We start from the raw sequence: 57,671 nt of genomic DNA, 5'->3' as shown, positions 1-57,671 counted from the left end.
CATCTGTTTTTCAGACGAACAGGAGAAGCATTTTTTGGAAGTTGATCCAGTGCAGCGTAGTCACCGGCAGCTTTCAGGGCAGCACGCTTTTCTGCGAATTTTGCTACCATAGCTTCTCTTTTCCTTTGTCTGGCTTTTACGGATTCTTTTGCCATAATTATATTATCGTTTCGATTTACTGATTATCTTTTTTCATACCCTTGAACGGCATACCCATTTCCTTCAGGAGCTCGTAAGCTTCTTCGTTGGTGTTTGCAGTAGTAACGAAAGTGATATCCATACCGGACATTTTAGTTACTTTATCGATATCGATCTCAGGGAAGATGATTTGTTCTGTGATACCCATAGTATAGTTACCACGACCGTCAAAAGCTTTTTCGTTAACGCCTTTGAAGTCACGTACACGAGGGAGAGATACAGCGATCAAACGGTCCAGGAAGTCATACATATTAGTGCTGCGTAAAGTTACACGTGCACCGATAGGCATGTTCTTTCTGAGTTTGAAGTTGGAGATATCCTTTTTAGACAGGGTAGCGATAGCTTTCTGACCAGAGATACGGGTCATTTCATCTACTGCGATGTCTACCAGTTTCTTATCACCTACTGCACCGTTAATACCCTGGTTCAGGCAAATTTTTACCAGGCGAGGAACCTGCATGACACTTTTGTAGTTGAATTTCTTCATCAGTGCAGATTTTACTTCCTCTTGGTATTTCTTCTGCAGTCTCGGAGTATATTTTGTGTTTGACATTATTTAATTTCCTCCCCTGATTTTTTAGCGATACGAATTAATTTACCGTTTTCTCTCTTTCTGCTTACTTTAGTAGGTTTACCAGCTTTGGCATCCCACAGCATTACGTTAGAGATCGCAATTGGAGCTTCCTGCTTAACAATACCACCTTTGGTATTCTGAGCGGTAGGCTTAGTGTGCTTGGTAATAATGTTAACGCCTTCTACAAGAATGCGGGCTTTGTCAGGCTGAACTTCCAGCACTTTGCGAGCTTTGGTTCTGTCCTTGTCATCACCGGCAATTACCGCAACCAGGTCGCCCTTCTTAATGTTGAATTTAGGCTTAAATCTAGTTTTCATTACTTTGATTTATTTATAAACGCCAAGCGAAACAGTTGTTTCGCTTGATTAATGTTTTTTCTCGTTCTGCAAACGGGCTGCAAAGATAAGAAATATTTATGAATTTTGGGATTCTGGAAATTTTAAGAAAATTTCCAGAATCCCTCCATCGACAATAATATTATAATACCTCAGGAGCGAGGGAGATAATTTTCATATAACCCTTGTCTCTCAGCTCACGGGCAACCGGACCGAAAATACGGGTACCGCGAGGTTCGTCTGAGTTATTGAGCAGTACAACTGCGTTATCGTCGAAGCGGATATAAGAACCGTCTTTACGACGTAATTTGTTTTTAGTTCTTACGATTACAGCTTTAGTAACCATACCTTTCTTCACACCACCACCAGGCATTGCGTCCTTAACGGTTACTACAATCTTATCGCCTACGCCAGCGTAGTCCTGACCGGAGTTACCCAATACGCGGATGCAAAGTACTTCTTTAGCACCGCTGTTATCAGCTACACTCAGTCTTGATTCTTGTTGTATCATCGAAATGAGATTTGATATTGTTTAGTCAGCGGCTGTAACCGGGGTAGCCGGATGCAGCTTGAAACAAATAAATAATTATTTTACTTTAGCGATTACTTCTACCAGTCTCCAGCATTTGTTTTTGCTCAGAGGGCGGGTTTCCGCGATTTTCACGGTATCGCCGATGCTGCACTCGTTTTTATCGTCGTGCGCCATGAACTTGGTAGTTTTTTTCACGAACTTACCATAGATCGGGTGCTTTACCTTACGCTCCACCTTAACGGTAATGGTTTTATCCATTTTGTTGCTGGCAACCACACCAATCCTGGTTTTTCTTAATTTTCTTTCGGTCGTCATTGTTGAAAGTATTTAACCCTCCGTAAAGAGGTCCTATTTTGTTATACTAATGCTATTCAGCAGCCCCGGGTGTTACCGGGACTGAAGATTTAGAAGCCCAGTTGTCTTTTACGCAGTTCGGTACTCATCCGAGCGATATCACGTCTTACAGCGCGGATGCTCATTGGATTTTCGATTGGCGTAATTGCGTGACCAAAGGTCATTTTTTTCAAGCGGAGTTTTTCTGCAGAGATTTTCTCTTTCAGATCTTGCTCGCTCAGGCCTTTCAGTTCCAGCTTTTCTTTTGCCATTGTATTGAATTTGATTCGGTTAGCTGCCGGAGCAGGTTACCGGATTTTTAGATATTGATACCTGTAATTAAGCTACGTAGTCGCGGCTGGTTACAAATTTTACTTTAATGGGCAGTTTTTGTGCTGCGAGTTCCATTGCTTCTTTAGCTACCTGTAAAGGAACGCCATCCGCTTCAAATAAAATTCTACCTGGTTTTACTACTGCTGCCCAATGGTCAGGAGCACCTTTACCTTTACCCATCCTCACTTCCAAAGGCTTAGCTGTGATAGGTTTGTCAGGGAATATGCGGATCCATACGTTACCTTCACGTTTCATGTGCCTTGTCAGCGCAACGCGGGCAGCTTCGATCTGCCTGTCGGTGATCCATTTAGGTTCTAATGCTTTAAGACCGAAAGTACCAAAGGAGAGGGTAGCGCCTCTTTTAGCGTTCCCTTTGATGCGGCCTTTGTGCATCTTCCTGTGTTTCGTTCTTTTTGGCTGTAACATCGTCTATGTTGTTAATGTTAATAGTAATTGTTAATGTCTGTTCTACCGCCAGATACTATCTGCGGCCACCGCCACGGTTATCTCCACCGCCTCTTCTGTCACCACCACGGTTGTCTCTGCGTTCGCCGTGATGTTCTCTTCTTTCACCACCATGACCAGTACCACGGTTATCACCTTCTTTACCGGTTAAAACGTTCGGGTTGAGGTCGCGTTTGCCCAGTACTTCACCTTTACAGATCCATACTTTGATACCGATTTTACCGTATACGGTTAAAGCGAACAGGGAAGCGTAATCGATGTCCATACGGAAAGTATGTAATGGAGTACGACCTTGTTTCATTTCTTCGGAGCGGGCAATTTCAGCACCACCTAAACGGCCGCTGATTTTTACCTTGATACCTTCTGCGCCCATTCTCAGTGCGGTAGCAATCGCCATTTTGATAGCACGTTTGTAGTTGATACGGCTTTCAATTTGTTTTGCGATTGTTTCAGCAACGATGTTAGCATCCATTTCAGGACGACGGATCTCCAGGATGTTGATCTGTACATCTTCCTTACCTGTCAGCTTTTTCAGTTCTTCCTTGATGCGATCAACTTCGTTACCGCCTTTACCAATGATGATACCAGGCTTAGATGTATGAACAGTGATGATTAACTTACCTAAAGTTCTTTCGATCACAACTCTTGAAATGCCGCCTTTGTTGATACGTGCATTCAGATAAGTTCTGATCTTATTATCTTCGATCAGTTTGGTCGCAAAATCTTTTTTGCTGCCATACCAATTAGAGTCCCATCCTCTGATGATACCTAACCTGTTACCAATAGGATTTGTTTTCTGACCCATGTTCTGGTTATTTGTCTATTAGTTTAATAGTTTTGTTTCTATCTCGTTTCCGCACTAATTATTGTGCTTTGCTGTCCACTACAATTGTTACGTGGTTACTTCTCTTGCGGATTCTGTAACCTCTTCCCTGTGGAGCTGGGCGCATTCTTTTCAGTGTGCGGCCGCCGTCAACAAAAATAGTTTTAACGATCAGGTTAGCATCTTCTACCCTTGCACCTTCATTCTTCACTTTCCAGTTAGCGATCGCAGATACCAGCAGTTTTTCTAAAGGTACGCTTGGGTGCTTCGGATGGAATTTCAAAATATTCAAAGCCTTTTCTACATCCAGACCACGAATTAAGTCTGCCAGCAAACGCATTTTGCGGGGAGATGTAGGATTATTATTCAGCTTAGCTACTGCTTCCATTGTTATTAATTTCTTTTATTATTAGGTGTCTGATGTCTGCTGTTTGATCTATTGGTTTGAAACCGATACTTCAAACCTCAAACCTCAGACTATAATTTACATTTTCTTGTTAACGTGTCCTCTGAAGTTACGTGTAGGTGCAAATTCGCCCAGTTTATGACCAACCATAAATTCTGTTACATAAACAGGAATGAATTTGTTGCCATTGTGAACTGCGAAAGTGTGACCAACGAAATCAGGCGTGATAGTAGAACGACGGCTCCATGTCTTGATAACAGTACGTTTGGTGCCGGCATTCATTTTTTCAACCTTAGTTTCTAATTTCTGGTCTACGTAAGGACCTTTTTTTATGGAACGAGCCATGTCTTACTGATTTATGATTTTTCAAACCCGGGATCTGGTATTACTACCGGAGCCCGGATTCAGAAATTATAATTTTTTACCGTTTTTTCTGCTAATGATCAGCTTATCAGAACTCTTATGCGGTTTTCTGGTTTTCAGGCCTTTCGCATATTTACCAGTTCTGGATCTTGGATGGCCTCCGGAAGATTTACCTTCACCACCACCCATTGGGTGATCTACAGGGTTCATCGCCACACCACGGTTGCGAGGGCGGATACCTCTCCAGCGATTCGCACCAGCTTTACCGATGGATTGCAGGGCGTGATCGGAGTTAGAAACAGTACCTACAGTAGCTTTACAAGTATTCAATACTTTACGCAGCTCACCGGAAGGCATTTTCAGTACAGCATATTTTTCTTCCTTGTTGGACAGTTGAGCATAAGCGCCGGCGCTTCTTGCGATAGCACCACCTTTACCAGGTTGCAGCTCAATGTTGTGTACAACAGTACCCAGCGGCATGTTCTTCAGTGGTAAGGCGTTACCTACTTCAGGAGCTACATCGGTGCCACTGATAACGATACCACCTACCTGTAAGCCCTGAGGAGCGATGATGTAACGTTTTTCACCATCTGCATAATTCACCAGTGCGATGAATGCGCTACGGTTTGGATCGTATTCGATAGTTTTTACGGTAGCAGGAATATTTTCCTTATCACGTTTGAAATCAATTACACGGTATTGTTTCTTGTGACCACCACCGATGTAACGCATGGACATTCTACCCTGTGCGTTTCTACCGCCGGTTCTCTTAATGGGTTCCAGCAGGCTTTTTTCCGGGGTATCCGTAGTCAGCTCAGCATAAGCGTTGCCTATTTTCCAGCGGGTACCGGCCGTCATTGGTTTGAACTTCTTCAGTGCCATTACTTCCTAAAAAGTTAAATGTTATTAAAATATAAATCGTGATCTGTATATACATCCACATCCCGGCTGTTCAGGCCGGAAAGGCACTACATGTTAGCATACAGATCTATAGTTTCACCAGCTGCAATGGTAATAATCGCCTTTTTGTAAGACGGTTTTTTACCTGCGATGAAACCGGCTTTAGTAAAGCGGAATTTAGCTTTACCTGGCATTACAGCAGTATTTACATCTGCTACGGTTACGCCGTAAAATTCTTCCACTGCTTTTTTGATCTCCAGTTTGTTGGCTTTTTTGTCAACGATGAAGTAGTAGCGGTTGAATTTATCGGTTGCTTTGTTAACCTTTTCGGATACCACCGGTTTGATTAAAACGTCAGAAAGTTTCATTTCTTTATTAGCTTTTAGCTATTAGCGTTCAGCTCTTAGCTTGTTTTGTTAATTGTTTTTGACATCTTATGCTTCTGCCGGCTCTTCCGTGAAGATTTTAGCAGCGCTCTCTGTAAACACGATGTAATTGCTGTTCATGATGTCATAAGTGTTGATATCACTCAGAACGGTACCGTCTACAGTTGGGATGTTTCTTAAAGACAGGTAAACATTGTCGTTGTATTCAGGCGTGATGAACATAGTCTTTCTGCCTTCAACGTTGATGTTCAGGTTCTTCAGGAAACCAACGAACTGTTTGGTTTTTGGCGCTTCCAGTTGCAGATCTTCAACGATGATGATGCTGTTTTCCTTAGCTTTTACTGACAGGGCGGAGATCTTAGCGAGATCTTTCACTTTTCTGTTCAGTTTGAAGCCCCAACCATGAGGTTTTGGTCCGAAGATGGTACCACCACCTTTATACAGTGGGTTACGGATGTTACCTTTACGGGCGCCACCGGTACCTTTTTGTTTGTGTAATTTGCGGGAAGCACCTTTTACTTCAGCTCTGGTTTTTACCTTGTGGGTACCCTGACGCTGAGCAGCGAGGTATTGTTTAACAGCCAGGTAGATAACGTGGTTGTTAGGTTCAACACCAAAGATCTCCTCAGGAAGCTCAATGGATCTTCCGGTTTTCTTTCCTTGTATATTTAAAATATCTACTTGCATGTTACTTCTGGATTAAAACGATTGAACCATTGTGGCCGGGAACGGAACCACTTACCAGGATATAATTCTTTTCAGGGAATATTTTCACGATCTTCAGACCTTTCACTTTCACTCTTTCATTACCTGTCTGGCCGGCCATACGCATACCTTTAAATACGCGGGAAGGATAGGAGGATCCACCAACAGAACCGGGAGCTCTGCTTCTGTCGTGCTGGCCGTGGGTAGCTTCACCCACACCGCTGAATCCGTGGCGTTTTACAACACCCTGGAAACCTTTACCTTTGGAAGTGCCTACTACGTCGATTGTTTCGCCTTCTGCGAAGATTTCGCAGGTGATAGATTCACCGAGGGCTTTCTGTACGTCCGGATTACGGAGTTCTTTAACGTAACGTTTGGGAGAAGTGCTTGCTTTCGCGAAGTGATTGCTTTCTGCTTTAGTGGTGTGCTTTTCTTTCTTTTCACCGAAAGAAACCTGAATTGCATTGTAACCATCTGATTCCAGGGTTTTTACCTGGGTTACAACGTTGGGACCTGCTTCGATAATGGTAACAGCAGTTTGTTTACCATTAGCTTCGAAGATACTGGTCATACCAATCTTTTTGCCAATAATACCTTTCATTTTTATATGATTTTACCCAGCGCCTGGGGGATTTCTAGCTATCCCCAGGATAGGCGGTTTAAATACATTTATTGGGTGGTCGCCCAGAAGGCGCGACCTATGTTTGTTTGTTAAAATTGTTATACTGTTGAAAATCAACAGTATAACCATAAATCAATTAAAGGCCGGCCTTTTGCCTGCCTTGCTGTTGTCCTATGCTTTAATTTCAACTTCTACTCCGGAAGGTAAATCGAGCTTGCTCAGCGCGTCTACAGTTCTGGAAGAAGACGTGTAAATATCCAGTAAACGTTTGTGAGTACACAGTTGGAACTGCTCGCGCGCTTTCTTGTTAACGTGCGGAGAACGCAATACTGTAAATATTTTCTTCTCGGTAGGTAAAGGAATTGGACCTGTTACCACGGCACCCGTGTTACGCACGGTTTTAACGATCTTCTCAGCAGACTTGTCTACCAGGTTATGATCGTAGGACTTCAGCTTGATTCTTATTCTCTGAGACATATGCAATGAACTTCTTCTTAGTTTTTTCCCAATACAATTTGGGAGGGCAAAGGTAACCCGTTTTTTCTATTTGGCAAATAATTCTCAGAAAAAAATGAAAGATACCGGGCGAGAGGCTAGCTCCGGCGGCAGTTGGAAGGTAGATGGAGTGCGGTCATTTGGGCAATAAGGCTTCAGAAAACATTCATTGTGTGTGTGTTAAGCCTTAAGGTAACTTCACATGCTCGTTTTGACAAATATAGGAAAACAAATTTCAAAACCAAAAAAGAGAAAAATTTCTTTCCCTTTTTTTTCGGCAGATTAATAAAAAGATGTTTGCAACAGCTCTTGGAAGCGCTGTCCCGGGATTTTCTGAATGGCCTGGCCCGCTTTTCAAAAAAGCTCATACCACTTACCAAAAGTAAGCATCCAGGTGCACCTGGATGCTTAACATACGACTTAACAGGCCAATACTAAAAGAGGGTACCCCGCTCTCCGGAATACCCTCTTTTAATAATTAAAGTGGCTCAATGAGCACAGTGGTCAAGCCCCACTGATTACAGCGGTAAACCGCCGCCGATACCACCTAACAATGATTTTACTAATCCTAAGATTAATGCCAGCAGTTGATTCAGTAAATCCATGGAAAAAGGTTTTTATAAGATATTGCCTACTCTATTACCTGGTTTTCGGCTATTCCCAGTTGTTATTCAGTTAACAGGAACTAAATTAAAGTCAATCATGCAATAAACATACGTTCATTTTATTCATTCCAACCGCTTTTATCAATGCTGTTCATTGGGCTACCACAGCCAACTCGAAGGGATATGCCAGATATAAAAAAGCTGTTCTTTTCAGAACAGCTTTCAGGATGATGTTTGTAAGGGAAATAGCATCACATTCATGTGGAATCATCCCTTACCGGGGAAAATCTTACAGACCTCCCAGCAGAGATTGGAGCAGTGCAACGATAGTTGCCAGCAGTTGATTCAGTAAAGCCATAAGATAGTTTTTACTTCGGGTTACACCTACTCTCTTGCTTTGGTTTTCGGCAATCCCAATGCGCACCTGCTTTTGGTGCAGACCGAAATTAAAACGTATTGTGTGAATTCCGTTCGTTCATTTTGTTCAGTTCGGCTTCCTCATCTTTCATTGTTCATTTCTTTATGCTGTTACATGATCTGCATGGTTCAGTATTAACATGCTTTAACTAAAAAAGCTCCGGTGACTACCGGAGCTTTTTAGTTAAAAAGATAGGCGGGATATTTTACGAATGCTACCAGACACCCAACCGTGAAACTGAAAGACAAGAGCGTGTCTGTCCGTATTGCCACACCGTTGTATCAGCATCCTGGCGTGAACTGAGCAGCATATCATCATCCCGGTGCATAGCACCAATAAATTCAGAGGCCTCCCAACGAAGATGTAAGCAGGGCAATTAAGCCTTTCAGGAAGGTGTTCAAGGCATCGAGAATCATAACTTCATGTTTTCATTTATGCCTACTCTGTTATTGGTTTTCGGCAATCCCATCTGGAAAAATCATTGCGTAACAATGAGAATTACAGCGCTGCACCTGCAACGATAGCAACGAATTTGAGTACTGCGGCGAGTATTGAGCTCAGCATACCGGATAGTTTATTCGTTTAATGCCTACTCTTTCCAGGGTTTTCGGCAATCCCCTTGCCCACAACTTTGTAGACAGATTACTAAAATAATGGGTTCTTGCTTAAAACCATTCGTTCAGTTAGTTCATTTTCAACCCGGCTTATTCATTTTATTCAGTAATCCAACTGATGAGGATGCCTAATAGAAAAATGGTTACAGACAGCCTGATAATGACTACTGTAACCATTTTCTGTGTTTATCTTAATATTATTTACTTCTCTCCTCTCTGTAGATCGCCTTTGCTTTCGCAGACGGTAGGTAAATCTGGAAGCCTATGCCAAGGCTGAGGCGGTTGGCGGTAGTAGAATTTCCACCTCCTACTGTCAGATCATACTTAAATAAGCCTTCCAGGCCAACATTGGGCGTAATAAAATAAGAAATACCAGGTCCGATACCGACATTAAAACCATTTGTAGAAGCTCCACTGGCAGGGTTCTGCCCGGCAAACCCGGCGTTCGCTTCCGCGAAGAACCTTACTCTCTTTGAAAATTCCAGTTTCCGGACGTTCTTATCTTCAACAAAATAACGGGCAAAAGCTCCTATACCATAATTCGTATTTGAAGCCCTGGTATCTGTTGTCTTATTCTTGGTGGTATTTGCACCAAAGTCAACATAACCTCCAATAGCCAAACCATCTTTGATAAACCAACCCACCTTAGGGGAAAGATTAAAACTGAAGGCAGTACTCTCTTTTTGGAAAACCACGTTCATGTTGGTGAGATCAGCACCCACCATAATATTTCCTTTCTGAATCTGGGCGTGAGCGGCGGAGCCAAACAATACAGCTGCAAGCGCAAGGGTTAAAAGACGAATTCTTTTCATAGTCTAATTTTTAGTTTTAACAATTTTACACGTTGAATGAATAAAACATACCGGCAAACGTTTTGCGTCTGCAACCACAGCTATCTACAGACAGCCATTAATACAATAAGAGGCAGGGGATAATGGGGAATGATCTTCCGGATAGCATTCTTGCTACGACAAAAGTACTGAAAATGAATATAGTAAACATTCAATTTTCAAAAAAAATCTCAAAAAAATGATATGATACTTGTTGAAATTTCCTGCAACATGAGCACTTTACCTTATTCATTATTACTATAACATTTCGTTTCTATATCTTGTTGCAGGAAAATAGCAAGGATTTCCCGCACCAATGCAGCGTCATGCCTATAATGCTGTTGCCATGCGGGATTGCAGCAAATCGGTGTGGGTACAAAAAGTTCCCTGTTTTTGCAAGAAACGTAGGAATCCATCCAATTTTTTTTCCATTTTTTTTCCGGATACTCTTTTTACATAAGCGGGCAGGGCATATGCATCCATGTTGGCCATTTCCCAGGGATGAAAATAAAAAGAGAGATAGCTATCTTTTTGGAGCACTCTCCTGCTGAAATGTTTGGTAATCCATAAGGGAATATTTTTAACGCTGAGCCAGAACAGGGGAAATCTGATATGTGGGGATACAGATGATGGAATGACCCAGGTATCGTTTTCCCGAAAAACGGTCCGGGGTTGGCGCCAGTTATTAAATCGTCCGGGGAGCCAGGTCGGATTAAGAGAGGCATCGTAGAGATAGCCTGCATTTTTCAGGGCTGAAATATTTACTTTACGCCGCAGGGGCATGCGGAAACCTCGTACAGGTTGTCCGCAGATTTCCTGCAGGGCCAGCCGGGAGCCTTCCAGGTCGGCATCGGTAAAAGTGTTATGATAATAAGCATGCGATGCTATTTCATGCCTGGCAGCTATTTTACGGACCAATTCCGGGTAGTGCTGTGCCCAATATGCAGTTATAAAAAAAGTAGCGCTCACCTCATATTTATCAAATAGCGTTAAGGTTGCCTGCAAGCCACTCCTGGAAATTTCAAGTTTCTCCTGCAGGTTTACCTGCTGGCCAAATTCCTCCGGAATATCAAATTCTTCCACCTCCACACTGATCAATATCTTTCTCTGTTGATCTGTCATCCATCCAAATATTAGGCGGTGCTAGTAAAAGTTCTTTCTTTTCAGGTAGTTGTGCATTGTAATAAACGATCCTTCCGCGGAGAGATCTTTCAACAGCTTACTTAATCTGTCCTGCAATACGGGCCCGGCGTGTCTTTTGGTATAGGCAGGAATGTTATAATCCTTCAGATCAACAAATTCCCAGGGATGGAAATAGAGACATAAATAGCCATCCTTCTTCAGGGTTTGGATAGCAAGGCGTTTGAATAGTGCATAGGGGTAATTCTTAAATGCCAGCCAGAATAAGGGAATTCTCAGGTTAGGACTCACAGCAGCAGGAACCCGTAACATATCATTTTCTGTGTAGACGGTACGGGGTTTTGAGCGATAATTATATCGTCCGGGAATCCAGGTGGGATTGATAGACGAATCATACAGATAACCAGCCGCTTTCACGTCGCTCATTTCTACGTGGCGCATGCGGGGCATACGCAGGCCATATACCGGTTGTTGGGTGATCTGCTCCAGGCATCGTTTACTTTTGAGCAGATCAGGTACAGAAAAGGAAGAATGATAAAAAGTATGCGAGGCAATTTCGTGTTTGGCAGCCATTTCCTTAATATCTGTGGGAAATGCTTGCGCGAAATTGCCAGTGGTAAAAAAAGTACTGGTCGCCCTGGCATTATTCACAATGTCCATGGTGACTACCAGTCCTTCATGCCCGACACGCATTTGATCGGCCATCTCAATAGGCTGCTGATACTCCAGGGGCATATCAAATTCTTCTACATCAAAGCTCAATAATACAAAACGTTCCGTACGCATAACCTTTACAATACTTTCTCCCTAACCAGTTTATTGTCTTTTATAATATATCTTTCCTTTACAATGCTATTTTGCTCGATCAGGTAGTTTTCTCTTAAGAGGCTGCCATCTTTCATCACGTTACTTTCTCTTACGAGGTAAACCGGACGCTGCTTACTTTGAGAAAACAGTTTACCGAGATATAGTCCTATAATACCCAATATCATTAACTGCACCCCTCCAAAGAAAGCGATGGTGACGATAATTGATGCCCAGCCGGAAATAGGATGTTCGAATACCAAGCTAAAAATGACGTAAGGTACGTATAAGGAAGAAAGCAATGCAAACGCAAATCCAAGGTAGGTAGCTGCATACAGGGGGCGGGTGCTAAAGGAAGTAAAACCGCGCACCGCCAGTGCAATCATTTTTTTATAGGTATATTTAGATTCCCCGGAAGAGCGTTGCTCGGGTACGTATTCTATGCCTAATTGTTTATAGCCGGTCCATTTCACCAATCCCCGGAAGAAGAGGTCATTTTCCTGCATGCTGCGCAGTACGTTTACCACTACCCTATCGAGTAAACGAAAATCGGCAGCTCCTTTTTCTATTTTAATATCAGACAGCCGGTTCATCAGGGAATAGAACAGGTTGGACGTTTTCCTCTTCATGTAAGGCTGTGTCGGATCTTCTTTCCTGATGGTATAAACGACCTCATAACCGGCTTCCCATTTTTCGATTAAAAGCGGGATAAGTGCCGGTGGATGTTGCATATCTCCATCCATGCTGATCACACAGTCGCCATCTGCCATATCCAGTCCTGCCTTGAGGGCGGCCTGGTGACCGAAATTCCTGGAGAAAGAAATGAAACGGATGTTGTCGTATACGAGGGCAAGCCTTTTCAGGTTATCCAATGTGGCATCGCTGCTGCCATCATCTATGAATATAACATTAAAGTTATACGGCAAGGGTTCAAATACGCGCTGTAGTGCGTCATTGAGGCGTATTACATTTTCTTGTTCGTTATAAACCGGTACAACGATGGAAACTAGCTTTTTCATCTTATACACAAATTTTATGATCGTCGAATTTGCCGGCTGCTGCCTCTTTAATCAGCAACAGCCATACTATCAGACAGGGTAATGCTTTCAAGGCATAAGCCCGTATTAAATGTACTTTCACATACTGGGGAAAAAGATCTGTTGTTGACAGGCTGGTAAGAATGATGGCTAATACCAGCACGGCATTTACCCATGCTGTCTTTTTCTCTTGTAAAACATACCAGATGCCTACTCCCACCATAGCAATTACGTAGGTCGCGGATTCAGCGGAGTCGCTGAATATTACAACAGCAATCAGCGCCAGCGCCAGGTAGTGCATGCGATAGCCCAAACTTTTATACTGCGATGTGCGTAATAGCGGCAGCCCAAAAATGGCTACTGCAGGTATCAGCACATATATATCTTTAAAACTGGTTGTTTGAAAAGTGCGCCTAACCATTCCCATCACGGAGATATCCTGCATATTACTAGCGCTGAGCCCACTTGTATTCTGTATCACTTTGTCGCTGAGCGCATGATACCAGTCGGCGTATGACTGGATAACAAATGCGGGAGTGGAGATTATCATTGGCAGACAGAACAATAGAACCATCCACATGATAAGATATCCAATGAATTTTACCTGGTGTTTTGAAAACAGGAAAAAAACGATGGCGGCGATGCCATATAATTTTGTCAGGAACCCCAGGGCAATGAAAAACGTAGCCCAGATATCTCTTTCCTCTTCTACCAATACGAAGGCAAAAATTATAAAGGCAGCCGTCATGGTATTAAACTGAACATTATGACTGGCTGTCATCATATCTACCAAACCGATGAGTAATACGATCAGGAAATTTTGCTGGGTGAGTGGCAGCTTTTTTATAGCCAGCCATAACACCGCGGCGTTGGCCAGGGTCCAGCATATTACCCCCAGGGCATCCGGTAAAACGGCAAAGGGAGCGATGATGAGACTAAATACCGGCCCGTAATGGTTGACATCAAAATATTCGGATGGATATTCGAGGTACAAGTTTCTCTGTTCGAGGGTGTGCAAGAAAACCTGTTTAAAAATGAGATAATTGTTGAATGATTGGTGCAGGTATTCAGCCAAGCCCGCTATCAAAGCCAGTGCAAACCACAGCAGTACAGGTAGTGAAATGCTCCATTTTTTAGAACCCTTGAACTCCGCAAACAAAAAATTCATAAATCTCGGCTTATTAAATCTCCATCCTATTATATCATATTTAATGACAACATATTACACATATCAATAAATACACTACAGGTGTTTCATAATTATCATTTGATAGCCAGCTTGCCAATACCTTAGTTTGTTGTTAGTTACTACAGCGTGAACTGACCATTGATACTGCCCCAGACTATCCTGGTAGGACTTCAGCGGGGCAGTATCTCATCCAGGCCCCGAACCAGTCATCCCGGTTCTTTGTTTTTAACAGTTGCAGGAGGTATTCTAATAATTCAGGCCATTAAGCCTTTCATTAGTTGGCTATCAGTAAAATAAAGGCTTAGCTAGTTTATGTCTACAAATATTGACGTGAAAAAATGAGTTCCCCTCTATTAGGTTAATGGCTTTGCATAAAAAAGGTCCCGTAGAACAGGACCCATGGCAGATGGCAAAAAGTAAATTTCAGTTGTAGGTTATTATTGCCACCGAAAATATCGAATATTCTTTTCCTGACAATAGCATGTTCATGTCAGTTCGGGGCAAAAAAAAGGTTGTTCCGTTGGTACGGAACAACCTTTTAGATATAAAAAGCTAAGATTAAGCGTTTACTTTACCTTTTACTTTGGCGATCACTTCTTCAGCGACGTTGTTTGGAGCTGGAGCATAGTGAGAGAACTCCATGATGGAGCTTGCACGACCGGAAGACAGGGAACGCAGCTGAGTTACGTAGCCGAACATTTCGCTCAGTGGCACTTTAGCTTTGATTACCTGAACACCGTTTTTGGAGTCCATACCTTCCAGCATACCACGACGACGGTTCAGGTCACCTGTAACATCACCCATGTATTGGTCTGGAGTTTGAACTTCTACTTTCATGATTGGCTCCAGCAATACTGGTTTAGCTTTGCGGGCAGCTTCACGGAAGGCTTGTTTAGCACACAATTCGAAAGACATGGCATCGGAATCCACCTGGTGGAAAGAACCATCAAACAGACGAACTCTTAAGCTTGTCAGCGGGAAGTTAGCGAGAACACCCTGGTTGAGAGATTGTTCGAAGCCTTTCTGTACAGCAGGGATGAACTCTTTAGGGATGGCACCACCAAAGATATCATTGATGAACTGCAAGGATTTGCCTTCGTTTTCTTTCAGCCATTCTGCATCAGCAGGTCCGATTTCAACCTGGATATCAGCAAATTTACCACGACCACCGGTTTGTTTCTTGAATACCTCGCGGTGTTCAACTTTAGTAGTGAGGGCTTCTTTGTAAGCTACTTGAGGAGCACCCTGGTTAACTTCTACCTTGAACTCGCGACGCATACGGTCAACAATGATTTCCAGGTGAAGCTCACCCATACCGCTCAGTACGGTTTGGCCGGTTTCTTCATCAGTTTTAGCTTTCAGGGTAGGATCCTCTTCTACCAGTTTAGCCAGTGCCATACCCATTTTATCAACGTCTGCCTGAGTTTTAGGCTCGATAGCGATGCTGATAACTGGTTCTGGGAAGGTCATAGATTCCAGGATAATGGGTGATTTTTCATCACACAGGGTATCTCCGGTTTTGATATCTTTAAAACCAACAGCAGCACCGATATCACCAGCTTCGATGAAATCGATCGGATTCTGCTTGTTAGCGTGCATCTGCATGATACGGCTGATACGTTCGTTTTTACCGGTACGGGTGTTCAGTACATAAGAACCTGCATCCAGGTGACCGGAATAAACCCGGAAGAACGCCAGACGACCTACGAAAGGATCGGTTGCAATTTTGAACGCCAGTGCAGCCAGTGGTTCTTTCGCATCTGGTTTACGCTCAATTTCTTCACCGCTGTCAGGATCAGTACCTTTTACTGCTTCCACATCCATTGGAGAAGGCAGGTAGCGGCAAACCGCATCCAGCATCTTCTGTACACCTTTGTTTTTGAAAGAGGAACCGCACATCATAGGGATGATAGCGATATCGATGGTAGCTTTACGGATCGCTTCATGGATTTCAGCTTCGGAGATAGAGTTAGGATCTTCGAAGAATTTCTCCATCAGAGTATCATCGTATTCAGCAACTGCTTCTACGAGTTTAGCTCTCCATTCTTCAGCTTCTGCCACCATATCCTCAGGAATAGGAATTTCCTGGTAAGTAGCACCTTTACCTTCTTCGTCCCAGATGATACCTTTCATGGTAATCAGGTCAACTACGCCTTTGAAGGAATCTTCTGCACCGATTGGCAGGGTCAAAGGAACAGGGTTAGCACCCAGCATCTCTTTTACCTGTTTAACCACGTTCAGGAAGTCGGCACCCGAACGGTCCATTTTATTAACGAAACCGATACGGGGTACACGGTAGCGGTTAGCCTGGCGCCAAACGGTTTCAGACTGAGGTTCAACACCGGATACAGCGCAGAATAATGCCACCAGACCGTCCAGTACACGGAGGGAACGCTCTACCTCTACGGTAAAGTCCACGTGACCTGGAGTATCGATGATATTGAATTTATATTGTTTGGTATCAGGTAAGGCTTTACCTTGTAAGGTTGGAAAATTCCAAAAACAAGTGGTTGCCGCAGATGTGATGGTAATACCTCTTTCCTGCTCCTGTGCCATCCAGTCCATTGTAGCAGCACCCTCGTGCACCTCTCCAATTTTGTGGGATTTACCTGTATAATACAGGATACGTTCTGTGGTAGTGGTTTTACCCGCATCAATGTGCGCCGCAATACCAAAGTTCCTTTGAAATTTTAAGTCTGCCATAATATTAAAATGACTAAATAATGCAATTTGGGGGGCAAAGGTAATTTATTTTTAACAATAAATAAAACGCTGAGTTTTTCCAAATTGTTATTTCTTTTTGACGACCACAGGCGTCAAAACACATTAAGATTATTAAAAATGAATAGTTTCCCAAAAACCAGTTTTAAGTCTTTATCTACCATTTTTTTTTCAAATACAACCAAAATTTAAATCATCATTTTCCAATTGTTTTAATTCGTTCAATTTAGTACTATTATAGTTAGTTTGTTCCTGAGTTGAGAAGAACCATAAAACATTAAATTGGGTCAATACACTCATCATTTTGTTTTAAAATCACATTTATCATGAGAAAAACTTTACTACTGTGCATGAAGATATCCATGTAAAAGATATCCGTATAAGATGATTACCCTGCATTGTAGCCAGATATCCACCCTTGTTTATTGATTAACAACCTTATATGAGAACACTTGCACTCCGATGCATTATTGCATTGTTTTTACTGACATGTCTTTACTGGTCAACCCAAGCCCAGGTTATTCTGCACCGGCAGGTAGTGGCCACGGGCGGTATGTCTGGCACTACGCCGAAAATGATGATTTCCTATACTGTTGGAGAAGTTGCCGTGCAACCGATTACCAATGGGAAGTTATTATTGACACAGGGTTTCCAGCAACCTGAAGACTTTCCCAAACTGCCACAGGGTACTAATCCCCTGAAGAGTTATATGCTGTTTCCCAATCCCGCGGTCACCAATACCAAGATCCAATTTGACCTGCTTTCGAATGCGAACATTACGCTTGAGCTGATTAATCCGGCGGGGCAAACCATTTATCATCAATACCTGGAACTGGGGGGAGGCCGGAATACAGTGGTATTGCCAGTAAACCACTTTGCTGCAGGTATCTATACTGTGGTAATAAACGTGAGCGGACAGGTTTCATTTGAAAAACTCATTGTGCAATAAGTTACCGTATTGCACTCCATCATTATTTAACCAATGTTGTTATGAAATACAGTTATACAATTATGCTTTTCGCAAGTATACTGGCAACTGGTATCCGTTTATCAGCACAAAAAGCTACCCAAAGGCCGCCCAATGTAGGCGCCAGTTTCCTGTTAGTAAACCCTGATGCGAGAAGTGGCGGTGTGGGCGATGCCTGTACCGGATTAAGCCCTGACGCCAACTCGCTGTTTTCCAATGCTGCTAAAATCATGTTTGCGGGAGACTGGGGAGTCAGCGCCTGTTATTCGCCCTGGATGTGGGAACTGAACAATAACAGGTCTAATATGGCCTATGTATCCGGGTATAAAACATTTAATGGCACTGAGGGTTTAGGTGTATCCATGAAATACTTCAACTATGGATCGGTGACCTTTCGGGACGATAATGGTACTGTATTGCAGGACTATAACCCCAAAGAATTTGCCATTGATGCTACCTATGCGCGGAAACTGGGGCAACATATGTCGCTGGCACTGGGTATACGGTATATCAGGAGTCAGCTTGGCCAGGGCACCTACAACAGCATACAGCAGAAGCCAGCATCCGGCGTAGCTGGCGATATCAGCTATTATTACCAGAACAGTGTGGATAAACTGGATTTTGGCAACCGGTACTCCTTCGGTGTGAGTATTACCAATATCGGCACCAAGCTACAGTACTCTGATGATAACAATCGTAAGAGCTTTCTCCCGATGAATCTGCGTATCGGTGGCGGCTATACGTTTGTGCATACCCAGGATCATGAATTTACCGTGTCGGTAGATATCAACAAGCTGCTGGTTCCTACTCCTCCACTCTATGCGCTGGATTCCAATGGTATAGAAACCAGCCAGATTTTAAAAGGTAAAGATCCTAACCGGGGAGTAGTAGATGCCATGTTTTCCTCGTTTGGCGACGCGCCAGGCGGGTTTCATGAAGAACTCCGGGAATTCACGATTGGATCCGGTATCGAATATGCTTACCGGGAGGCATTTTTTGTACGTGCCGGTTATTTCTACGAACATCCTAATAAAGGTTACCGGCAGCATTTTTCTTCGGGCCTGGGTTTGCGGGTTTCCAATCTCGAACTTGATATCGCTTACCTGATGCCTGTGGGAGAAAGCCTGGTACAAAAAAGAACCCTCAAGTTTTCGCTGGTATACAATATCGGCAGATCCCGGCATGAGACTTCTGAGCTATAAACTGTAGCTGTCAATACTTTTTCAACGTTTACAACACATCCATATATGAAATCACTTATCATACTTTCTATTCTACTTACTGCGGGCCTATTACCATATGTACATGCACAGGAAAAACCAGAGAATACCGGTGGTCATACCGGGAAAACTATTGACGTACTGTTTCCTACGTTGCAAAAAGATATCAGTGACATGAATGCCAGATCTGGTATTACTACGCCAGACCGTACGGTAATATCCACTCCCACTAAGAAAAGGTTATTTACCAATTATCAACCTGCTGCGGCCAGGCCTAATGCTGCTCCCACTGTTCAAAAAAAAGCGGCTGCATTGCCTTCAGCTGCGTCTTCAAGGGAATCGGCGGACCGGGAAAAACAAACAAATCCGGTTCAACCAGCTAAAGTAATTATACCCAGCCAGGGCGACGCCAGGGAGACCACCACCCCCACAAGAGTTACTCCCGTAAAAAAACACTAAACGTACTGTCACTACTACAAAATCATTATTATGAAAAAGATATGTTACCTGACTCTTGTACTGTTAATAGCATCCTTTCAGCTTGTTTCGGCTCAGAGTGGACTTACAGGTACCAACTACCAGGCTGTAGCCCGCAATGTGAATGGCACTGTACTTAGCAATCAATCATTGACAGTACGTTTCTCTATCCTTGGTGGCTCCGCAGCCGGACCGGTACAATACCAGGAAACCCATGCCACTACCACCAACAATGTGGGCCTATTCACTTTACAAATCGGTAAGGGCACGCCGCTAACAGGTACCTACAGTACCGTACCCTGGGCTGATGCCAATCAATATTTAAAAGTGGAAGTATCTATGAACGGCGCCAATTTTAGCGAGTTAGGTACTTCCCAGTTAATGAGCGTACCCTATGCCCTTTTTGCTGCTAACAGCACTCCTGGCCCAGCGGGGCCACAAGGCGCCAAAGGCGATCCTGGGCCAACAGGACCCACAGGACCAGTAGGCCCAGCGGGAGCTACAGGACCACAAGGTGCAAAGGGGGACCCGGGCGTAGCGGGGCCGGTGGGACCGGTAGGGCCCATTGGACCGGCTGGAGCTGCGGGACCACAGGGGGCTAAAGGAGATCCGGGTGTAGCAGGACCGGTTGGACCGGTTGGACCTGCCGGTGCTGTAGGACCGCAGGGCGCTAAAGGAGATCCGGGTGTGACCGGAGCTGTGGGACCGATAGGGCCGGTAGGCGCCATAGGACCCGCAGGCCCTGTGGGACCAATGGGACCTGTGGGACCGATAGGACCTGCCGGGCCACAAGGTATCCAGGGAGATCCGGGTGTAGCAGGACCTGCTGGTCCGGTTGGGCCTATAGGGCCGGTGGGACCGCAAGGACCAGCTGGTGATATCAATGGCGTTGCGGCGGGTGGAGATCTTAGCGGCACCTATCCGAATCCGACCGTCAAAGCATTACAGGGGAAACCTGTTAGTACTACTGCCCCATTAGCGGGACAAATTCTAAAATATGACGGCGCCCAATGGGCAGCAAGTGCTGCCGGGGGCGGCTTTTCCCTGCCATTCATAACCGTTGAAAACAATGCCTCTACGCTCTTCAGTATTACCAATGATGGTGATGGTACCTCTATTGAGGGAGCGAATAACACCACCGCTTCCAGTATTGCTGCCGTAAGGGGAATTATTAATTCTACTTCTCCCGGAGGCTTTTCTGCCGCAGTACGAGGTATTAATAATGGTACCGGAGGTTTAGGCATAGGCACCTGGGGCTCACAGAACGGAAGTGGATGGGGCGTATACGGTGTTACGCCGAATGGTCTTGGGGTTTACGGGAATTCGAGCGCGAATGGTACGGGCGTATATGCCAATAGTAATACCGGTACAGGTTTGACTGCCACCAGCAACAATGGGATTCCGGCCACAATGTCAATCTTCAACAATGCCAATAACAACAATGTACTCAACGCCACCTCTGTTGGTAATGGTAGCGTTATTAATGTTAGCACTACCGGTAATGGTGCGGGAGTTATGAGCTCTACGGGCGCCGGCTTTGGCGTACATGGTATTACGACCTCCCTGACATCGGCAGGTGTTGTGGGCGATAACAATGGAGGAGGAGAAGCTGTAGTAGGCCGCACCACATCTGATATTGCCGGAGCGGTAGTTGGGCGCAATGACGGCGGCGGCTATGGCTTGAGAGGTTTTATTGCCACCAATACCAGTGGTACCGGTATTGGCGTATATGGACAGGTAGGCGTTAACAATAGTACCGGAAGGGCCGGTCGTTTTGAGAATTTCAATGCCGACAATATAGCTGCCAACACATTGGAAGTAGCCTCCAATGGTAAGGGTAATATTCCGGATAATACACTGGGGAACGTTGCCTCTTTTAAATTGGATAATACCAGCAGTGTAGGTGCCGCCGTTAGAGCGGAGGTAAATACCCAGTTTGCCAATTTTGGCGCTGCCGGTGTATTCGGTATTTCTTCTGGTACCGGTGGTTTTGCCGGTTTATTCCATTCATCTAATACAACAGGGAACGGCCCTGCATTGGTAGCCATTCAAGATGGGAATGGCAATGCCATCACTGCTAATGCCAGTAAAGGCGGGAATGGTGTGGAAACAAATATAGATGGAGCAGGTAATGCCCTCTATGCCTGGGTACCTTCTTTTGCCACAGGCAGAGCTGGCAGGTTTGAAATTTTCAATGAGAGCAACACCAGCGATGTTATTACCGCCAAAACAACGGGTAACGGCATTGCTGGTAATTTCTTCGTAGACAAGACTATCGGAACTTCTCCGGCTGTTAAGGGAGAAGTAAATTCGATGTTTGCCAATTTCGGCACCGCCGGTGTATATGGTTTATCCTCTGGTACCGGTGGTTATGCGGGATTATTCTACTCTTCTAATCCGGCAGGTAATGGACCCGCACTACTTGCATTATCTGAAGGAAATGGAAATGGCATTAAAGCGAATGCCGGTGGAAGCGGCCATGGTGTAGAAGCTACCTGTGATGGAGCTGGTAATGCAATCTTTGGCTGGATTCCCAACTTCGGTACTGGTAAAGCAGCAAGATTTGCAAATTTTAACACAGCCAACGGTCAGCCTACCGTACAGGTAAATAACTCGGGAACTGGAACTGGTCTGCTTATTAATCATACAGGTGCGTCTGGCAACCTGGCTGTTTTACAAAACGATGGAGCTAACGTTGCACGTATCAACAAGGCAGGTCGGGGGTTCTTTAACGGAGGCACTCAAAACAGTGGTGCCGACGTGGCAGAATCCTTTGCTGTAACCGGTCAACGGGAGGCCTATGAGCCCGGAGACGTACTCATTATTGCTACCAATGCAGACCGTATGGTAGAAAAATCATCTGAACCCTATTCCAGCCTGGTAGCAGGTGTATACGCCACCAAACCCGGAGTGCTATTAACCGAAAAAGATATAGACGAGGATAACAGCACTGAAGTTCCCATGGGTGTCATTGGTGTGATCCCCACTAAAGTATGTAACGAAAATGGGAACATCCGCCGGGGCGATTTATTGGTTACCTCCAGTAAAGCTGGGTATGCCATGAAAGCTGATGTGGATAAGCTGAAGCCCGGACAAGTGATTGGTAAAGCTTTGCAGGAATTCAGTGGTGAAACAGGAAAGATTAAGGTACTGGTAAACATAAAATAAATTGAAATTTCTTCTGTACTGGCAGGCTTCCTGAAAGAGGGGCCTGCCTTCTATTTTATATACAGCATTGTGTTATAAACAGGCAGCAGGATCAGTAGCCGGGTCATAGTCAGTTGTTGGAGTCGTTCATTTCATCATATCAGAAAAGCTATTATTTACTCTTCTTTCTATTAAATAAAACAGCACCCCATGAAACTATTCTACACAGTGCTTTGCCTGTTTACGACAGTCATAGCGCAAGCACAAGCCGGGAAAGTTCCCATTAAACAAGGCAGTTCTACCGGGCAACTAAACCGGGCCACCCTGGAAAATAACAAAGTACCTATTAAAGGAGGTAGCGCAGGTACATCAATTACAGGGAATCACTTATCGGCGACATCCTCATCAGATAACAAAGTGCCTGTAAAAGAGGGCGGTAGCGTGGGTACTACTCACATCAACCGGCCGGCCGGCCGAATATCTGAAAGCACAAAAGGCCCTTCTGGCCAGGAGCTTCCTATTAAATCCGACATAAAAGTGATTGTTCCGGCGGTACCGTTCCCTCCTCAGCAGGGTACTCCACCCAACACGATTGTAGAGCCCCCCAAAACCTCTGTTATTAAAAGAGAGGCAAAAAATTAAAACAGACCCCTTATGAAACGAATTATATATCTAACCATCATCGCCTTTTTTCCTACATTGTTGCAGCTGCATGCCCAGAGCGGATTACAGGGTATCAATTACCAGGCGGTAGCCAGGAATATGAATGGGACTACGCTCCCCGCCCAGGCATTAAAAATCAGGTTTACCATTTTGGGAGGATCTGCCTCCGGAAACGTACAATACCAGGAAACGCAGGATGTTACAACCAATCAGGTAGGGCTCTTTACCGCTCAAATTGGTAAAGGCGATGTAGTATCCGGCACCTTTGCCGGCGTTCCCTGGGCCCAGGCCAATCAGTATTTACGGGTAGAAATATCTTCTGGTGGAAGTAATTTTACAGAGCTGGGTACCTCTCAGTTAATGAGTGTGCCCTTTGCCATTTATGCGGCAAACAGTGCGCCGGGGCCGGCAGGGCCGCAAGGACCTAAAGGAGACCCTGGTATAGCCGGAATACAGGGCCCGAAGGGTGATCCGGGTCCTGTGGGTCCAATAGGCGCAACAGGTCCTGTAGGACCACAGGGGCTTAAAGGAGATCCCGGCAATGTGGGACCGCAGGGGGCTACAGGTCCTATGGGACCGGTAGGACCAACGGGATTACAAGGGCCGGCGGGGCCGATCGGTCCAGCAGGGCCGATCGGCGCAACCGGCGCCATGGGCCTCCAGGGACTTAAAGGGGATCCGGGCAATGTGGGGCCGCAGGGCTTGCAGGGACCTGCCGGACCGGTGGGTGCTACGGGGGCCGCAGGGCCAATTGGGCCAATTGGTCCAATTGGTCCGGCGGGAGCTACCGGGCCGGTGGGACCGATAGGACCGATAGGACCGGCAGGACCACAAGGTCCTCAAGGTCCTGCGGGAAGTATTACTGCTTCACCTGCGGGCGGGGATCTAACAGGCAATTACCCTGATCCTCTTATCGGCAATGGCAAGGTAACTGCGGCAAAAATCGCCGCCGGCGTTATTCCAACTACCTTACCTCCCAACGGTCCTGCCGGCGGCGACTTACAGGGTACTTACCCTAATCCCGGCGTAGCCAGACTGCAGGGAATAGCTGTTAATACGGTGGCTCCGTTAGCCGGGCAAATATTGCGATATGACGGGGCCAAATGGACACCGGCAACGGCCGGAGCGCCCTTTGCACTACCTTATGCCAATACGGTGAATTTGCCGGGTACGGTGTTTTCCATTACCAATCAAGGTGACGGCACTATATTGGAAGGCGTTAGCAATAGTACCAGCGCCAGTATTACCGCACTGAGGGGAATTGTTTCCGCTACTGCTCCAGGTGGTTTTTCCTCCGCTGTAAGGGGTATTAATAATGGCACCGGTGGTTTGGGTATAGGTGTATGGGGATCACAGAGTGGAAGCGGATGGGGCGTATATGGCAACACGCCTACGGGAATTGGAGTTTATGGCAACGCCACTGGTGCAGGTATTGGCGTATATGCGAATAGCAGCTCCGGTACCGGGCTGACTGCCACGAGCAACAACGGTATAGCAGGATCCTTTCTGATTAGCAACAATGCCAATAATTCCACTGTATTGCAAGCCAGTACCACCGGAAACGGCGTGGCTGTCAATGGGAACACAACAGGCACCAACAACGCCGTAGCGGGAAATAGCTCGGGAGGCAACGGCGTATATGGCGTAACTGCTACCTTGAGTGGCGCCGGCGTATTAGGAGATAATACTGCCGGAGGTGAAGCTGTAACAGGTCGCACTAAAAGTATTGGAACGGGGACTGGCGCTGTGGTGGGAAGAAATGACGGAATCGGCTATGGTGTTTATGGATTTACCGCCACCGATGCCAGTGGCAGTGCCATTGGCGTTTTAGGGCGGGCGGGGATTGGTGGTGGCACTGGCCGGGCAGGGCTCTTTGAAAATGTTAACACTGCAGATACCCACAATGTGCTGGAGGCGGTGAGTACAGGCCAGGGGGTTATAGCAGACCATTCGCAGGGAAATGCAGCGAACTTCTTTGCCAATAATACCAATGGTGTTGGCGCCGGTGTACGTGGTGAAGTGAACAGTATTTTCGGGAATAATGGTACAGCGGGCGTTTATGGTGTGGCTTCCGGCAGCGGTGGTTACGGCGGTTATTTTGAACATTCCAGTACTTCCGGTTTTGGGAATGCACTGGCTGTAATTAACCAGGGGCAAGGGAATGCCATGACAGTCACCCAGAATGGTCCTAGTGGCAGCGCTGTATTTGTTCAAAATACGAACAATACTAATAGTGCCAATAACACTATCCAGGTGACCTCCACCGGCCCGGGAAATATTCCCGATAATAGCTTGGGTAATGTTGCCAACTTCTTCGCAAACAACACCACTGCTGTTGCTGCCGCAGTGCGGGGAGAGGTAAACAGTTTATTTGGTAATGCCGGCACTGCCGGCATATATGGTGTAGCCTCCGGAACCGGTGGATACGGCGGATATTTTGAACATAGCAACACTACTGGATTTGGACATGCATTGTACGTTACAAGCCAGGGACAGGGTACTGCCACGGTGCTGGACCATAGTGGCCCCAGTGGCAACGCTGTACAGATTCAAACCTCAAACAGTACTAACACCGATAATACCTTACAGGTAACCAGTATCGGGCCAGGAGTGATAGCGGATCATTCATTGGGCAATGCCGGCAATTTCTTTATGAATAACACCACTGGCGTTGGAGCGGGAGTACGTGGAGAGGTGAACAGTATATTTGGTAATAATGGTACCGCTGGTGTATACGGGATAGCTTCCGGTACGGGTGGATATGGTGGCTATTTTGAACACAGCAATTCGACCGGCTTTGGCATTGCGCTCCAGGTGGTTACCAATGGTCAGGGATCTGCCTTTGTTGTGAACCATAACGGGGCAACCGGGGATTTGGCCATTTATCAAGCAGGAGGCTTTAACAAGGCGCGCATTGACCATACGGGCAAGGGCTTTTTCAATGGAGGCTCCCAGGTGGGAGGAGCGGATGTGGCCGAAGCATTTGATGTAACGGGGGAAAGAGCGGCTTATGAACCCGGAGATGTGATGGTAATTGCGACCAGTGCTGACCGTACAGTAGAGAAATCAACCGAGGCCTATTCTTCGCTCGTAATAGGCGTGTATGCTACGAAACCAGGTGTATTGATGACAGAAACCGAGATAGATACTACTGAAACGGCAAAGATCCCATTGGGTGTGGTAGGGGTGATTCCTACGAAAGTGTGTAATGAAAATGGACCGATTCATCGCGGCGATATGCTTGTTACCTCCCATAAACGGGGCTATGCGATGAAAGCGGATATGGATAAAGTGAAAACAGGCCAGGTGATAGGGAAGGCATTACAGGAGTTTAATGGAGAGGAAGGCAAAATCAAAGTATACGTAAACGTCAAATAGCACACGCAAATAGAATAATCGTGACAGGCATTGGATTTCTGATGCCTGTTTTTTATTGATAAAAACTGGCCGTTTTTTATTTTGAAGGGTACCAAACATAAAAAGGCAAACAGCTCCGGAGGAACTGTTTGCCAAATATATTGAGTTGCCTTTGCAGGCTATAACTAGATTCTGAAGTGAGAGAAAGCTTTATTCGCTTCTGCCATACGGTGAGTATCTTCCTTCTTCTTGAATGCTGCGCCTTCACCTTTGCTTGCGGCTACGATTTCGTTAGCCAGCTTGTCAGCCATGCTCTTACCGTTTCTTTCGCCGGCGTAGCGTACTAACCATTTGATGCTCAGGGATATTTTTCTATCAGGGCGAACTTCAGCGGGGATCTGGAAAGTAGCACCACCAATACGACGGCTTCTAACTTCAACACCGGGAGTAACGTTTGCCAATGCTTTTCTCCAAACCTCGTAACCGTTTTCACCGGTCATTTGGCTTACCTTGTCCACAGCATCGTAGAAAATTTTATAGGCAATGCTCTTTTTTCCTTGTTCCATTACGTTATTAACAAAGCGGGTTACCAGCTTGTCATTGAACCTTGGATCCGGAGCCAGAGGCAATTTTTTTGCAGCTTGCTTTCTCATTTATTGAAAATTACGACTATTTATAATTGTTATTTTTTAGCCTTTTCCTTCTTAGTACCATATTTGGAACGGCTCTGCTTTCTGTCTTTCACACCGGCAGTATCCAGGGAACCGCGAACGATGTGGTAACGAACACCTGGTAAATCTTTTACCCTTCCACCACGGATCAGTACGATAGAGTGCTCCTGCAAGTTGTGACCTTCACCAGGGATATAGGCAATCACCTCAACTTTGTTGGTTAAACGCACTTTCGCTACTTTACGCAGAGCGGAGTTCGGTTTCTTAGGCGTGGTAGTGTATACACGAGTACAAACGCCACGGCGCTGAGGGCAGCTATCTAATGCCCTGGACTTAGACTTAGCCCGGATAATTTCTCTTCCTTTTCTTACTAATTGTTGTATAGTAGGCATTCTTTACCTAGTTTTTTATGTCGGTTTACAATGACATCCAAATTCCCCATAAAGGGATTTTGGGACGGCAAAGGTAAAACTATATGTGTGAATAACAAAATTGTTTCGAAAATATTTTTGCCGGGATGATCACCTGTATTACAGGGAGTGGTCTTAATTATTTTGGTAGGAGCTCAGGATTACCAAAAACCGGACTGCAAAGGTATGGTTTCTCGAAGAAACTACCATAAAAAAATAGGGCCTTTTTATCAGCCCTATTTTTATCTATGTATTAATATATAAAGCTCTTATTTCTTATCTATTATGTAATTCCAGTGACGTGTATCTGGAGTGCGACCCGTACGGATATTATCCAGACGTTGGATTACTTCCGCTCCTATATCGTATTTGGAGGTATCCAGTTTGATATGGGTATCAAGGTAATCCAGCTGTTCTACATAGGCCACGCTGGAAGCGGTACCGGTACCGAACACTTCTTTTAGGGTTCCGTTTTTATAAGCGTCCACTACCTCATCGATAGAAATGGGTCTTTCTTCGACCTGGAGGCCCATATCCCGGAGTATATCCATAACACTGGCCCGGGTTACCCCTTCCAGGATGGTACCCTGGGTAAGGTCGGGTGTAATGGCCGTATTGCCGATAATGGCGAACACGTTCATGGTACCGCATTCCTGGAGATATTTATGTTCATATCCGTCTACCCATAAAATCTGGTCGTACCCTTGTTTCCTGGCCTGCATGGTAGGATACATGGTACCGCCATAATTACCTGCTGCTTTGGCGTAGCCAACGCCACCAGGGAATGCGCGTACGTATTTATCCTGCACGAGCAGCTTGATAGGTTTATTAAAATAGGCCCCTGAGGGAGAGTTAATTACCACAAATTTGTAGGTATCGGAAGGACGTACGCCGATAAATTCATCCGCTGCAATCATGAACGGGCGAAGGTAAAGCGAACAACCTTTACCGGTAGGCACCCAGTCGCGGTCCATATCGATCAGGAGGTCGAGGCCTCCAATGAAGAGCCATTCCGGAACTTGCGGCATACCCATTCTTTCTGCGGAGGTGTTAAAGCGTTTGTAGTTATCATAAGGCCGAAAGATCATTGGGTGCCCCTGGGGATCTTTATAGGCTTTAATTCCTTCAAAGATTGCTTGTCCGTAGTGCCAGGCGGCATTAGAAGGACTTACAGACAGGTTCTGAAAAGGCAGGATCGCTGCATTTTTCCATTCTTTACCATCAAAATCGGCCACCAGCATATGGTCGGCATACATTTTACCAAATGCCAGGTTATTAAAATCTACTTCACTTAACCTGCTTTTCGTAGTTTTGGTGACTTTGATCTTCTGTAGCGCCTCTTCCTTAACTGTTGATTTATCTACCATCATGGTTAATCAATTTTATCTCAATATTTTTACACTTTAATCGTTGTGTCGCTGGTAGCCTGAGGGGGCCCGGCAGTGCAAATAAACTGATTTTTCCCCAGAGGGGTTTTTAATATTAAATTAAATAATAATAAATATGCCACTTGAGCAGCTTGATCTTGATCCGTACTTTTTGGCTAAGATCTTTACCCAGCCGATCATTCCCGGGAAAAGCGTGCCGGTTGCCGCCGAAGAAAAAGTGGCACCCAAAGTCAAATATTTAGGAGAAAATCAAAAAAACATTGCGCTCTTCATACAAAACGAAAACGAAGCGTACTTAAACGAAGAATTATTCAACCTCCTCACCAATATATTAAATGCCTGTAAACTGAGCATGCAGGATGTATCCCTTTTGAATGTATCCCACCACCCTTCCCTGGCCTTTCCTGACTGGAAAGCTGCCGTGAAGATAACCCGGGGCGTTGTATTTGGGATTGCACCGGAGCAGCTAGGATTTAGCGACATTCCTTTATATCAACTCGTGACTGTAAATGATACTACGTTATTATTTTCCGATGAATTATCGCTGATTGGAAGCGACAAGTTATTAAAGGCCCGGCTTTGGGCGGGATTGAAACAATTGTTAAATATTTAATTTATTTCTCATACAACAAGATGAAATTGATATTTGCTACCAACAATCAAAATAAGGTAAAGGAATTCCGGTCGCTGTTAGGAAACCAGTTTGAGATTATCACCCTGCTGGAAGCTGGTATAGAAATAGACATCCCGGAACCGCATGACACCCTGGAAGCGAACGCCACCGAAAAATCGGCCACCATTCACCAAATGACAGGAGAAAATTGTTTTGCAGAAGATACCGGACTGGAAATTAACGCTTTGGACGGCGCACCGGGGGTTTTATCTGCCCGGTATGCCGGCGAGCAAAAAGAAGCAGCGGACAATATTGTGAAAGTAATGAAGGAAATGGAAGGTAAAACCGACCGCAGCGCTCAGTTCCGTACCGTTATTTCCCTGATATTGGATGGGAAAGAATACCAGTTTGAAGGTGTCAGCAAAGGGTATATTACCAATGCCCCCCGGGGCGGTGAGGGCTTTGGGTATGATCCTATTTTTGTGCCTGAAGGAGAAACCCGCGCTTTTGCAGAAATGGAGCTGGGCGAAAAGAACCAGTACAGTCACCGGGCCAGGGCTTTCCAAAAATTTGTCGCCTTCCTGAAACAGACAGCAAACGTTTAGCATCTACCTTAAAAAAATATAATGGCAAGGATAAAAATAGATTTACCGGCAGGATTTCCCTTTAGTATAGCGATACCCGTACGGATACAGGATGTTAACTATGGCGGTCATGTAGGCAATGATGCAATACTTTCGATTATGCACGAGGCCAGGATCAGGTTCCTGGAAAGTTTGGGTTACAAAGAGCTTGACAAAGAAGCGGGTGCCGGTCTTATTATGGCCGATGTGGCTGTAGCCTATAAGGGAGAAGCATTTCATGGAGATGTGTTTGATGTGGCTGTAGCCGCCGGAGAATTCAGTGCCTTTGGCTTTGAGTTGTTTTACCGTATCACGACTCAACGTAATGCACAAACAATTACCATTGCCGAGGCCAAGACCGGCATGATCTGCTTTGACTATCATCAACGTAAAATAGTGAAGCTGGCGCCAGACATGCAAACACGCCTGGAAGCCGGTAAATAAACATATTATATGAATACTACTACCTCAGTTAACACCGTAGAGCAGGTTATTACGGCCCGTCGTACAGTGAAGCCTACGAGCATGAACGGCCGGAAAATAGCCGATGAAACCGTGCAGCAATTATTACAACTGGCCGACTGGGCGCCTACCCATGGTCATACAGAGCCCTGGTATTTTTTGGTGTACAGCGGGGACAAAGTACAGCAATTTTGTGCTGACCATGCCGACCTGTACAAGCAATTTACACCGGCCGACAAATACATTACCGGCAATTATGAGAAGTTAAAGAACCAGGGAAACCTCGCCTCTCATATCCTGGCTATTTGTATGAAAAGAGGTAATAATCCTAAGATTCCGGCGATAGAAGAAATTGCTGCCGTGTCTTGTGCTGTGGAAAACATCTGGCTGGGGGCAACTGCCTTAAATATAGCCGCTTACTGGGGATCTGGCGGGATGACATACCACCCTGCCATGCAGGATTACCTGGGGTTGGGAGACGATGACCAGGTACTGGGATTCTTTTATATGGGCTATACAGATGAACCTGTGATGCCAGGTAGAAGGATAAAACCTTTTGAACAGAAATTCAAATGGATGTGACTGGAAGCGGAAAGCTTTATGCTTTCCGCTTTATGCTTTTTGCTCTAATTGATATCCTTTGGCTTCTGCTTCGAAGCTGGCGATTTGGGTAGCTACCCAGTGTTCGTCTTTATGCAGTTCTTCTGCCATGATCCGGGCTACGGCAGGGGCTATACGCATTGCTTCCTTTGCATCCAGCAAGAGGAGGCGGGTACGGCGGGCCAGAAAATCTTCGATATTGCGTGCCATTTCTTCTCTCACGGCCCATACCACCTGGGCTTTTATAATATGATATTCGCGGCTTAGCTCTTCCTGCAAATCAGGTTCACGGGCTACCATCTGGTGGATATGTAACACATCGCTGCCATAGAAATACCAGGGATCGTTCCAGTCGACATTATCAGTAGCGCCATGGATACGCAGTTCGTGAGTAGCAGAAGATGTTTGTTTCCAGCGAAGGGTTTCTTCCAGTTGTTGTATCACGTCTTCCGCCATGCGGCGGTAGGTAGTCCACTTTCCGCCGATAATAGTAACCAGTCCGGATTTGGCGACCATGACCTTATGGCTGCGGGAAATTTCTTTGGTTTTATGCCCTTCAGTTTTGGCTGCGGCGAGGGGACGAAGTCCGGCCCACACGCTGCGCACATCTGAGCGTTGAGGCGGTTTGGCAAGGTATTGTCCGGCGGTGTTGAGGATAAAGGCAATTTCATTTTCCAGTGCCCTGGGTTCAAGGCTAATGTGATTGATAGGCGTATCGGTGGTACCCACTACCACTTTATTATGCCAGGGCACTACAAATAATACTCGTCCATCGCTGGTTTCAGGGATCATGAGCGCGTCGTGCCCGGGCAGGAAATCACTGTCGAGCACCAGGTGCACGCCCTGGCTGGCTGCAATAGATTTTGGGGCCTGTGGATTGTCCATCTCCAGAATATCATCAGCAAACACACCGGTAGCGTTAATAACCGCCCGGGTATTCAGATGGATCTCGTCTCCTCCTTCCAGTGTATCCTTCACCGTTACACCGTTAATATTACCGCTTCCATCTTTGGTGAGGCTGGTCACCCGCATGTAATTGAGCACCGTACCTCCTTTATCAGAAATAGTTTGGGCGAGATTGATCGCCAGGCGGCTATCATCGAACTGGCCATCGTGATAGAGCACTCCTCCTGCCAGGTTATCTTTTTTCAAAGTAGACAAGCGTTCGAGCGTAGCCGATTTGGATATATGTACCGACTTACCGAGACTGAGACGTCCGGCGAGCCAATCGTACATTTTGAGACCAACCGTGTATTTAATATTCTCCCAAAGGTTAAAGGTAGGAATTACAAAAGTCAGGTTACGTACCAGGTGGGGCGCATTCGCTACCAGGCGGCCCCGTTCTACACTGGCTTCCCTTACCAGTGATACATTGCCTTGCGCGAGGTAACGCACTCCTCCATGCACCAGCTTCGTGCTTTTGCTGGAAGTGGATTTGGCAAAATCCACTTGTTCGAGCAGCAAGGTGCGATAACCTCTTGTTACGGCTTCCAGGGCAGCCCCCAGGCCAGTAGCGCCACCGCCTATAACAATTATATCCCAGGGCTCAAGGTCTTTCCGTAGGGTATTTACGAGCATTTCTCTGTTCATAAACTAGTTTTCATGGTCTGGCAATGACTTACAAATTACAGCGGAAATAGCGAATGAGCAACCGGATTCCGGAAAACTTAACTGCCAGGCAAGTTAAAAGTTTTAAATTCAGCAACAATTGGGCATAAAAAATGTTCCAACATAAGCATCTACTTTTTACAGACACCTGTTCATATGTTTACCAAATCTACATGGCTGCTGCCCATTATCATATTATGTATTATTACCGGCGGTAGTTTTCACGCCCAGGCGCAGCGCAAAAAACAAAAGGCAAAGGTGGATACCATTCATATGGTGACCATCGACAGCGCCACGATCCGGAAAAATATTGCCGCCCTTGCAAAAGATAGTAACCGTATCAGAAAATCCGATACCTCTGTTGCCATATTGATTAACCGCATTGAAGATTACACGCTGATGCTGAACGAGGTAATGAGTTCTCTCCGGCGTGGATTTGACACCGTAAACATCAGCAACGGATTACCCATGACGGACACCTCACTGGCATTGATAAAATATAACATCGCCAGCCTGGGGCGCACTCCCAACATCAACGATATCTATACCAATAAAGTAATGCTGGAACAGCTGCAACGCAAGCTGGATTCCTGGCAGTCGACCCTTTTTTCCTATTATGACAAACTGGTAGGCATTAATGACACCATTTATTCACTCCGCCGGGATTCTGCTATGCGTAACATCCCTGCAGAAAATGAATTATATGGTTTTTATCTTGGTCAGATCACTAACCTGATCCTTAAATTTCATGCGGTAGACAGTGCCAACAAGATTAACCTGATCAGGATAGGGCTATTACAGAATAAAGTGGCTAACCGTTATATAGAAGTGTCTAACTTATATGAAGACATGGACTACCGGCTGGAGCAGCATTCCGCCAACATGTTTGCACGCGACTACCGTTACCTGTGGCGACCGCACCGGGACAGCATTAACCCTCTGGATTTTTTCCCGGTATTAAAAAACTCTCTGCATAAGAGTGGTAAAGTGATGGGTATATTTTTCACCATACAATGGCCTGTATTTTTTGTATGGTTGCTTTTGGCGGTATTGTTCTCCTGGTGGGTGTACCACAACATTAAGCGAATAAAACAAAATCATACGGAGGAAGAAGGCGAAACGATTTTACAGCATACACAATACCTGTATCGTTTTCCGATTGCCTGTACCGTTGTACTGGTGACCACATTATCTGCAGTGTTATCTATCCGTTACCCTATCTTATTTACCGAAATCACCTGGCTGCTCAATGCTACCGCATTAACGTTTATTTTCCGCCGGCTGTTATCCCCCACCTTATTCCGGATCTGGCTACTGATGATAGGGTTGCTGTTCCTGTATTGTTTGAACAACTTATTGATAGAAGTGACCTACGCCGAACAATGGGGCTTACTGATAGGCAGCATTTTCTCCACCGTATTAGGTTACCGGCTGTTAAAAGAAACGGCGCTGAACACTTTTGCCCCTTCCCGGTTTATACGGCCGGTAATAAAGCTGTTTATCGTCACCAGTATTTTTTCGCTGGTACTGGTGATATTCGCCAGGGTGGGTACAGCAAAGATCATGGGCTCCAGCGCCATTGTTAATACCGTTATGGCCCTTAGCTTATTTACCCTGGTGAAAATATTGATGGAAGCGGTATACCTGCAGGTGGAGGCCAACAAAGATTCCAGCACCTTCATCTCTTTTATGGACTACCAGGATGTACAGCGGAAGTCGAAAACATTCCTGGCCATATTAGCCGTCGTAGGCTGGCTGATCATCATTGCCCGTAATCTTTACCTGTATGACACTATTCATGAAAGCATTTCCGACTTTCTGTCATCGCCGCACCAGATAGGCAATTCGGACTTTACTTTCAGCAGCGTTATCATCTTCATACTGGTGATATGGGTATCTACCGTAGCCTCGCAGTTGATTGCCTACATGTTTGGCAGCACCGGGCAAACCACCAGCGGTAAAAAGACTAAGTTCGGCTCAGCTTTATTGCTCCTGCGTTTGGCGGTGCTGGCGGGCGGAGTGCTATTGGCGTTTGCTGCTTCCGGCATTCCCATGGATAAATTAACCATTGTTATTGGCGCCCTGGGCGTTGGTATCGGCTTTGGCTTGCAAAATGTTGTCAACAACCTGGTATCCGGCATCATCCTGGCTTTCGAAAAGCCTATCGAAGTAGGCGATGTAATTGAAGTAGGCTCCCGTTCAGGCACCGTAAAAGAAATAGGTATCCGTTCCAGTAAAATCAACGCTCCGGACGGATCAGAAGTCATTGTACCCAATGGGGACCTCATCTCTCAACAGCTGATCAACTGGACCCGCACTAACCGCACCCGTCGCGTTACCTTCCTGATTGGCGTAGGCTATGGCAGTGATGTAAAGCAGGTAACCGATATTATTAAGTCAGCCTTCACCGATCGCAAAGATGTGCTGACCTTGCCGGCGCCGGTAGTTCAGCTGATCGAATTTGGCGATAATGCCGTCAACTTCCGGGTATACTTCTGGGTGGGCGACCTGGATAATGCGGGTACGGCCATGAGCGAGGTGCTTGCCACTATTTATACAGCCCTGAATAGTGCAGGGATTGAATTGCCTTATCCACAGCGGGATCTGCATATCCGGTCTATTGATGAGGCGCTGATGAAAAAGTGGGAAAAGCCGGGAACAGATGAAGCTGTTTAAAAAAATTTCTAAAAAAAGGGAGATACATTTTGAATTTTCATTTTTAAGCCGTTATCTTTGCACTCCCGTTTTGGATCAGCAGTCGCTACAGATGGTAGTTACAGCGGGTCGAAAAAGGAATATGGCGAGGTAGCTCAGGTGGTTAGAGCGTTGGATTCATAACCCAAAGGTCTCGGGTTCAACTCCCGATCTCGCTACGAATGGAAGATTCTCCTAAATTGCTTGAGGGCTGTTCTTTGTAGAACAGCCCTTTCTTATTTACATTCTTACATTCAGCAATAGGTTACACCCCAGCGTCAGTTAGCCGTTTGCACAGGATAAAATATTTCGCTTAATGTTTCATCCAATGCTTTTCCTGACAATGTTTTTCCAACTATAATTCCATCAGGATTGATCAAAAAATTCTGAGGAATTGCCTGGACACCATATGATTTTGCAGCCGCACTATTCCAAAATTTCAGATCAGAAAGCTGAAGCCATAGAAGTCCGTCATTTTTAACGGCCGCCAACCACAATGCCTTGCTGTCAGACTTATCGAGAGAAATACCTACAATTGTGAAGTTCTGGTCCTTGAATTTATTGTAGACTTTCACCAGGTTTGGGTTCTCTGCCCTGCATGGCCCGCACCAGGAAGCCCAAAAGTCGACCAATACATACTTACCACGAAATGACGAAAGTTTAACCAGCTTCCCTTCTGCATCGGGAACTTCAAAGTCTGGCGCCGGTTGCCCTATTGCAGTTACTCTCATTTTATCCAGGTTAGCGGCCACTTTTTTACCTTCCTTACTATTTTTTATTTTGAATGATAAACCGTCGAACAAGGGCTTCACTACGTCATAGCGTTGGTCATAAGCGATTTTGGGAAACAATTCTAAGCTGAGCATTGATGCAGGATGGGACTGGATGAACTTAATATAGGCACCTTTGGTCATGTCACTAAACCTCTTCCGAAATCCTTCCGCTTTGGCCTCGTAATCCTGCGTGGCCTGTGGAGACACTTTTCCTCCCATGAATTGCCTGTCTTCATCGGTCATTTGTGAAAAGCCGGCATCAACCAGGCTATTAAGATCATTATAATCATTATTCCTGGGCGTTCCGGTTACCTGCACTCCTTCTACTGTAGCTCCATTCGTTTTAATATGAATGCTACCCGGCTCAAGATAAACGGTTACCTGTTCAAGGCTGTTAGTTCTCCCAACGCCTTTCGTATCAAAGGTTAATGTAGCGGATACCGGCGAAGTGGATGCCCTGCCGGCAAACCTGAAAGCACCATTCTTCAATTCAACGGAATCAACAATGGATTTACCCTCCATCGTATACTCCAGGTATGCCTTCCCAGGAGCGTTGCCTGTGCCATATTTGCCATTGATAGTAAACTTATTATTACTTTGAGCAAAAGCTGTCAATGACATTATTGACAAACCGGCTATAATTAACTTTCTCAATTTAAGTAGGATTAATTAGGGTTCAGAAATCGAATTATAATAAGAATTGCAATGGGTGATTAATATGTTACCATCAGAAAAAGCGTCTCGCATTTAGTTAAACAGTTCCATCAGCTTTGCTTCCAACGCTTTTCCATGGAGATCCCTGGCAACAATTACACCTTTGTTATCGATCAGGAAATTCCTGGGAATAGTTTTAATCTGATATTTTTTAGTAACAGGAGAATCAAATCCTTTCAGGTCTGCCAGGTTCGTCCAGGTATAACCATCCTTCTCTATTGCCTTTTTCCAGGCAGCAGCATCGGTATCGAGAGAAACGCCAATTACACCCAGCCCTTTGGTCTTATACCTGGCATAAAGCGGAATAAGCGCTTTTGCCTGCATTCTGCATGGTGAACACCAACTAGCCCAGAAATCAATAAATGTATACCTGTTATTGGAGATGATTGTTTTGGTGTAGATTTTTTTCCCTTTTACATCCGGCAGCGTAAAGTCCTCATATTGTACTGCTGCCTGTATACCCGGCGCCTGTATATTTTTTTCATTTTCAGCAGTAACGATAATACCGTTAGCATCATTTACAATCAGCGTATACTCCTTTGATGAAGGAGGAAGACACATTTGATTATTGCATGCCATGTACCTGATCCGGAAATGCAATACTGTTTTCTCATCTGCTTTGAGTTTGATAGTTTGCGAAAACGTAACACCCTTCGCGTAGTAAGCCACCGTTTCCCCGGCAGAAGATGCTGCTCCTTTTTCCTCCATCTCTCCTATCAACTGAACATTCGGATTTTCTCCCCATGTAATAGTAGTAGGCATTCCCATTCCACCATCATAAGACTGTGGATAGATATGAAACGGTTCGTTGATAGATGCCACGAAGGCAATCTTAAAGGTGAGCGGCGCTATTGAGTCACTGCGGAATTTCCACGAAACGGGGTGGTTATCCTGCGCAATGCCGGACAAAGCTGCCAGACTGGTCAATATCAAAAAAAACACTCTTCTCATAAATACTTTTTGCAGGGCAAAAGCCACATTCGTTTAAATTCAGTTAATATCATCCAACAGGCGCAATCCGCATTACCCTTTATACCTGGATTTTGTGATCTCTACCATAGACTTCAGCTTATAATACTCCCTGTCTGTGGAACCTGCGTAACCAGAACTAAAGAATCTTATATTACCCAATGGGTCAAATATGATTTTAGTGGGTGTTCCCTGGACATCAAAGAACTTGTTTTCTTCATCCTGTAAAACATTGAGGGTAATCCCTTTTTTCTTCACGAAAGTTTTCACGGTAGCGCTGTCTTCAAACAGGCTTACCACAAACATTTGAAATACATCTTTTTTATAGTCTGCCACTACGCGCTCAAATCCGCTGAAAGCGGCTACACAGGGAGTACATCCTGTGGACCAGAAATCCAGGGCCAGCACTTTGTTCTTATAATCGCTGAGATGAACAATATTCCCTTCCAGATCTGGCAGTGATATATCTTTTACAGGTTTCGTGGCATGAAAAAGCGTAAACATTTTACCATCTCCTCCCGGGCTTGGTATTGCACCGTCGAGCGTCGTTTTAGGTGATGCTATGTACAACGTTTCCACTTCCTTATAACAGTGATGGTATGCTTCATCCTTCAGGGATTTAAGATATTCCTCGAATCCATTTTCGGTACCCTTTACCTTTTTATATACCAACCTGAATGTATTCACCATAACCGGGTTTGATTCCGCCTCTCTGAATGCTTTACTTAAGGTATCGAATGCCGCCTGGTACTTACCGGCAGCCAACATCACTACGCCATACCGGTTCAGGTAATTGGATTTTGCATCTTTGAAATAGTGCATTTCGCGCATACCGTCTTTTACTTCCGAAGATTTCGCCAATAACTGTAATGCCGCATCTGTATTTCCCAGTTGAGCATTTGTTGCAGCATTTATCTCCAAAACGGTCTGCGTTCTGCCAATTCCATCTTTCAGTTCTCCTGTGTGTAGATCTTCCAATATCCCGGCTGATACCTTTTCCACTTCATGCGGATTAGTATTTTCATCAAAGAGATTGTCCAGTGCATAAGTCAGAGACAGGAATTGAAGTACGTTAAATTTCGGCCTGGTATTTTTATAATACCAATAACGTTCAAAATTTCCTTTGGTAAGCCATCCCATGGCCAGCTGCGCACGGTATTCCTCATACATAGATGGTTTGGCAGGGTCTATTGGATTTGCTTTCAACATTTCATTGTATTGCTTCTCCTGGTCTTCCACGTTTACTATTGAGGTAAAATCCTTAAAGTTATACTTTGCAGATGGCGATTGCTGCGCGAAGACGGACCCCGAAATCAGCAACAGCAAGATTAACTTTTTCATTTTCATCAGATTCAGATTAAACGGTATTAAAAATTTTGAATTATTACGATTGAAATTTCCTGCCGGGTAAATATGGCAGAGCCGTATGCTGTCATTTACTTACCAGTGCTATTTATTTTCCACCAATCCCTTGTTCTCGGCCAGCATCTTTTCACCGAACTTCAGGGCAAATCTCGCGGGCTTGAGCGTATAGGTTGCCACTTCGTTGCCGGCGTCATCATAAAGTTTATGTGTATACTTCACCGTATTGCTATAAACCGGGTCAACTGAAAGCCGGCGCATATCCCACCAGCGCATGCCGGAGGTGGCGAATTCACGAATACGTTCATCAAGGATATAGCGCACCAATGCCTCTTTGCTGCCCACTATATTTGCAGGTACAGTTGCGATATTGGCGGGCATTCTTTTTGACCGCAGCGTTTCGAGATCGCGCTTTGCCCCTGTAAGGTCACCTGCCCTTGCTTTAAGTTCTGCGCGCATCAGGTAGAGGTCAGGCAATGAGGGGCCGATTTCCAAACCGGAAAAAAGTGATGCGGAGTAGCGTCTCATTCCTCCTGGAAAGGTTTTGTCGGGATTGAACATTTCAATTCCTGAAAACAGTTCCAGGCGTTTATCTGCCGGATCATATAAGGCGGCCGTTTCCGGAGAAAACACATAGGTATTGGCTTGTTGCAGCTGAAAATTAATCATACTGAGATTGTATATCACCTGCGCATTGTTGGCAGCCAATGGATAATTTGAAAGTCCGAAACCGAAGTCAGGAAACCATGAATTATCGTTAGCAGGATCAAGCACTATGTTATAATCGTATAGCGCGAGCGGCACTGCAGCTTTATCAAGCTCCGCGAATGCAGCATCCACATGTGTGCTGGCCTCATTGAACTTTGCCATATACAGATAAACACGGCCCAATATAAATTCTGCCGCCAGCCTGGAAAATTTCCGCCTATGTATTAATGGGCCAAGGTCTGGCAATGCATCTGTCAAATCTTTTATGATAAAATCATAACATTCCTGTACAGAGGCCCGTACAAATGTTGTTTGGGTTACGTCTGCCTTTGTAAGCAGTGGCACTCCCAAATCCGTGGCAGCGGTAGCAGCATTATAGGGCAACGAAAAATCATTCAGAAAATAAAGATGGCAAAGCGCCCGTCCGACTTTAGCCTCCGCGAGGATGGCACGTTTTTGCTGATCAGTTCCTCCTTCTGATTGCATCACTTCGTTTATGACCTTGTTAAACGTATAAATGTTGGTTAGTGGCCATGTTTCATTGGGAAGCTGATCTTCATCGTATACCCTTGCTTCAAACCTGAACAGCCTTTGTGTTCTGATCTGGGCCGCATCCATGTAGGTTGCCTGGGCTGCCATTTCATCGCCCATGTATAAAGACGGCGGATAGGAAACCTGCAGACTCACTGCATTCATTAATTGCTCGTAGTCCAGCGTATTTTTGGCCACACGGGAGCCTTTAGGCTCAATTTCCAAAAAGTCTTTGGAGCATGAAGTCTGAAGCATCAACGATATAGACAGAATGGGTAATAATGCCCTATGAATGGATTTCATCATCTTAAGCAGTTTTAATTAAAGAGTAATGTGTGCGCCAACTGTGAATGTACCTTGTCCTATACGGATATTTCTGACACCTGCAGGCGATTGAAACTCCGGATCAATCCCGAAGTGGTTCCTCTTCCAGAGCATGAGATTAGATACCTGTGCCCTGAAAGTCAATCCTTCCGCATGTAGTCTCCGAACCAATGTCTTACCTACATCATAGGAAAGCGTGATCTCCCTGATCTTTGCATAAGACGCATCAAATGAATTCAGGTTAGAGTAGGTGTAGTAATAGATATTTCTGCCATTGTCGATGGTAGTGTTATAGGCATACCTGGGGATATTGGTTTTATTTTCATCTCCCGGCGTCTTCCAGCGATTAGCAAAGTCGGGTTGAAGCGTGTTCTGATAAAGGGGATCTTGCCAAAAATTATTAAAATCACGGAACAATACATGTCCTAAGTTAAAGCTGATATTAATTCCCAGTTGAAACCGCCTGTAATAAAATGTATTGAATAATCCACCTGTCGCGATAGGTTGAGAAGTTCCTGCCAAATGAACGTCTTCAGGTTTGGAGCCATTTTTATCAGACAGTATTTTTCCGTCGGCCTGGATAATCTGTGGATCTCCCGCCGCATTAAGTCCGCCGTTGATAAATTCGAATACAGCATATGCTGGTTTACCTTCCGCGAAGGATGTTCCGATCATTCCTGTACCGGTTGTGATGGCAGTTGCTGTTGCCATCCTTGTTATCTTATTTTTGTTGTACGACAGGTTCAGGACGGTATTCCAGTTGAAATCCCGGGAAATAACATTAAGTGAGGTCAAGCTAAACTCAAACCCTTTATTTTCAAGGTCGCCGTAATTACCGATAACAGTTGCATATCCAGTCAACGGCGCCGTCATCAATGAGCCGATCAGGTTATTGGTCTTCTTTATATATCCGTCTATTGAACCGCCCAGTCTTCCACCCAGCACTGTAAAATCCAGGCCTGCGTTATAGACAGTGGTCCCCTCCCAAGTAAGCTTATTGTTGCCGGGAGTGCCGATAACCAAACCAACGCCTGAAACATAGTTTACGTTCGATGAGGATTGCAGGATATCGAATGATGCTGCCTGGGCAGGCTTGGGTGCATTACCTGTTATGCCATAGGTGAATCTCAGGTGGAGCCGGTCCAGCCATGTAAACGATTTCATGAAGTCTTCCCGGTTCATCAACCATTTACCGCCTATGCTATAAACGGGCCTGTTTTGAGCAGATTTGGCAAGGCCAAATAAATTGCTCTCATCAATCCTCCAACTCGCATTCAGTGCATACTTCCATTGATACATGTACCCCAATGTGGAATAGTAAGAGGTGGTTCTGGCGATAGCCCCTTCTCCTCCACCCACATTATTTGATGGCAACCTTCTTCCCAGCACGCCGGATACCGTTCCTGTAATCCCTTTCATGAGCGTATCCATATTTACCGGACGGGAAACCTGCAACTGATCATCCCAGCCATAGTAGGTAGCAGATGATGTCAATGGTGTGGTACTTGTAGCTTCTTGTCCTGCCATTACCGTCAGTTGATGCGGATCCCAATTCCGATCGAATATCAACTGATTTCTTACTGTCCAGCTTTTCTGGGACGCATTATTTACATTGAGCATCCCCCCATCCTTTGGTAACCAATACCTGGGTGTGCTGTTTATAGTTGGCGCCTGGGTAAAACCTACCAGCTGGTCTCTTACCACGTAACTTTCCTGGTACTGAACTGTCCGGTTGTTTCTTGCAAATGTCTGGTAGCCATAAGTACCCTCAAAGCGAAGTCCTTTCAGCAATTGTAATTTCGCGCTTCCCACCACTCTTCCGGATATACTGCTACTCTTTGAATATCCCCTGTTAAACTCATCAAGCGGAACGTAGTCCAGGTTAACCCGGCTCCTGGCAGCATAATCAAGTCGGAGAGAATCGCTGTAATTTCCCAGGAAATTCACTGCCAGCGGATTTCCTGCATTATCGCGGAACCGCTGATAAGGTACGATGGAAACATCCGGGGCCAACACTCCTATACCCAGATTTGAAGTACTTGCTACTGTATTGGTGAGATCAGTGATTACCGAGAACTGCAATTTTTTATTGAAATTGAAATCCTGTCTGACATTCAACTTATACGAATTATTCCGTTCACCTGGTGTGCTGCTTTGAATACCGGTATAGTTCAGCGATCCATAAAAACTGTAAATGTCGCCGCCCCCTGAAAGCGAGACCGTATGATTAGTTGAGGCTGCATTTCTGTAAAAAATATTGGAAATTTCACGTCTGTTATCGATGGCTGCCAAACTATCCAGCGCCTTATCCGCCTGCGCGCCGGTGATTAGCCCCCGATACGCATCATATTGAATTTGCAGGTGCGGAGGAACCGGAGCAAAGGCCTGTACTGCACTCGAGCTATAATAGGGCGCATATTGAGGAAAGATTTCTTTTGCGGTAGCAATAAAATCCCTGCTGTTCATTTTCGGGATATAGGACAGATCCGGTTTGCCCTGGAAATTATAATAACCGTCGTAATCGACCCGCAGTTTTTGTCCTGTTTTACCTTTTTTGGTAGTAATCACAATCACCCCATTCGCCGCTTTTGCACCCCAGATAGAAGCTGCCGAGGCATCTTTCAGAACAGTTATATCTGCAATATCCTGCGGATTGATATTGGCGATGGGGTTAGTGGTGTTCATTATATTATTACGGGATGCATCACTGGTATTATCACCCGGTAATTCCACGCCGTCTACCACGATCAATGGCGACCTGGTAGAGTTGAGAGAAGTCAAACCCCGAACCAGTAATGGCTCTCCGCCCGGTGCATTATTTACCACCAGGCCGGGTACAAGCCCATCCAGCCTTTGGAGGATATTGGTACTGCTGGATCTGCTGGCAACAACGCTCATGTCTACCTTTGCTACTGCCCCTGTATTTCGTTCCCTGGTAATGTTCTGATAACCCGTAGAAACAATTTCAATAGATTCCAGCTTTTGTTCAGAAGGCGCCAGAATGACCGAAATCATTTCTGAATCGTTTACCTTCACCTCTTTTTCATTGAATCCTATGAAGCTTATTATCAACACTGCGCCTTTTTCCGCTTCTATATGAAACGTCCCCTTTTCATCACTCACGGCTACTACCTGGCTACCTTTAATACGGATGGTAGCTCCAGGCAGCGGATTTTTATCAGCGTCCGTGATTAATCCGGACACTTTCGTTTTAAGCTCGGCAGCAGCGGATAAATTTCCATTTCTACCGGATGCGCCAATATCTCTGCGCATCACTACCACATTACCCTGCTTTATCTCGAAAGCAAGTTTCTCCGGCTTCAAAATGGCAGTAAGGAAATCATCCAATGGCATCTGCTGTGCCTCAATAGTCACAGGATGCGCATTCTTAATATGTTCATCATTATAGAAAACAGTTACTCCCGTCTGTTTCTCAATAATTTTAAACACATTACGCAAAGGCTCTTTGTTTAGTTTGGCAGTAATAGACTGCGCCAGTCCTATGGCTTGTGCCTGAACTAAGACGACAGTTAATAAAACAAATGTTAGTTTCATCGCGAACGGTATTTTGGTTGATACTGGACGGTAGAATAAGCCACGCCGGGCTAATCCTAGCCTCCACGGCTGGTTTAAAGCAGAAAAAAGCATACTTTCTGAATAATTTTGGTTGGTTTCTATTATTGATCCCGGACAGGATGCTTTATTGGCATACCAGGTCATTACCGGAGAGATTCCCGGTTTCTTTGGTTTTTACCAAGCGGCCTGCCCAGTGCATTATTTTGTTATCAACGACACTTACTGAATGGTTAGTTAACAGCCATCAGGGAAGTATAATTAATCTCCTGTTTCCTTCCAGCTTGTAGTGAAGTCCCACGTTGCTTAGAAAATACAGCACATCGGTAAAGGGAAGGCTTCTCTTAATAGTACCGCCCAGCTGTACCTTCGGAATTGTTTGCGGATAAATCACTTCAATATCATACCACCTTGCAAGTTGCCGCATAGCCTCCTCCAGCGGAACATTATTAAAGTCAAAGACGCCATTTTTCCAGGCAACAACCGAAACTGCATTTACATCGTCAAAAATCTGAACGGGTTCGTTTCCGGTGGTAGTAAGCGCCTGTTGTCCGGGCTTAAGTAGTTTGTAGGCTGCCCCTTTTGTTGCAACCCGTATCGCTCCAGACAGCAGTGTAGTTCGAACGGATTGCTCATTATTATATGCATTCACGTTAAAACTTGTTCCGAGTACTTCAACAGAAGTTCCGCCGCTAACCGCTACCCTGAAAGGAACAGAAGGGTTTTGGGCTACTTCCATGTACACCTCTCCTGTAACACTAATAAGTCTTTCCTTACCCGTAAATACTACCGGGTATTTAATGGAACTTTCCGCGTTCAACCACACGCTGGTTCCATCTGATAACCTAAGCTCGAACTGCTTGCCTTTCGGAGTAGATACTGTATTATACTGAACTTCTGAACCTGTTCTTTCGTACTCAAACACTCCGTTGGTGACTTTAGCAACTGTTCCTCCCAGTAATGTTATCCGGCCATTTTTAACAGTATCCAAAAGTACCTGTGATCCGTCCGATAAGGTCAGTAAAACGCCACTTTTCCGTTGTTGGTCATTTGTTATCGACTGCACAACACCAGTTGGTGTTTCCGCTTGTTTCTTGTGATATAAATAATAAATACCAACACCCATTATCAATGCCACAGAAGACGCTACAGCCCAACTCCATTTCCGTATGAACAAATTCCTGTGACCAACATGCATACCCTTCCCTGTTTCCTTATCAACAGAGAACTCTCTTCCGGGATACCGATCCAGGATATTTTTGATCATCGTTTGCTGCTGAGCTTCACTAAAGAGGCCTTCATCCTGCATTTTTTCCCACATGTCCTCCAGTACAGGAATAATTTCCTGTTCAGTAGAAGCTGATTGCAACATATCAATAAGCTCCTGTCTTTCTGCTTCGGTAAACCGGTCGTCTGACCACCGTTCCAGGAGGTGCTGTAGTCTGCTATTCACAGTCAATCAATTTATTTCAACGGATATGATCCATCCTTATCTTAGGAGAAGACTTTTGTAAAAAAGGGGGTATTCCAATAAAAAAAAATTTACAATTTTATAATCAGGAAGGAAATTATGATTGGCAGGCCATTATTCCTGATGTAGTCTACGATAGATGAAGAAGCAATCTGAAGGTATTTTTTCACGGTTTCCCGGCTGATCTGCATTTCCTCTGCTATTTCGGTATATTTTTTCCCTTCTAACCGGGCAAGCATCCAAACCTTCTTTTGCTGTGGCGGGAGCCGATCTACCGCATCTTTCACCAATATATCGTACGCTTCCTTTAAAGAGGCCTCGTCCTGTGCCTCCAGGCCGTCGGCCGCAGTTTGTGTAATTTGATGCCACTCTTCCCGTTTTTTGTACTCTCTGTCGATGTTCTTCAGCATCCTGACTGCATGATGCCTCGAGATTACGAATAACCAGGAACGAAAGCTTTCCACTTCTCTCAGAGATTCCCTTGTTAGCCATAGCTGGGTGAAAATTTCCTGTACCACGTCGGAAGCTATGTCCTGATCTTTGGTAATTTTGACCAGGTATGTAAAAAGAAGGCCGGAATACGCTTTCACAAGCATAGCAAATGCCTGCTCGTCCCCTTCAGAGATCTGCAACAGCAGTTGGCGATCGCTATTATGTTTAATACCTGACAATTAATACGTTGATTGGTTCGAATTAGCCACAATGTTATTAAAAATTTCACACAGTTAATATTAGCCTTTGGCTCATAACATAATACTTCTTCGGCAGATCGGATCTCTGCCGTTAAAATAAGATAGTGATTTTCCGGGCTTCTGTTCATTCAAACCAATTGGATGGCTGGATGCTATATGGCATCAACTAGACTGAAAGCCCTTACTGAAAAAGAGAAAATATACAGTTATGGCCAATTTGAAGACTACTAGTTTACAGCTTTAAATCTGTTTTTTTCCGGAGGTCTAATACCAGACTTTTTCAGCATAACTGATGATGTGCCCATTTTCGCTACTTGCAAACTGCTAGCCGGACTCCTGACAATTCCTCCTATGTTCCCTCACAAAAAATTAATATCTTGAAACATGAAAAAAATAATACTCCTCTCTTTTTTAATAGCAGCGGCTATATCCCTGCACGCACAGCAAACCTACAGCAACCCTCTGGCGGTTGATTTGGCTGACCCTTATGTATTACATGTAAAAGGCGATAAATATTATATGTATGGAACCGGTGGGGCCAGGAATGGTTTCGCGGCCTATTCTTCTACCGACCTGGTGAATTGGAAAAACGAGGGTCAGGTATATTTTCATGATAACAAAAATGGCTGGAGTGATCCGAAAGCCGCCTGGGACGGCGCTTATTGGGCGCCGGAAGTATATGCTATCAATGGGAAGTACTATATGTTTTACAGCGCTCAATGGAAAGACAATCCAACCAAGGAGGCCGAAAACTTTCGCATTGGCGTTGCTGTGGCTGATAAGCCAACCGGGCCATTTATCGATCTAAACAACAAGCCCATTTTTGATCCTGGGTATCCCATTATTGATGCGAATGTACTATTCGATACCAATGGAAAAGTATATCTCTATTATTCCCGTTGTTGCTACAAACATCCGGTACAGAGTGAAATAGCCACATGGGCAAAAAGCAAAGGCTGGTTCAATGAAATAGAAGAAAGTTGGGTATATGGAGTAGCATTAAAGCCAGACTTTAGCGGCACCATCGGTGAGCCGGTGCTGCTATTGCGCCCACCGGTGAGCATGAAAGATAAACAAGCTGAGTGGGAAAGCCGTTCGGTTACCTCAAAAGAGGTGAATCGCCGCTGGACGGAAGGTTCTACCATTTTCAAAAAAGGAAATGCCTACTACATGATGTATTCTGCCAATTACTTCGGCGGGAAAAACTATGCGGTGGGTTATGCGACTGGCAAAAGCCCGTTAGGCCCTTTTAAAAAAGCGGCTAACAACCCTGTGTTACAAAAAAACGTTGAGCAAGGCGGGGTGGTAACAGGTACCGGTCATAACAGCATCACCTATTCACCAGATGGCAAAGAAATGCTTTGCGTATACCATGGCCGTACACTGGAAACGGGAGATAAGCGCGTCGTTTTCGTAGACCGGATGAAGATATTGCCAGATGGAAAATTAGTGGTGGAAGGTCCTAAGACAGCAGCACAACAGCTTCCCAGTGGAGTTAAGTAATATTATTCTATACTAAAAAGGCTTTTAAGTAGCTGCTTAAAAGCCTTTTTAGTATACTTACTTCACTTTCTTCGCCCAGGTCTTCAACTGGTTAACCGCATCATACAGCACTCCAGCTTCACCCCGGAAATCGCCGGAGCCGGAAGCTTTGCCGGTGCGTACATCGTACCACTCGTTAAATCCTTTATTCTTAATAACGCGGTCCAGCATTGGACTCATTTCTGCGTAAGCCTCTGCAGGCATCCCATTAACAGTTAATGCAGTGATCATACGTCCGCCAAACCAGGTCCAGTCGCCGGCATTCTGATAAACATAGGCAGGCATGTTTGGAAATACTTCTACCGGGTAAGGTGGATAAACGGTCATCCCGATGGTGGCGAAAGGTTCTTTTTCCGCTGCAGCCAGGAACTGCTGGTTGATCTGCCGGATCTCTTTCTGGTCGTGCAATCCAGCCAGGATGGCGCAGGCGGTGCCGCCGGTATAAAGTATACTGCGCTCATCGAAGGAAGCCGGAAACGGACTACCATTCAGGTAAATATGCGGGATGTATTTGTTGGCAACGGCGTCCCACAGGTGTTTCCGGATACTTTTTCTAAGCGTAGCAGCTATAACTTTCCAGTTATCACGAGCCAGATAAGCTGCTGGTTTTACTGCCAGGAAATCGTTGATAGCCAACAGGAACATGGCATTATCGTAAATATCGATCGCCCATTTTGTTTTTTCATTCAGCGCAACGCCCCATCCGGTTTCTGGTTGCACATCTCCCCAATCTATGGTGGTAGCACCTTTAACAAGACCATACTCTTTCGACCAGCGCTCATTTAAAATAAAACGCATAGCGGCTTCCATTCTTTGCAGCACGGTTTGATCGCCTACCTTTTCCTGTAGAATGCTTTTATCACCGGTTACATCTATGTATTGCTTAACCGCCTGTATCAACGATGATTCCTGGTCTGTTTCCACGGTGTTTTTGTGGCTGGCCCAGCCCGGAGCCAGCGCTGAATAGGCGTATTTATAACCGATGTTGGCCTGCTTTTCATTGATGGCGCCATCGGGAATATTGCCATCCGTACCTTGGAGCTTAAAGAAGAGGAGCAGCGCGTCTTTTACATCCTGACTGCTACGCACTTTCAAAGAACCTTTGATAAAGGTATTGAAGTCCCTGATCCAGATTTCTCCATAACCTGTACCCGCGTTGAAACCGGTTAAAACTTTTAACGCCCATGCCTGTACAGTATCCAGACGGCTATCAGCCTGTATTTGTTGGGCCAGTGCTGTTTTGCTGATCCCTGCCGCTTCTATCCGGCCCGGATAGGATAACAACTTAAATCCGCCGCGCTGTGCATGTGCTGCCATCGCCAGGATAAGGCATGGCAGTATAAATAATCTTTTCATCTGATGTTACTTATCGTGTGTATAAAATGTAAATTCTTCCATGGTCATGAATCCGCTGTTTCCCCAGTTGGTTAGCAGCTTAAACCGGTAGTACCGGAAGGGCGCAACGCCGACAGGTACGCTAAATACTTCCCCTGCCTGTGCGTAGGCCACATCGTCATCCGAATTTTGTCCTACAGGCAAACCAGACGGCTTAATGGATTCATAAGCGCCGATCTTTGTCCAGCTGCCCCAGCTGCCATCTGCAGCAGGGCTATTGCTGCCGTATAATTCAAAAGTCTTCACGCTTTCTTTGTCATACAAACGATCGTTGGCCTGCCATACTTTGAACCGGCTCAGTGTCGCAGCTGCACCACCATCTATCGTGAACCAGCAAGGTATGACAGATTGGGTGGCGAAACCAGGAGGATTGTAGTTTTCATCCCACAGGTAGTCGATCAGCCAGCCATAGCCGCCATCTTTTACATCAGTGGGCAATTCAAGCACACTAAAACCAGCCTTGGGCAGCTCTCTTTCAAATGCCGGCAGCGTAACTGTGCCGGCCTTAGGATAAAAGTATTCAAAAGCCGTGGAATCGGGCTTATATTTTGAATTGTAAGTCAGTGCTGACAGCGGTTTATAATCGGGCAATACCGTGCGCATTTCGGTAGCAGGCACTGTTATTTTACGCGTTGTTCCATCGGCAGCAGTATAATTCACATCGATGCCTTGTTCGCCCGCTGCCGGCGCCCCCCAGTTTAATATCACCTGGTTGCCGTCGGCAGATTGCGTCACAGATTGCAAGGTACGGTTGATGAGCGTACCAACATAGTTCTGACCAATAGCTACCCCAAAAGCATTCACCATCACCGAACGATGATTTTCCTTGTCATAGGTATAAATGGTAAAATTATAATCGCCTTCGTTTAGGCCAGGTATCAGTACAGTAATCGTATCTGCCCCGGAGGTCCGTTTCACGGGTAGCTCCAGGGAGTCGGTATTATTATTCCAGAACACCTTTAACCGGCTTACCAATGGATCATTACCTAATATAACAGATAGCTGAATACGGTTGAGGCCAGAGCGGGCTAATACTGTATCAGCCCTGCCTGGATAGGTGATTTCACCGCCTTCCATATATCTTCTGTAAGCATCTCCCCTGGTTTTAGTGCAGGACACAATAAAGCCGGTGATGACAAGTATCCATAAAAAAGTGAAAAGCCTGATATCTTTCATGTTGTTTATTTCTTGGTTGACAAATGATTTATTTGGTATCCCCCCAGGTCATGATCTCATAGAAGTTCACATAAGTACCGTTAGACCAGTTCTTCAGCGTCTTAAAGCGGATATAACGCACCTTGGGTGTATTCAACGGGAAGGTGACTGTCCAGCCAGCTAAAGCTGCATCCGTATCCGCTTGCGAAAGCTGGCCTTCAGGTAAACCAGATGGCTTTACCTGTGTAGTGGTAGTCAATAACGTCCAACTATCATCAAAGCTTCCGTTGGGATTGGGTTTATTAGAGCCCCAGATTTCTACCACCCTGGGATTATGCAGGGAGTAATAGTAATCGGGTCGCATGAACCATACCAGCCGGCTTAGTTTGGCAGTTACGCCCATATCGTATGTAAACCATTGCGGCATCCGGGCGGCGTCGCCGGAGTGATAAAAACCACTGGTGGTGCTGCCGTCGAAAAGGCCTGCCACATTGCCGCCATAGCCCAGCGGAGCGTCACCAGGTAATACCACTTCTTTCATTTTGGTGCGATCCAGCAGCTCTTCAAATAACGGTGTCAGTTTCACCCGCAGGGTATCAGAAACATTCCCCCATCTGTCGCGCACATATACGCCGAACTGCGTTTCTATATCTTTCATATTCCGGGTAGAGAAATTTCCTTCCTTCAGGTTAGTATACTGTGTAGTGATGGGAGAGAATTGTCCCAGGGAGTCGTTAGCCAGCACTACCAGCGCCAGGTCATCTTCTCCGGTATTAGTAAATTTTACATTTACTCCACCAAAATCAGGAACTACGGATAATGATCTTCTCACTATCCAGATGACAGGCTCCAGCGGATGTACTGTTACCTCCACGGGAAGAGAAACATTCTCGCTTTTATCCACCACATACAATGATACCTTGTAGGTGCTGGTATCGCCAAATCCCTCCACCGTCAGGCTGTTGTTATAGCGACTTACTTTGGTTTCACTTTTTACACCCTTGGTAGTTTGATAGCGTGCTTTTACATATAACAGGTCAGAATCTCCGGGTAAGGTAAAGCTGATCCTGGCGGAGCCATTGAGATTGGTGACGGTTACATTGTTCACCGTTCCCGGAGGAGTATTATCCTGTTTAACAGGTCTGGGTTCCTCTCTTTTACAGGAGCAGATAGCCAGCAGCGATAATAATATGGAAGTGAGATAAATTCGTTTGTTCATATCAGTGCTTTTTACGCAGGTATAAATAATTTGACAGGATAGCCGGTTATTACCATCCGGGATTTTGCAGCAGGTTGGGATTGATCTGAAGATTATCTTCCTTGATTGGCCAGAAATAGTCGCGGGGCGCTATAAACTGCATGTTGAATATAAACACCTTGCGGTTATAATCTTCATAAGTGGATTGCAGGATATCCCATCCGTAAATGGGGCTGTTCAGTACCTGCGGTGCTGTTTTCCAACGGCGCAAATCCCAGAAGCGGCTGCCTTCAAATGCCATTTCTATACTACGCTCCTGCCTGATGATATCCCGGAGTCCGGCAACAGATGCATATTTTGTTGGATTATTGGAATAAGTGCTCCATGAAGTTTCAACCGACTGTAATCCGGCTCTTTCGCGGATCTGGTTCAGATAGGTTAATGCTTCCGCAGCAGCCCCGGTTTCATTGAGCGCTTCTGCATACAGGAGATAAAGGTCCGACAGGCGCATCACCGGCCATGGATATGACTCTGTTTGTAAGGAGGTAGTGGTAAAGTTTAGGTTCCAGCTTACAATTTTCTTGGTGTAATAGCCGGTGACAGAGTATAAGCGGCTTTGCTTTTTCCCGGAGTATTGTTCCAGTTTACTTTGAATATTATAGTTTTCATTTTTCATGAACCATTTGGATCCATCAAACGCCAGGTCGGCATAGAATCTCGGTTCTCTTTCAAAATGCAGTCCCACTGTTCTGTACCCTTCCTGCATGCCAGTATCTATTGCGGTAACATTGCGCAGTTTATAGCGATTGGCATAGTCCCATGTTTTATCTTCATCGATAGGTACGCCATGCTGTGTGTAAAACATTTCCGCTATTTTCAAAGGCGGGGCGAGTTTTCCTTTCAGGTTAATATTGAATGTATTGGGGTCCAATTGGGGGCAGGCAAATGTTTGCAGCCAGTAGGTTGGATCGCCGTCTGATGTTAATCCCCATATCAGTTCACTATTCCATTTCTCACACACGGCATTACGGATACTCATCTCTATCTGCGTGGCGTGATCCACTTCAAAAATAGAGGGATTGAAATGATATAATCTTACGCCGGCTGCATTAGCGAGGTCTATGGCTTTTTTGCAGGCTTCTCTGGCTCTTGTCCATTTGGAGGCATCGTACTGGGGGTTAAAAAGTACCTGTCCGTTTTTGTTTTTCATGCCTGCAAAATCGTTATTGCCATTAAACAAAGGACTGGCAGCGGTTACCAGTACCCGCGCTTTAATGGCCAGTGCAGCCACTTTGGTAATGCGGCCAAGTTCTGTGGTAGAGCTGGTGATAGACAGGGGCAGACCGGTATTTTCTCCGGCAGCAGCTTCATCTAACAGGTTTGCTATATAGTTTACCACAGAGTCGACAGGTTGCCTGAATACCCGTACTTCATCTGGTGAAGCGGTAATGGGCAGATTTTTATCTACTACAGGGATAGGGCCGTACATCCTGAATAAATACCAATGGAAATACGCCTTCAGGAATTTAGCTTCCGCAATCCACCGGTCTCTTTCATAGGGCTGCAGATCTAATACTTTGCGAACATTTTCCAGGAAGATATTACAGGCCCTGATTCCTTGCCACAGCGACTTCCCATCATATCCATCCCAATAGTTCATATAGGGACTGGCGCTATTTTGATTACCGCGAGCAATGTTATATGGATCGAGGAAAAAGTAATCTTCGCTCATAGGCCAGTAAGTCCAGGCCTCGTCGCCACCGCTGAACGCGGGGTTGTAATCCGGTTGTCCTTCTTTTGGCAGGTAGGCATAGCAGGTAAATAAATATTTTTCGGCTTCCACGCGATTGGCAAAAGCGTGCTCGATGGTAGGCACATTGTCTGGGACTATATCCAGGTATCCCTTTTTACAGGAAGTAAAAAAGGTAGCGGCCACACACAACATCACAATGGTAAGAGGATTGTTGCGAATGGGTTTCATGGCTATTAAATAAGTATATAATGATTGCATAGTAATAGATTTTTTGGCGGATACTATAAACTAACGTTAACGCCTATGTTAAATACACGCTGAATGGGATATCCCAATGCGTTGCCTCCTTGTTCCGGGTCCCATAGTTTAAAAGCGCTGATCAGGAACAGGTTGGTACCGTTGGCATAGATCCTCAATCCGGAGATATGGTATCTTTTCATTCCTTTGTCGCCGATGTTATAACCGATTTCAGCGCTCTTCATCCGAAGAAAAGCACCATTTCGCATCCACCAGTTGGAAGGCTGGTTGTTGTTGCTGCTTTGCGTAGCGCCTAACCTTGGCCAGAATGCGTACAGGTTGCGATTGTCTTCTGACCAGTGATCCTGAGCGATTACGTTGAGCAACCCATGTTGATTAGCGCCATCCATTACGAAAGGAGAAATAGCCGAAGGGTCTATGAAGAAGGAAGACCTGGCAGAGCCCTGGAAGAAGGTACTGATATCAAAATTCTTGTAGCCGAAAGAGAATCCGAATCCGTAAATGATCTCTGGTGTAGTGGGGTAGCCTAATTCATTCACCATATCCAGTTTAGTAATTTGTCCATCGCCGTTCAGGTCACGGTACTTGATATCTCCACCTCTCACTTCTCCGAAATTTTGCCGCGGAGCGTTCTTTACATCTTCATCATCTACAAACAATCTTTCCGCAATCAATCCATATACCTGGCCGAGGGAGTGACCTACGCGGGAAAGATATTGCATATTGGCGGGGTATTGCGGTTCTTCATTTACCAGCAATTTACTGGCAGCATAGGTGAATGTTCCGCGCATCTGCAACCAGGTTTTGCCGAAATTTTTATTGTAATCCATGGATACATCTACTCCGCGGCCTTCTGCTACTCCCACGTTAGCGCTGATAGGAGCAGTAAGGCCCATAGTAGATGGGATATAAGCTCTTGACATCAGGATACTGCTGCGGCGTTCCTTATAGGCATCTACGGTCACAGTGAGTGCATTCCAGAGTCCCAGGTCGAGGCCGATATTGGTCTTTTGTGATTTTTCCCAGGTAATGTCATTATTGGGATACCGGGAAACGGAAACACCGGGTTTAGAATAGCCGTAGTTTTCGCCAAAGTATGAACCGAACTTGTTATCGTTCAGGTTTACGTTCGACAGGTAGAAGAAGCGGTCGTTGGCATCGCCGATTTGATCGTTACCGACGAGCCCGTAGGTAGCGCGGAATTTCAGTTGTGAGATAACATCCGTCATTCCTTCCAGGAATTTTTCATTACCTGCATTCCAGGCTACGCCTATAGATGGAAAGAATCCATACCGGTTATTTTTTGCGAAACGTTCAGACCCGTTGTAGCCGAAGTTTCCTTCCAGCAGGTAGCGGTTATCGTATCCATAGGTAAACCGTCCGGAAACGCCCTGGTTGCGGAAAGGAAGGGAGAGTTGGAGGTCGCCTGCATTTCCGTTCAGGTAGTTACGACGAATGCCAATCAACAAGCCGCTGATATTGTGTACCTTATTGAACGTACGGTTGTAGTTCACCGCTGCTTCCATATAGGTGGTGGTATTCACGATCTTACTACCGGGAGTATAATTCAGGTATTCAGTAGCCGTTTTTTCATTTAGGAGAGACAGCGTATATTGGTTGGGGTCCTTAACAGTTGGATTGGCGGAATAAAAAAACGGGTTGTACTGCCGGCTCAGGTCAAAGTAGGAATAGCGTTTCGTATAGGCCATCACCCTTGCAGAGAGCCCCGGCGTAATAAAGTTAAGGTCTTGTTTTATCTCCAGTTGTACATTCAGCGTGGAGGTATTGTACTGTTGAAATCCTGACACCATGGAAGCATAAGGGTTGTTGTACACCTCCCCATTAGAACCACGGGGAGCGTTTCCGAACAGGGGATGTTTCACATTGGACAGATCGCTGGAGGGAAAGATAGCCGGAAACAGCACCGGGTTGGCATTTAACGCGCTTTTGAAGATAGCCGCTCCTCCGCCAACGGGACCATTGTAGTCATCAAAATTACCGGTGGTTCGGATGATTGCTTCTGTGGAGGAAGTAAATCTCAGGTTCACATTTGAACGGATCTCGTAGCTTCTCAACTTAATGTTGTTATTGAAGTTATTGCCGCTTTGCGTTTTCAGGATACCGTTGTCCTGGTTCATGGTAGCGCCTACATAGTATTGCGCCTTCTGGCCGCCGCCAGAGAGGTTAATATTCACTCGTTGGTTGTTCGTATAATTTTTGATCAATGTTCCGAGCCAGTCGTTGCTGGGGTATAAGTAGGGATTGTCGCCGGCTTTGGTATGATCGATTTTGTTTTGGCTGTAGGGCAACGGGGCCAGCCTGTCGCGGGTGATGGCTGCTTCGTTTGCCAGTTGCATGTAGGAGATATTATCTGCCAGTGCTATATTCCGGGTGTTGGAGGAGAAGGAATTTTCAAAGCGTACATTCATTTTCGTTACCCCGGATTTACCGGTTTTTGTGGTAACGAGTATTACGCCATTGGCACCGCGTGCTCCATATAACGATGCGGCGGCAGCGTCTTTCAGCACGGAAAAACCTGCGATGTCGTCTGGCTGTAGGCGTGCCAGTTCGGTAGAAGTAGATTCCATTCCATCAATTAATATCAGGGGATCCAGTTTCCCAGAGCCAAAAGAGGTAATGCCCCGGATAAAGAACGAAGCGTTGTCAGCGCCGGGTTCACCACTTCGCTGGTATGATACGAGCCCGGATATACGTCCTGCCAGCATCGTGGTAAGGTTGCTCGTAGGCCCTTTGATCTCCTTTGGATTTATGGTGGTGATGGAGCTGACCATGCTTTGTTTCTTTTGCAGGCCGTAGGCTACTACCACTACGTCGTTGAGGTCATTCCTGTTGTCGAGCAGCGTCACGAGAATGGTGTGTCGTCCGTTGACCGGGATTTCCTGCGGTTGGTATCCGAGGGAGGAGAATGCCAGGGTATCGGAGGAGGTTTCCATTTTGATGGAATACTCTCCTGTGGCGGTGGTAACAGTGCCGGTTGCCCGGTGTTTCACCTTGACAGTTACGCCGGGCATGGCTTGCCCTTTGTTATCCTGCACCTTGCCAGTTACGGTGAATACTGCCTGACCAAAGGCAACATTCCCAGTAAGCAGGCAGAATAGGTAGCACAGGTATTTCTGTTGCAGAAAGTTTGGGATGCATTTTTTCATAACAGTGCAGACAATTATTTAATACGACTTTGGTTTGTACATACATAGGTACATATTAAAATGATAATGTCAAATTTTTCATTAGAGAAAATTTCTAAGTTATTTTATATTTATTCTTAATGAGATGTTTATATATAATATATTTAAGTCAATATAGAAGTAGTTTTTATCAAAATATTATTCTTAAGAAGTAGGGAAATAGCTGGAGTAGGCAAAATAAAAAAACGAAGGGGCGCTATTTAACTGATAGAAAGACTTATATGTATATACATTATGACATAGGAGTTAATGGTCAATTGGGCCTGTAATAGATCGCCACCCAGCACTGATCTTTGCCACTAGGGACGCCTTTGTCTGC

The 57,671-nt window shown here is 45.3% G+C and carries 49 protein-coding genes and 1 tRNA gene (1 of these 50 only partly in view); 13 read left to right on the top strand and 37 right to left on the bottom strand.

Annotated elements, in window-relative coordinates; translation table 11 throughout:
* The 21 genes from rpsN to fusA all read right to left on the bottom strand — a co-directional run.
* Positions 1–155 carry the 5' portion of a 30S ribosomal protein S14 gene (rpsN, locus tag HGH90_RS22495; RefSeq protein WP_145672653.1) on the bottom strand. 115 nt of this gene lie to the left of the window's left edge, so 155 of the gene's 270 nt are visible here — the first part of the coding sequence; its start codon is at positions 153–155; the stop codon falls past the left edge of the window.
* Positions 156–175: 20 nt separating this feature from the next.
* The gene (gene rplE / locus HGH90_RS22490) at positions 176–751 is read right to left on the bottom strand and encodes a 50S ribosomal protein L5 (RefSeq protein ID WP_168741530.1); all 576 of its coding nucleotides are present in this window, start codon (positions 749–751) and stop codon (positions 176–178) included.
* Positions 751–1,089: a 50S ribosomal protein L24 gene (rplX, locus tag HGH90_RS22485; protein ID WP_145672659.1), complete on the bottom strand. Its 339-nt coding sequence runs from the start codon at positions 1,087–1,089 to the stop codon at positions 751–753. The genes rplE and rplX overlap by 1 nt, the downstream gene beginning before the upstream one ends.
* A 160-nt stretch (positions 1,090–1,249) precedes the next feature.
* Positions 1,250–1,618 carry a 50S ribosomal protein L14 gene (gene rplN, locus HGH90_RS22480; protein ID WP_079470765.1) on the bottom strand — a complete coding sequence of 123 codons (369 nt, stop codon included), beginning with the start codon at positions 1,616–1,618 and terminating at the stop codon, positions 1,250–1,252.
* Positions 1,619–1,693: 75 nt separating this feature from the next.
* Entirely contained in the window at positions 1,694–1,954 is a 261-nt protein-coding gene (gene rpsQ / locus HGH90_RS22475) for a 30S ribosomal protein S17 (RefSeq protein ID WP_079470766.1), read from the bottom strand.
* A gap of 89 nt (positions 1,955–2,043) precedes the next feature.
* A complete protein-coding gene (rpmC, locus tag HGH90_RS22470) occupies positions 2,044–2,244 on the bottom strand; it encodes a 50S ribosomal protein L29 (RefSeq protein ID WP_145672661.1) in 201 nt (66 codons plus the stop codon).
* A gap of 67 nt (positions 2,245–2,311) precedes the next feature.
* Positions 2,312–2,731 (bottom strand): 50S ribosomal protein L16, encoded by a 420-nt coding sequence (rplP, locus tag HGH90_RS22465; RefSeq protein WP_142685977.1) that lies wholly within the window; start codon positions 2,729–2,731, stop codon positions 2,312–2,314.
* 55 nt (positions 2,732–2,786) lie between these two features.
* Positions 2,787–3,575 (bottom strand): 30S ribosomal protein S3, encoded by a 789-nt coding sequence (rpsC, locus tag HGH90_RS22460; protein ID WP_145672663.1) that lies wholly within the window; start codon positions 3,573–3,575, stop codon positions 2,787–2,789.
* A 58-nt stretch (positions 3,576–3,633) separates the two neighbouring features.
* Positions 3,634–3,981 carry a 50S ribosomal protein L22 gene (gene rplV / locus HGH90_RS22455; protein WP_089760310.1) on the bottom strand — a complete coding sequence of 116 codons (348 nt, stop codon included), beginning with the start codon at positions 3,979–3,981 and terminating at the stop codon, positions 3,634–3,636.
* Between the two features lie 96 nt (positions 3,982–4,077).
* Positions 4,078–4,344, bottom strand: a complete 267-nt coding sequence (gene rpsS, locus HGH90_RS22450; RefSeq protein WP_116976875.1) for a 30S ribosomal protein S19 — start codon at positions 4,342–4,344, stop codon at positions 4,078–4,080.
* Between the two features lie 66 nt (positions 4,345–4,410).
* Positions 4,411–5,244 (bottom strand): 50S ribosomal protein L2, encoded by an 834-nt coding sequence (rplB, locus tag HGH90_RS22445; protein ID WP_169191919.1) that lies wholly within the window; start codon positions 5,242–5,244, stop codon positions 4,411–4,413.
* Positions 5,245–5,330: 86 nt separating this feature from the next.
* Positions 5,331–5,630: a 50S ribosomal protein L23 gene (rplW, locus tag HGH90_RS22440; protein WP_145672670.1), complete on the bottom strand. Its 300-nt coding sequence runs from the start codon at positions 5,628–5,630 to the stop codon at positions 5,331–5,333.
* A 66-nt stretch (positions 5,631–5,696) separates the two neighbouring features.
* Positions 5,697–6,335 carry a 50S ribosomal protein L4 gene (gene rplD, locus HGH90_RS22435; protein ID WP_168741526.1) on the bottom strand — a complete coding sequence of 213 codons (639 nt, stop codon included), beginning with the start codon at positions 6,333–6,335 and terminating at the stop codon, positions 5,697–5,699.
* A 1-nt stretch (position 6,336) separates the two neighbouring features.
* Positions 6,337–6,954: a 50S ribosomal protein L3 gene (gene rplC / locus HGH90_RS22430; protein ID WP_145672675.1), complete on the bottom strand. Its 618-nt coding sequence runs from the start codon at positions 6,952–6,954 to the stop codon at positions 6,337–6,339.
* Positions 6,955–7,146: 192 nt separating this feature from the next.
* Positions 7,147–7,452: a 30S ribosomal protein S10 gene (rpsJ, locus tag HGH90_RS22425; RefSeq protein ID WP_012789286.1), complete on the bottom strand. Its 306-nt coding sequence runs from the start codon at positions 7,450–7,452 to the stop codon at positions 7,147–7,149.
* A 1,852-nt stretch (positions 7,453–9,304) separates the two neighbouring features.
* Positions 9,305–9,919: an outer membrane beta-barrel protein gene (locus tag HGH90_RS22420; protein ID WP_168765969.1), complete on the bottom strand. Its 615-nt coding sequence runs from the start codon at positions 9,917–9,919 to the stop codon at positions 9,305–9,307.
* Positions 9,920–10,267: 348 nt separating this feature from the next.
* Positions 10,268–11,059, bottom strand: coding sequence for a polysaccharide deacetylase family protein (locus HGH90_RS22415; RefSeq protein ID WP_169191918.1), 792 nt, complete (start codon positions 11,057–11,059; stop codon positions 10,268–10,270).
* A 21-nt stretch (positions 11,060–11,080) separates the two neighbouring features.
* A complete protein-coding gene (locus HGH90_RS22410) occupies positions 11,081–11,863 on the bottom strand; it encodes a polysaccharide deacetylase family protein (protein ID WP_168765971.1) in 783 nt (260 codons plus the stop codon).
* A gap of 5 nt (positions 11,864–11,868) precedes the next feature.
* Entirely contained in the window at positions 11,869–12,900 is a 1,032-nt protein-coding gene (locus HGH90_RS22405) for a glycosyltransferase family 2 protein (protein ID WP_168765972.1), read from the bottom strand.
* A gap of 1 nt (position 12,901) precedes the next feature.
* Positions 12,902–14,086, bottom strand: coding sequence for a glycosyltransferase family 87 protein (locus HGH90_RS22400; protein ID WP_169191917.1), 1,185 nt, complete (start codon positions 14,084–14,086; stop codon positions 12,902–12,904).
* A gap of 579 nt (positions 14,087–14,665) precedes the next feature.
* Positions 14,666–16,810, bottom strand: coding sequence for an elongation factor G (fusA, locus tag HGH90_RS22395; RefSeq protein ID WP_211093056.1), 2,145 nt, complete (start codon positions 16,808–16,810; stop codon positions 14,666–14,668).
* A 460-nt stretch (positions 16,811–17,270) separates the two neighbouring features.
* On the opposite strand from fusA, the gene HGH90_RS22390 reads away from it, so the two are divergent.
* From HGH90_RS22390 to HGH90_RS32010, 6 genes are all read left to right on the top strand, one after another.
* Complete coding sequence (locus HGH90_RS22390; protein ID WP_168765974.1) at positions 17,271–17,777, top strand: T9SS type A sorting domain-containing protein; 507 nt, start codon at positions 17,271–17,273, stop codon at positions 17,775–17,777.
* 41 nt (positions 17,778–17,818) lie between these two features.
* Positions 17,819–18,997 carry a type IX secretion system outer membrane channel protein PorV gene (gene porV / locus HGH90_RS22385; protein ID WP_168765975.1) on the top strand — a complete coding sequence of 393 codons (1,179 nt, stop codon included), beginning with the start codon at positions 17,819–17,821 and terminating at the stop codon, positions 18,995–18,997.
* A gap of 45 nt (positions 18,998–19,042) precedes the next feature.
* On the top strand, positions 19,043–19,474 hold the full coding sequence (locus HGH90_RS22380) for a hypothetical protein (RefSeq protein WP_168765976.1): 432 nt from the start codon (positions 19,043–19,045) through the stop codon (positions 19,472–19,474).
* 30 nt (positions 19,475–19,504) lie between these two features.
* Positions 19,505–22,660 (top strand): collagen-like protein, encoded by a 3,156-nt coding sequence (locus HGH90_RS22375; RefSeq protein WP_169191916.1) that lies wholly within the window; start codon positions 19,505–19,507, stop codon positions 22,658–22,660.
* Between the two features lie 189 nt (positions 22,661–22,849).
* Positions 22,850–23,281 carry a hypothetical protein gene (locus tag HGH90_RS22370; protein WP_168765977.1) on the top strand — a complete coding sequence of 144 codons (432 nt, stop codon included), beginning with the start codon at positions 22,850–22,852 and terminating at the stop codon, positions 23,279–23,281.
* A 12-nt stretch (positions 23,282–23,293) separates the two neighbouring features.
* A complete protein-coding gene (locus HGH90_RS32010) occupies positions 23,294–26,680 on the top strand; it encodes a hypothetical protein (protein WP_211172669.1) in 3,387 nt (1,128 codons plus the stop codon).
* Between the two features lie 164 nt (positions 26,681–26,844).
* Here HGH90_RS32010 and rpsG read toward each other — a convergent pair whose 3' ends face one another.
* From rpsG to HGH90_RS22350, 3 genes are all read right to left on the bottom strand, one after another.
* Positions 26,845–27,312, bottom strand: a complete 468-nt coding sequence (gene rpsG / locus HGH90_RS22360; RefSeq protein WP_145672701.1) for a 30S ribosomal protein S7 — start codon at positions 27,310–27,312, stop codon at positions 26,845–26,847.
* A gap of 29 nt (positions 27,313–27,341) precedes the next feature.
* Entirely contained in the window at positions 27,342–27,722 is a 381-nt protein-coding gene (gene rpsL / locus HGH90_RS22355; RefSeq protein ID WP_012789278.1) for a 30S ribosomal protein S12, read from the bottom strand.
* 287 nt (positions 27,723–28,009) lie between these two features.
* Positions 28,010–29,110: a branched-chain amino acid aminotransferase gene (locus HGH90_RS22350; protein WP_248277046.1), complete on the bottom strand. Its 1,101-nt coding sequence runs from the start codon at positions 29,108–29,110 to the stop codon at positions 28,010–28,012.
* A gap of 133 nt (positions 29,111–29,243) precedes the next feature.
* Here HGH90_RS22350 and HGH90_RS22345 point away from each other — a divergent pair, with 133 nt between their 5' ends.
* Genes HGH90_RS22345 through HGH90_RS22330 form a run of 4 tightly spaced genes read left to right on the top strand, consistent with a single transcriptional unit; the run spans position 29,244 to position 31,408 of the window.
* Complete coding sequence (locus tag HGH90_RS22345; protein WP_168765979.1) at positions 29,244–29,741, top strand: hypothetical protein; 498 nt, start codon at positions 29,244–29,246, stop codon at positions 29,739–29,741.
* Positions 29,742–29,761: 20 nt separating this feature from the next.
* Positions 29,762–30,346 (top strand): RdgB/HAM1 family non-canonical purine NTP pyrophosphatase, encoded by a 585-nt coding sequence (rdgB, locus tag HGH90_RS22340; RefSeq protein WP_168765980.1) that lies wholly within the window; start codon positions 29,762–29,764, stop codon positions 30,344–30,346.
* A 21-nt stretch (positions 30,347–30,367) separates the two neighbouring features.
* A complete protein-coding gene (locus HGH90_RS22335) occupies positions 30,368–30,808 on the top strand; it encodes a thioesterase family protein (protein ID WP_169191915.1) in 441 nt (146 codons plus the stop codon).
* 9 nt (positions 30,809–30,817) lie between these two features.
* The gene (locus tag HGH90_RS22330) at positions 30,818–31,408 is read left to right on the top strand and encodes a nitroreductase (protein WP_168765983.1); all 591 of its coding nucleotides are present in this window, start codon (positions 30,818–30,820) and stop codon (positions 31,406–31,408) included.
* A 30-nt stretch (positions 31,409–31,438) separates the two neighbouring features.
* Here the strand turns inward: HGH90_RS22330 and HGH90_RS22325 are convergent, their stop codons facing one another.
* Positions 31,439–33,016, bottom strand: coding sequence for a glycerol-3-phosphate dehydrogenase/oxidase (locus tag HGH90_RS22325; RefSeq protein ID WP_168765984.1), 1,578 nt, complete (start codon positions 33,014–33,016; stop codon positions 31,439–31,441).
* Positions 33,017–33,190: 174 nt separating this feature from the next.
* Between HGH90_RS22325 and HGH90_RS22320 the strand changes: the two genes are divergently transcribed.
* Both HGH90_RS22320 and HGH90_RS22315 read left to right on the top strand, forming a co-directional pair.
* On the top strand, positions 33,191–35,710 hold the full coding sequence (locus HGH90_RS22320; RefSeq protein ID WP_169191914.1) for a mechanosensitive ion channel family protein: 2,520 nt from the start codon (positions 33,191–33,193) through the stop codon (positions 35,708–35,710).
* 123 nt (positions 35,711–35,833) lie between these two features.
* A tRNA-Met gene (locus tag HGH90_RS22315) sits at positions 35,834–35,907 on the top strand.
* A 99-nt stretch (positions 35,908–36,006) separates the two neighbouring features.
* Here HGH90_RS22315 and HGH90_RS22310 read toward each other — a convergent pair.
* The 7 genes from HGH90_RS22310 to HGH90_RS22280 all read right to left on the bottom strand — a co-directional run bounded on the left by HGH90_RS22310 (position 36,007) and on the right by HGH90_RS22280 (position 46,824).
* The gene (locus HGH90_RS22310; RefSeq protein WP_169191913.1) at positions 36,007–37,155 is read right to left on the bottom strand and encodes a TlpA disulfide reductase family protein; all 1,149 of its coding nucleotides are present in this window, start codon (positions 37,153–37,155) and stop codon (positions 36,007–36,009) included.
* Between the two features lie 93 nt (positions 37,156–37,248).
* Positions 37,249–38,166, bottom strand: a complete 918-nt coding sequence (locus tag HGH90_RS22305; protein ID WP_168765987.1) for a peroxiredoxin family protein — start codon at positions 38,164–38,166, stop codon at positions 37,249–37,251.
* Between the two features lie 72 nt (positions 38,167–38,238).
* Positions 38,239–39,525 carry a TlpA disulfide reductase family protein gene (locus HGH90_RS22300; protein ID WP_168765988.1) on the bottom strand — a complete coding sequence of 429 codons (1,287 nt, stop codon included), beginning with the start codon at positions 39,523–39,525 and terminating at the stop codon, positions 38,239–38,241.
* Positions 39,526–39,633: 108 nt separating this feature from the next.
* A complete protein-coding gene (locus HGH90_RS22295; protein ID WP_169191912.1) occupies positions 39,634–41,091 on the bottom strand; it encodes a RagB/SusD family nutrient uptake outer membrane protein in 1,458 nt (485 codons plus the stop codon).
* Between the two features lie 15 nt (positions 41,092–41,106).
* Positions 41,107–44,664 carry a SusC/RagA family TonB-linked outer membrane protein gene (locus HGH90_RS22290; RefSeq protein WP_168765991.1) on the bottom strand — a complete coding sequence of 1,186 codons (3,558 nt, stop codon included), beginning with the start codon at positions 44,662–44,664 and terminating at the stop codon, positions 41,107–41,109.
* Positions 44,665–44,929: 265 nt separating this feature from the next.
* Positions 44,930–46,135 (bottom strand): FecR family protein, encoded by a 1,206-nt coding sequence (locus HGH90_RS22285; RefSeq protein WP_169191911.1) that lies wholly within the window; start codon positions 46,133–46,135, stop codon positions 44,930–44,932.
* An 89-nt stretch (positions 46,136–46,224) separates the two neighbouring features.
* The gene (locus HGH90_RS22280; protein WP_168765993.1) at positions 46,225–46,824 is read right to left on the bottom strand and encodes an RNA polymerase sigma factor; all 600 of its coding nucleotides are present in this window, start codon (positions 46,822–46,824) and stop codon (positions 46,225–46,227) included.
* 405 nt (positions 46,825–47,229) lie between these two features.
* On the opposite strand from HGH90_RS22280, the gene HGH90_RS22275 reads away from it, so the two are divergent.
* A complete protein-coding gene (locus HGH90_RS22275; RefSeq protein ID WP_169191910.1) occupies positions 47,230–48,348 on the top strand; it encodes a glycoside hydrolase family 43 protein in 1,119 nt (372 codons plus the stop codon).
* A 57-nt stretch (positions 48,349–48,405) separates the two neighbouring features.
* Here HGH90_RS22275 and HGH90_RS22270 read toward each other — a convergent pair whose 3' ends face one another.
* The 5 genes from HGH90_RS22270 to HGH90_RS22250 are packed head-to-tail and all read right to left on the bottom strand — an operon-like array spanning position 48,406 to position 57,313.
* Positions 48,406–49,743, bottom strand: coding sequence for a hypothetical protein (locus HGH90_RS22270; RefSeq protein ID WP_247679977.1), 1,338 nt, complete (start codon positions 49,741–49,743; stop codon positions 48,406–48,408).
* 6 nt (positions 49,744–49,749) lie between these two features.
* Positions 49,750–50,958, bottom strand: coding sequence for a DUF4998 domain-containing protein (locus HGH90_RS22265; protein ID WP_169191909.1), 1,209 nt, complete (start codon positions 50,956–50,958; stop codon positions 49,750–49,752).
* A gap of 28 nt (positions 50,959–50,986) precedes the next feature.
* Entirely contained in the window at positions 50,987–52,156 is a 1,170-nt protein-coding gene (locus HGH90_RS22260; protein WP_168765996.1) for a DUF5000 domain-containing lipoprotein, read from the bottom strand.
* A 49-nt stretch (positions 52,157–52,205) separates the two neighbouring features.
* Positions 52,206–54,146 carry a RagB/SusD family nutrient uptake outer membrane protein gene (locus HGH90_RS22255; protein WP_247679978.1) on the bottom strand — a complete coding sequence of 647 codons (1,941 nt, stop codon included), beginning with the start codon at positions 54,144–54,146 and terminating at the stop codon, positions 52,206–52,208.
* A 23-nt stretch (positions 54,147–54,169) separates the two neighbouring features.
* Positions 54,170–57,313 carry a SusC/RagA family TonB-linked outer membrane protein gene (locus HGH90_RS22250; protein WP_169191908.1) on the bottom strand — a complete coding sequence of 1,048 codons (3,144 nt, stop codon included), beginning with the start codon at positions 57,311–57,313 and terminating at the stop codon, positions 54,170–54,172.
* Positions 57,314–57,671 lie beyond the last annotated feature (358 nt).

The sequence above is a fragment of the Chitinophaga sp. Ak27 genome, assembly GCF_012726295.1.
GTDB lineage: Bacteria > Bacteroidota > Bacteroidia > Chitinophagales > Chitinophagaceae > Chitinophaga.
This window is presented reverse-complemented; position numbering and strand designations above follow the sequence as displayed.

Coding starts and splice junctions, on each gene's coding strand:
- rplE (WP_168741530.1), bottom strand. CDS start 751: ATGTCAAACACAAAATATACTCCGAGACTGCAGAAGAAATACCAAGAG.
- rplX (WP_145672659.1), bottom strand. CDS start 1,089: ATGAAAACTAGATTTAAGCCTAAATTCAACATTAAGAAGGGCGACCTG.
- rplN (WP_079470765.1), bottom strand. CDS start 1,618: ATGATACAACAAGAATCAAGACTGAGTGTAGCTGATAACAGCGGTGCT.
- rpsQ (WP_079470766.1), bottom strand. CDS start 1,954: ATGACGACCGAAAGAAAATTAAGAAAAACCAGGATTGGTGTGGTTGCC.
- rpmC (WP_145672661.1), bottom strand. CDS start 2,244: ATGGCAAAAGAAAAGCTGGAACTGAAAGGCCTGAGCGAGCAAGATCTG.
- rplP (WP_142685977.1), bottom strand. CDS start 2,731: ATGTTACAGCCAAAAAGAACGAAACACAGGAAGATGCACAAAGGCCGC.
- rpsC (WP_145672663.1), bottom strand. CDS start 3,575: ATGGGTCAGAAAACAAATCCTATTGGTAACAGGTTAGGTATCATCAGA.
- rplV (WP_089760310.1), bottom strand. CDS start 3,981: ATGGAAGCAGTAGCTAAGCTGAATAATAATCCTACATCTCCCCGCAAA.
- rpsS (WP_116976875.1), bottom strand. CDS start 4,344: ATGGCTCGTTCCATAAAAAAAGGTCCTTACGTAGACCAGAAATTAGAA.
- rplB (WP_169191919.1), bottom strand. CDS start 5,244: ATGGCACTGAAGAAGTTCAAACCAATGACGGCCGGTACCCGCTGGAAA.
- rplW (WP_145672670.1), bottom strand. CDS start 5,630: ATGAAACTTTCTGACGTTTTAATCAAACCGGTGGTATCCGAAAAGGTT.
- rplD (WP_168741526.1), bottom strand. CDS start 6,335: ATGCAAGTAGATATTTTAAATATACAAGGAAAGAAAACCGGAAGATCC.
- rplC (WP_145672675.1), bottom strand. CDS start 6,954: ATGAAAGGTATTATTGGCAAAAAGATTGGTATGACCAGTATCTTCGAA.
- rpsJ (WP_012789286.1), bottom strand. CDS start 7,452: ATGTCTCAGAGAATAAGAATCAAGCTGAAGTCCTACGATCATAACCTG.
- HGH90_RS22420 (WP_168765969.1), bottom strand. CDS start 9,919: ATGAAAAGAATTCGTCTTTTAACCCTTGCGCTTGCAGCTGTATTGTTT.
- HGH90_RS22415 (WP_169191918.1), bottom strand. CDS start 11,059: ATGACAGATCAACAGAGAAAGATATTGATCAGTGTGGAGGTGGAAGAA.
- HGH90_RS22410 (WP_168765971.1), bottom strand. CDS start 11,863: ATGCGTACGGAACGTTTTGTATTATTGAGCTTTGATGTAGAAGAATTT.
- HGH90_RS22405 (WP_168765972.1), bottom strand. CDS start 12,900: ATGAAAAAGCTAGTTTCCATCGTTGTACCGGTTTATAACGAACAAGAA.
- HGH90_RS22400 (WP_169191917.1), bottom strand. CDS start 14,086: ATGAATTTTTTGTTTGCGGAGTTCAAGGGTTCTAAAAAATGGAGCATT.
- fusA (WP_211093056.1), bottom strand. CDS start 16,810: ATGGCAGACTTAAAATTTCAAAGGAACTTTGGTATTGCGGCGCACATT.
- HGH90_RS22390 (WP_168765974.1), top strand. CDS start 17,271: ATGAGAACACTTGCACTCCGATGCATTATTGCATTGTTTTTACTGACA.
- porV (WP_168765975.1), top strand. CDS start 17,819: ATGAAATACAGTTATACAATTATGCTTTTCGCAAGTATACTGGCAACT.
- HGH90_RS22380 (WP_168765976.1), top strand. CDS start 19,043: ATGAAATCACTTATCATACTTTCTATTCTACTTACTGCGGGCCTATTA.
- HGH90_RS22375 (WP_169191916.1), top strand. CDS start 19,505: ATGAAAAAGATATGTTACCTGACTCTTGTACTGTTAATAGCATCCTTT.
- HGH90_RS22370 (WP_168765977.1), top strand. CDS start 22,850: ATGAAACTATTCTACACAGTGCTTTGCCTGTTTACGACAGTCATAGCG.
- HGH90_RS32010 (WP_211172669.1), top strand. CDS start 23,294: ATGAAACGAATTATATATCTAACCATCATCGCCTTTTTTCCTACATTG.
- rpsG (WP_145672701.1), bottom strand. CDS start 27,312: ATGAGAAAGCAAGCTGCAAAAAAATTGCCTCTGGCTCCGGATCCAAGG.
- rpsL (WP_012789278.1), bottom strand. CDS start 27,722: ATGCCTACTATACAACAATTAGTAAGAAAAGGAAGAGAAATTATCCGG.
- HGH90_RS22350 (WP_248277046.1), bottom strand. CDS start 29,110: ATGATGGTAGATAAATCAACAGTTAAGGAAGAGGCGCTACAGAAGATC.
- HGH90_RS22345 (WP_168765979.1), top strand. CDS start 29,244: ATGCCACTTGAGCAGCTTGATCTTGATCCGTACTTTTTGGCTAAGATC.
- rdgB (WP_168765980.1), top strand. CDS start 29,762: ATGAAATTGATATTTGCTACCAACAATCAAAATAAGGTAAAGGAATTC.
- HGH90_RS22335 (WP_169191915.1), top strand. CDS start 30,368: ATGGCAAGGATAAAAATAGATTTACCGGCAGGATTTCCCTTTAGTATA.
- HGH90_RS22330 (WP_168765983.1), top strand. CDS start 30,818: ATGAATACTACTACCTCAGTTAACACCGTAGAGCAGGTTATTACGGCC.
- HGH90_RS22325 (WP_168765984.1), bottom strand. CDS start 33,016: ATGAACAGAGAAATGCTCGTAAATACCCTACGGAAAGACCTTGAGCCC.
- HGH90_RS22320 (WP_169191914.1), top strand. CDS start 33,191: ATGTTTACCAAATCTACATGGCTGCTGCCCATTATCATATTATGTATT.
- HGH90_RS22305 (WP_168765987.1), bottom strand. CDS start 38,166: ATGAGAAGAGTGTTTTTTTTGATATTGACCAGTCTGGCAGCTTTGTCC.
- HGH90_RS22300 (WP_168765988.1), bottom strand. CDS start 39,525: ATGAAAAAGTTAATCTTGCTGTTGCTGATTTCGGGGTCCGTCTTCGCG.
- HGH90_RS22295 (WP_169191912.1), bottom strand. CDS start 41,091: ATGATGAAATCCATTCATAGGGCATTATTACCCATTCTGTCTATATCG.
- HGH90_RS22290 (WP_168765991.1), bottom strand. CDS start 44,664: ATGAAACTAACATTTGTTTTATTAACTGTCGTCTTAGTTCAGGCACAA.
- HGH90_RS22275 (WP_169191910.1), top strand. CDS start 47,230: ATGAAAAAAATAATACTCCTCTCTTTTTTAATAGCAGCGGCTATATCC.
- HGH90_RS22270 (WP_247679977.1), bottom strand. CDS start 49,743: ATGAAAAGATTATTTATACTGCCATGCCTTATCCTGGCGATGGCAGCA.
- HGH90_RS22265 (WP_169191909.1), bottom strand. CDS start 50,958: ATGAAAGATATCAGGCTTTTCACTTTTTTATGGATACTTGTCATCACC.
- HGH90_RS22260 (WP_168765996.1), bottom strand. CDS start 52,156: ATGAACAAACGAATTTATCTCACTTCCATATTATTATCGCTGCTGGCT.
- HGH90_RS22255 (WP_247679978.1), bottom strand. CDS start 54,146: ATGCAATCATTATATACTTATTTAATAGCCATGAAACCCATTCGCAAC.
- HGH90_RS22250 (WP_169191908.1), bottom strand. CDS start 57,313: ATGAAAAAATGCATCCCAAACTTTCTGCAACAGAAATACCTGTGCTAC.